The organism is Kitasatospora sp. NPDC085464, from assembly GCF_044541955.1.
Classification (GTDB): Bacteria; Actinomycetota; Actinomycetes; order Streptomycetales; family Streptomycetaceae; genus Kitasatospora.
This window is the reverse complement of record NZ_JBITTM010000014.1, coordinates 109,348-164,493: the sequence shown is the minus strand read 5'-3', so window position 1 is coordinate 164,493 and position 55,146 is coordinate 109,348. Positions and strand designations below refer to the sequence as shown.

Genomic DNA, 55,146 nt, shown 5'->3' with positions numbered 1-55,146 from the left:
AGGGGTGGGGTTCGAGGACGAGGACCGGGATCACGCGGTCGGCCTTCTCCTGGTACTCGGCGTACGGCGGGTACGCGGCGACCGCGCGCTGCCACCACTGCGCCTTCTCGTCCCCGGTGACCTCACGGGCCGTCATGCGCCGGCGTTCGGGGCCGTCCTGGAGTTCAACCTGCGGCTCGGCCTTGAGGTTGAAGTACCAGTCCGGGTGGCGCGGGAAGCCGCCCTTCGAGGCCACCGCCGCGTACCGCCCCTCGTGCTCCACGCGCATCAGCGGAATCTTGCGGATCCTGCCGCTCTTCGCGCCGCGCATCGTGACGATGACGACCGGCAGGCCGGTGTCCCAGAGCGTCGTCCCCTGCGTGCCGCCCGAACTCTCGTACAGCTCGACCTGTTCGCGCACCCACTGTGCCGGACTCGGATCGTACTCGCCCTCAAGAGGCATCGCCGTCACCCCGTTGTCGTGTGCGGACTGTGCCGGGACAGTCCAGCACAGGCGCCGCGCGATGGGGAGGGCGCCGGGCGGCCGCCCGCTGCGCCCGGCGGCCGGGACGCGGGCCGCCGGGCGCGCCGCCCGTGCCTCGCACCGCCCGTGCCTCCGGCCTGCGCGGTGACACCGGTCCCCGAAATGGACTGGTGCGAACGAATGTCCAGGCCCTAAGGTGTCGCTCCGCCATTCCGGTCCGTTCCTGGAGCCTTTCACCGATGCCTTCACCCGCCGTGTACCGCTCGCCGCGAGCCACCTCCATCGCCGCCACCGCGCTGCTCGCCGCAACGTGCGCCACGACGCTGTTCTCACTCGTCGCCGACTTCCGCATGTACCAGGCGGCCGGCGGCCTCGCCACCGACGCCGAACTGGTCGACGACGCCACGCTCAACGCCGTGGACCAGCTCCGCGACAACGCGAGCACGATCCACATGCTGGTCCTGGTGGCCTCGGGTGCGGCGTTCATCACCTGGTTCTACCGGGTGCGGGTGAATGCCGAGACACTGGACCCGCACGGGCACCGGTACAGGCGGGGCTGGGCGATCGGCGGCTGGTTCACTCCCGTGGCCGCGCTCTGGCTCCCCCGGCAGATCGCCGCCGACACCTGGCAGGCCGGTGCCCGCCCGGACGGGTCGGGGGTGCGCCCACCGCTCCCGCAGACCCTGCTCAACCTCTGGTGGGGCACCTTCCTGGCGGCCGGCGTGGTCGGCCGGGTCGGCGCCCAGTACAACGCGAAGGCCGAGTTCCCGGACACCTACCAGCAGTCCGTCCTCTGGCTGACCGCCTCCGACCTGCTCGAAGTGGCCGCCGCGGTCTTCGCCGTCCTGATGGTCCGCAAGCTGACGGGCATGCAGGAGCAGCGCTTCGCCGAGTCCGCCGCCGGGGCGTACGGGGTGTCCGCGGCGACCGTCCGGAGCTGAAGCCGCGCCGCCGGATGGCCGGCGGCGTAGCAGAGTCGCCGTCAGGCGTCAGCCGTCAGCCGTCAGCCGACAGCCGTCAGGCGACCCGGACGGTGAACTGGCGCCTGGCCTGCGCGGGCTCGCCGGAGAACGTCATGCCGTCGTCGCGGTAGTCGACGTGCAGGGTGACGGTGGTCCGGCCGGAGTTCGGGGCCGCACGGAAGACGAAGTAGTAGTGGCCGCCCGAGCCGAGGGCGCCGATCTCGCCGGAGTCGAGCAGGTCCCCGACGCCGAAGTCCCGGACGTACTCGTCGCCGACGGTCCGCACCACCGCGGCGTCGGGCGCCGGATCGGCCACGGACCAGATGTCGCCGGCCGTCGGGTACGCGCCCACCTCGATCGAGAAGAGCTCGCCCGGTCGGACGGTGATCTCTCCCGCGGTCGCCGTGACCACCGTGCCGTGGTCGAGCTTGCCGGTCGTCATCCGGTGGATCGCCACCGCGCCCGCCGTGCCCACGACGGCGAGCACCGCGACCAGCACGAGGAGGATCCGCTGCCACTTCTTCACGAGGTCGTCTCCCGGTGGGTGACCTGCAGGGCCAGGACGGTGGCCGCGGCGTCCAGCCAGCGGGCGACCAGCAGGTCCCCGGTCGGATCGCCGACGACCATCGAGGCGGCTTCCAGCCAGCCGCGGGCCACCGCCGCCGCGGTGCCTGGCAGCGGCTCGGGCAGCGCGGCGGCGTAGCGGGTGCCGCCGGAGCGGACCACCTCGCCGAGGAAGACCAGGGCGCGCGGCAGGACACCGAGCCTGTCGACGGTGATCGCGGCGGCCACCGCGCCGTCGCCGAACAGCGTGGCGCGGTGCGGGCCGGCGGCCGGCAGGCCGAAGCGCAGCAGCACCTCGACGTCCAGCTCGGCCAGCCGGGCGTCGCTCATGGGCTGGGGTGTGCTCAACTCTGCTCCTTGCCGGTTCACTCGGGCATGCTGACGTTGTTGGCGACGGGCAGCCGGCCCTTGGTCGCGCCGCCCATGTGGTTGTGGACGAAGTCGTCCTCGCTGACCCACACGGTGTAGCCCCAGGGGTTGTAGATCTCCAGCTGGTCGCCCCGATGCCCGATGATCATCATCTGGTGGCGGGCCGGCACGAGCCAGGTGTCCTCCTTGACCTCGATCGGCACCGGCTTGCCCTGGTCCACCGCCGCTTCGACCCGGGCCAGCACGTCCTTGCGCTGATCCGCGCCCTCCAGGTCCACGGTGTGGTACTCGGTGCCGGTGTGCTTGCCGATCTCGTCGTCGGCGACGTCCGTGGACTCCCAGGGCGTCATCCCGTCCCTCATCCGGTGCCACCAGCCGCGGGTGTCGTAGACGCGGTTCGTCTCCTGGTCCCAACGTTCCTTCGCAGCCTTGCCGTTGTCGTACTGCGGGTCGCCGGGGTGCCCGCCGGTGGTGAGCTGGAAGGCGAACAGCGGGTCGACGAGCGCCCGGGCGGTCACCGTCGAGGCGGCCACGCAGGTCCCGTGGTTACCCTGGGTCCACTGGACGCCCTGGTAGCCGGTGTCCATGGTCTGGGTGGAGGTCGCGTCGAGCTGCACCGGGGAGATCCGCGCGGCCAGCCAGCCGGGACTGTCGGCGTGCTCGCGGATCAGGTCGTCGAAGGCCTTGATCTCGTCGTAGCCGTGCCCGGCGGCCAGCGCCTTCATCAGGTAGGCGCGCTCCTCGGGGGACTTGGTCCCGGCCAGCAGCCGGTCAAGGCGGGCCCGGTCGGCCTCGCTCATCTTGTCCATGAACTGGGCGGCCCTGGTGACGTCGGTGGCCGTGAGGATGCTGCCGTACCTCTGGTTCCCGGCCGTGGCGGCGTCGGCCAGGACCAGCTTGTCGGCCGCCCCCAGGCCCTTGTTCGTGAACTTGCCCGCCAGCGCCTTGCCCGCCAGCGCGTTCAGCTCGCGGGCGGCCGCGCGGCCGGCGGTCTCGGCCTTCACCGCCGCGTCGAAGATCGACTTGATGCCGTCCTTCGCCCTCGCGTGCGCGGTGTGCATGGTGTCGTCGTCCCAGTGGACGAGGTCGGGCGCGCCGGCGACGGTGATCTCGTGCAGCAGGCTCAGTGCCTCGCTCAGCGGCGCGGCGCCCTGCCCGTGCAGGGTCTGCGCCTCGCTCAGCGCGGTGGCCAGCGTCGTGAGGTGCAGCCGCCCCTGGCCCAGCGCGTCACGACAGTGCGTCAGGTCGTCGGCGGAGGCCTTGACCACCTCGGCGGCCTTCTCCCCGACCTGGCCGGTCCAGGCGTCGGGCAGGTGCTGCGAGCCGACGCGTTCCACCTTCATCTGGATCTCGTCGATCTGCCCGACCGCCGCAGTGTAGGCGGCCGCGAGTTCACCGAGCTTGCCCGCGTCCCCCTTCGGAGCGGGCAGCTGCAAGGCGTCGTGGACGGCGTACTTGAGATCGCCGGCGCCCCACATGCCGTGCGACTCGTCGATCGTCTTCTTCAACCGCTCCACCTGCTGGCGCTGACTACCCGGCTTCTCCCCCAGCGGGTGCGCATCGTGGTCGGGCACCGTCAGGCCCCCTGCCGCCGGTACTGCCGGTACTGCCGGTACTGCCGGTACTGCCGACCGACACCCAGGCCCGTCCCGGAACCGTCGCTGTCCATGACATCTCCCCCGATATCCCGTCATGCGGTCCGAAGACCGCCGGACAGCATAGCGGCCGGCCCGGACCCCTCCGACCTGCAGGAACAGCACGTCGGAGGGTGTGCGCACAACGGGCGCACAACGCGCGCACAACCCGCCGGATCCCCCCGGAACGATCACAGGATCCCGCCCCGCCCGGCGGCTTGACCCCCAGCCGGCCAGCCGACAGCCGCCCGGAGCCCCATCGATTCCCACCCGAAACCGTTCGACGACCCGCTTCCATCCGACGTCGATTGATCCCGGAAGCAGGCAGTACGCCGGGTCCGGTGGCAATGGGGGAAGCATGGCGGATCGTACCCGATCGAGCCCGCTCAATACTCGCCCCCGCAGATCAACGATCCGTTAATATCCGAAACTGAAAGCTCTCGGAACCGGGCAGGACGCCGGGCCCGGGACAAGGGGGGCCAACGGGGGGAAGAACGTGGCAGATCCTGATGCCGGCTTGCAGTTCAAGGTCAATCCGGCCGAACTGGACGGCTGCGGACAGAGTGCGCAGCACATCGGCGGTCTGATACCGGGTGAGACGTCGAAGCTCGCGGAGCCGTGCAACCAGGCTGCGGGCACCTTGCAGGGGTGGCTGACGGCCGCGGCGGTGCGGGACTGCGGTACCAACTGGAAGACGCTGCTGGACAAGCTCGCCGGTGACATGGGCGATGTCGGCACCAAGCTCGGCACGACGGCCACCTACTACCGTCAGGTCGAGAAGGACGTCCACCAGAGCATGCGGAACCCGGCCGCGCCGGTGCCTGACGAGCCGGACCCGTTCGGCACGGCCGTCGTCCCGGGCCCCGTGAAGCCCTCCAGTGCGAAGGCCACGGAGTAGCCCGGTGGACATCAAGACGCTGTACGACGCCAACGTCATCAACATCACCATCGCGAAGAACGCGTTCGACGCGCTCTACTCGGCCTTCGGCCGGCACATCGAATCCTGGCAGCACGAGGTCGCCGACCGGCTGGCCAACTCGCACTGGACCGGCACCGCATCCGACCACGCGCAGGCCCGGATCCGCTTCCTGGGCACCGAACTGCAGTCCGCACACACCGAGTTGGACCTCGTCGGCAAGGCGCTCGCCAAGGCCGCCGAGCAGTTCGCACTGGCGCAGTCGCACCTGGTCTACGCCCTCGACGACGCCAAGGCCGCCAAGCTCACCGTCGCCCCCGACGGCCGCATCACCTGGGACAACGAGCCGACGTCCGCGAACTACGCGGGCGCCGGTGCCGAGACGACGGCCATCGCCATCAGCAACCGCATCACCTCCGCGCTCAACGAAGCCGACCAGGCGGACCGGGAGATCAGCGCCCGACTCAACCACTTCGCCAGTAACGCGAGCAACGGCCTCGGCCTGGACGCCGCCACCGCGGCCCAGGACCTGGCCGCCCAGACCGGCCGCGAGCAGGTACCGCCCGCGGGCACCGCGCCCGCCGACGTCAAGAAGTGGTGGGACGGTCTCAGCGACAGCGAGCGGCAGAAGTTCATCCACGACTACCCCGACCGGGTCGGCAACCTCGACGGCGTCCCCGCCACCGCCCGTGACGAGGCCAACCGCATCCGCCTGAAGCAGGTCAAGCAGGACCTCCAGACCCAGCTCGACCACCTCGGCCCCGAGCCGCCACAGAAGATCGCCGGGGCGAACGGCGCCGTCACCAATCCGGACTGGATGGCCTGGGACGCCAAGAACATCGACCTGCGGGACAAGCTCAAGGGGATCGCCGACATCGAGAGCCGCCTGGGAGGCGACAAGCTGGCCTTCCGCGGCAACACGCCGGCCTTCCTCCTCGGCTTCGACGCCAACGGCAGGGGCCGGGCCATCGTCTCGGTCAACAACCCCGACACCGCCGACAACGTCGTGACCTTCGTCCCCGGCACCACGTCCAGGTTCGGCACGGTCGGCGGCGACATCGACAAGGCGGACGAGATGGCGAAGGCCGCCGGCCTCGCGGACCACACCAAGTCCACGGCAGCGATCGCCTGGGTCGGCTACGACGCGCCCCAGAACAAGTTCCCGGATGCCGCCATGGACAGGTGGGCCGAGGGCGCGGAGCAGGACCTGGCCCGCTTCCAAATCGGCCTGCGCTCGACCCACCAGGGCGCACCGTCGCACAACGTCCTGATGGGACACAGTTACGGAACCGTCGCGGTGGGCTACACCATGAGCCATCTCAAGCCACCCGTCGACGACGTCGTCCTCGTCGGCAGCCCCGGCGTCGGGGTCGACCACGCGAGCGAGCTGAACCTCGACCCGTCCCACGTGTACGTCGCCCGGGGAAGCGAGGACACCGGGATCGCGGCCACGGCACAGACCGGATGGTTCAGGGAGGACCCCATGGAGCCCGACTTCGGCGCCCGGCACCTGAACGCCGGGAACAGCGACCACTCCCACTACTGGAATCCCACGGGAGACGCGATCAAGGAGTTCGGCAAGGTCATCGTCGGCACGTGGCAGCCGTCATGACGAAGAGGATCCGCCGCCGCTCCGCCACCGCGGCGCGGCTGGCACTGCCGGCCGTTGCCGTACTCCTGACGTCCACGTCCTGCACCAGTACCGGTACGGAGGGCGATCCGACGATCACCCTTGAGCAGGCGAAACAGAAGACCGCGACATACTTCACCGACGCCTTCGCCGCCCTCCCCCAGCCGGTGACCGCCGTCACCGACCGCGACAACGGCGCCTACTGCTTCAAGGACGACGCCCCTTCGGAGGAGGACGGCCGGATGATGGCCGTGACGTCGCGCTACCTGCGGGGCATCCCGGCCGACCACCACGCCGCGACCTTCAACGCCTTCCGCGACCACCTCACCGCAGCCGGGTTCAAAGTCACCAGCAGCCGACCCGACACCATCTCGCTCGAAAACCCGAAGGACGGCTTCACCGCCTCCATCTACGACGGCGGCGACTGGACCACCACCCTGACCATCGGGTTCTCCTCCCCCTGCGTCTGGCCCAACGGCACCAAGCCACCGACGAAGTGAGGGGCCAGGTGAAGCGATCCGAACAACCTGTGCAGTCCGCCCGATCCGACCGACCCGGACGATCCGCACGCACCGCCGTCCGGTGCCTTCTGCCGGCGGCCGCCCTCGTGCTCTCCGCCTGCGGGAGCGACGCTCCGTCGATGAACCTGGGACAGGCCGAGGAGAAGGTCAAGGCGTACGCCTCCAGTGCGCTCGCCGTGGTCCCCGACAAGGACACGGTGAAGGTTGCCGAGCCACTGGTGGACAAGGACGCGTGCGAGGCCGGGCCGCTCGGCTCTCCCCAGACGTACATGCCCTACATCTCGTACGACCTTCACGGCATTCCCGGGCCGAAGGTGCACGCCGTGTTCGAAGCGGTGCAGCAGCGGCTGAAGCAGGACGGCTTCTCCGTCACGCGCAACGACGACCAGCGGCTGGACCTGTCCAACGACTCGAACAAGTTCACCGCCTCGGTCGTGGTCGGCGAACCCGACACCGCCCCGGACACCCTGTACGTGACCGTCATCGCCCCCTGCGTCAAGCCCGGCCCCAGCGGGAGCGCTTCTGCGGGCGGCTGACCGCCGGCCCGCGCGGCGGGGGCCAGCGGTCGGCATGGGTCGGCGCGGCGGGGCGTCGTCAGCCGACGAGCCCCAGTCCCAGCAGTGCGCCCACCGCGCCCAGGGCCATGAAGACCGGCGTGAGCACCTTGATCTCGACCCAGCTCCCGGCCCGGAAGCGCATGCCCTTGGGCGGGCCGATCGGGTACCAGCGCTTGCGGCCGATCGGGATGGGCCACAGGATCGGGCAGCCCGAGACCGTCAGTGCGTCACCGATGCAGTGCACCAGCGCCCCCAGGGCGATCGGCAGCCCGATCCACAGGTAGGCCTGCCCCGGCTGGTCGAACAGCCACTGCGACCCGTTGCCGGGCTGGTCGAGGACGTCCGCCAGCATCCAGGCGCTGGTCGCCCCGAGCAGCCACACCAGCACGTCGCTGGAGACCCTCGCGTGCCGCCACAGCAGACCCTCGATGGCCAGCACCATGTGCACGAACAGCACGGCCAGCACGCCCCAGCGCCCGCCGTACACGGCGATGCCGGCGGCCGAGGCGCCGCACATCACCGCCCAGATCCAGGTGTGGGTCAGCGTCCGGTGGCCGCCGGAGCGGCGCGCGTCACCCTTGCCCCGGGTCGACTTGTAGACGGCGTAGGAGAGCTTGTCGATGACCTCGCACAGCCAGCGCGACACCGGGCCGAAGGCCCGCGATATCGTCGCCGCCTTGTGGTCCAGGTCCGGGGCGAGCGCCGCTCCCGCGCAGATCAGGGCGCCGGCGACCAGCACCGGCCACGGCATCGGTTCGCCCATGCCGGCCGCGACCGCGCCGACCCCCAGCCACGCCGCCGCACCCGACAGCGCGTGCGCCGGTCCCATCATGCCGATCCCGCCTTCCCGCTCCGACCAGGGCCGGAGCGGCACCTGACGGGAAATGAGCATATCGGCCCATGATCACTTCTTGATCTCGCCCGTTCGAGGCGACGGTGCTCGCGCCCGCCGCCCCGGACGGCCCGAACGGACCGAACGGACCGGACGGACGGCCCCGTCCGGGCCCCGGCGAGGTGCCTAGCCGAACGTGAACCAGTTGAGGTTGACGAAGTCGGCGCTCTGCCCGCTCGCGAAGGTGAGGTACACCGTGTGCGTGCCCGTGGTCCGGGCGATGTCGGCGGGTACCGTCCGCCAGGCCTGCCAGCCGCCGGTGCCGGCGACGGCGAAGCTGCCGACCGGTGCGGCGGTCGGGCTGTCCAGCCGGACCTGGACGAGTCCGCTGACGCCGGGGGCGGCGCCGGAGGCGACCCGGGCCTGGAAGCGGGTCGCGCCGGAGCTGCCGAAGTCCACGCCGGCGTAGGCGAGCCAGTCGCCGTTCGCGATCCAGCCGACGTCGCGGCCGCCACCGGTGTCGCCGCAGGTTTCCAGCGCGGTGCCGGACTGCGCGCTGTACGACTCGGCCCGGATGGTGCCGAAGGCGCTCGTCCCGCCGCCGGGTTGCGGTGACGGCCCGGGGTCGACCGGGCCCTGGGTGCCTCCCACGGTGACGGTCAGCAGGGTCGGGTTCGCCGACTGCACCTTGCCTTCGAAGTCCACGCCGGCCGGGTGGACGTCGTCGTACGGGAACGCGTAGCCGAGGTGGTCGGGGTTGGTGGCGTGCAGGACGCGCGCGTAGTGGTTGGTGCGCGCAGCGGTGTAGAAGGCGGCCGGGTTCTCGCCGTCCGGCTGGTGGGGGTCGTCGAGCAGGGTGGTGCGGTTGAGTGCGGCGGCGAGTCGTGCGCTCAGGTTGCCCATCAGGTCGTTGCCGGTGGTGAACGGTGCCGAACTGCAGTTGAAGACGGCGGCGGTGGAGGGCTTGGCGAAGCCGCCGACGCCGGGGAAGGTGAGGACGCCGTTGCGGACCCGGCCGGTGACGGTGCCCCAGCCGGCCTGGGTGTCGACGACCAGGTCGGTGCCCTGGTACTTCTGCCACACGGCGGTGAGGTAGCCGTCGAGGTAGCCGTTGAACAGTGACGGGTCGGCGCTGATCGCCGTGTTGGGGCTGAGGATGCGCAGGGTCCGGCCGGCGGGGTCCGGGACGATCAGCCGGGCCCAGTCGGGGCCGTCGGCGGCGGCCTGGGTGCGCAGCGCGTTGGCGACGGACTCCAGACCGCCGGCGGGCAGGCCGCTGACGTGCTGCCGCGCACTGCCGGCGGTGAGGTCGAACGCGATCGGGACGCCGGCGAAGTCGACGTAGCTGATGTTGGCGTACAGCTGGTCCGGGCCGTAGGTGAACTCGCAGAACCCGTAGGCGGTGGCGATGTTGGGGTCGGTGGGGTTGCTCACCGAGGGCAGCGCGATGCCCGGGCCCGGGTTGATCCGGAAGACCAGTTCGCGGCCGACGGAGAAGTAGATCCGGCCGCTGGAGAGGTACGGCAGCCGGATCCGCCGCGGGGTGCCGCCGGGCGCGTTCAGGGCGATGGCGCAGTCGGCGCCGAGGGGTGCGCCCGGGGCGCTCGGGGAGGGCGGGTGGTAGAGCGTGCTGCCGTCGGAGCGCAGGAAGGCCCAGCTGTTTCCCTGGGCCGGGTCGAGGCCGAGGACGTAGGCGTAGACCTGCTGGGACGACACGGTGTTGACCAGGTCGACGTCGAGGCGTTGCGGGGTGGTGCTGCCGTCGGCCGGCCGGGACAGGGCGGCGACCAGCGCGGGCGCGGCCAGGGCCGCGACGGAGGCGCCGAGCATGGTCCTGCGAGTGATCACGGGGACTCCGGGAGCGGTGGAGGAGGCGGGGGGGCGGGAGCCGCGCGCTGCGCCCGCCTGCCCATCACCCTCCCGCTCGGACCCGGACACGTCAATGTCCGTAACCATAAGTGGCTCTTAAGTCGGAGTCCGTTGATTTCTTGAACGCTCGGGGCGCGCCGTCGACTTCCCGAACGCCGCGCTCGGCGGTCCCACGCCTCAGGCCAGGAAGCCCCGCAGCAGGGCGGCCGTCGCGGCGAGGTGTTCCTCGGTGGCGCGGCGGGCGGCGTCGCCGTCCCCGTCGAGGATCGCCCGGACCATGGCCCGGTGCTGCTCGGCGGCGTGTTCGATGTTGCGGTCCAGCATGGGGATGGCGTTCAGCAGGTCGTTGAGGCGCATCCTGGCCTCGGCGATGGCCGCGGCGAGGGTCGGGGAGCCGGTGAGTTCGCCGATGGCGAGGTGGAAGCGGGAGTCGAGCTGGCGGTACTGCTCCGGCGGGGCTTCCTCCAGGTCGGCCAGCCGGCTCTCCAGGTGGGCCCGCTGGTCGGGGGTGAGGGGGTGACGGGCGGCGGCTTCGGCGGCTCCTGCTTCCAGGACTTGACGGTAGGTCAGCGCGTCCTCCAGGGAGCCGCCGAGGTCGCGGGCCGCGCGGCGCAGGTCGGCGACGTCCGGTGCGGGCATCCGGTAGGTGACGAAGGTGCCGCCGTAGCGGCCGCGGCGGGGTTCGACGCAGCCGGCCTGCTGCAGGGTGCGCAGCGCCTCCCGCAGGGTCTCCCGGCTGACGCCGAGCCGGACGGCGAGGTCGCGTTCGGCGGGCAGTCGGTCGCCGAGGCCGAAGACGCCGAGCTTGATCGCCTGGAGCAGCCGCTCGACGGTCTCCTCGAAGGCGTTGCCGGTCCGGACCGGGCGGAAGATCGATCCGGCCTGCCAGTCGAGCCGCGCTCGCTCGCGTGATTCGTCCACGTCCACGCCGGAATCGTACCTACGGACCGGTTTCCGGCACCTGTTCCCCCGTTTCTCTTGACGCGGCCCCGATGCAGCCGGAACGATGCTGCTCACCCACCCAATGGACTGATTCCAGACCATTGACGAGCCGTCCGACCGTCGAACCCGTCGGGGCGACCCGTGCCACGCCGTCGTGGCCCTGTGCTCCCCGGCACACCCTCAACCCCCAGGGGTGCCCATGACCGACGCACGCTCACCCGACCAGCCTGCCCCCGAAAAGTTTCCGCAGAACACCGCTCCCGTTTCCGCCGACGAACAACGGCTCCGCGAGCTGGGCTACACCCAGGAACTGGCCCGCTCGATGTCGGGCTTCTCCAACTTCGCCGTCTCCTTCTCCATCGTCTCGATCCTCTCCGGCTGCCTGACCCTGTACGGGACGGGCATGAAGACCGGAGGCCCGGCCCTGATCATCTGGGGCTGGCCGGTGGTCGGCCTGCTCACGCTCTGCGTCGGGCTCGCCATGGCCGAGATCTGCTCCAGCTACCCGACGGCCGGCGGCCTCTACTACTGGGCGGCCAAGCTGACCCGCACCCGCGGCCCGGCGTGGAGCTGGTTCACCGGCTGGTTCAACTTCCTCGGCCAGGTCGCGGTGACCGCGGGCGTCGACTTCGGCGCCGCGTTCTTCACCAACGCCTTCCTCACGCTGCGCTTCGGGATCGAGGCCAGCCCCGAGCACACCATGGAGATCTTCGCCGTCATCCTGCTGGTGCACGGCCTGCTCAACACCCGCGGGGTACGCCTGGTCGCCGTCCTCAACAGCGTGTCCGTGTGGTGGCACCTGGTGGGCGTCGCGATCATCGTCGGAGCGCTCGCCGTGCTCCCCGACCAGCACGCCTCGGCCTCCTTCGTGCTCACCGAGTTCGTCAACGGGACCGGCTTCCACAACCAGTTCTACGTGGCGATGATCGGCCTGCTGATGGCGCAGTACACCCTCACCGGCTACGACGCCTCCGCGCACATGACCGAGGAGACCCACGACGCCGCCCGGTCCGGCCCCCGCGGCATCGTCAACGCCATCACCGTCTCCCTGGCGGCGGGCTGGATCCTGCTGCTCGGCATCACCTTCGCGATCCGCGACTACGACGGCGCGCTCAACAGCGACACCCAGGTCCCGCCCGCGCAGATCTTCATCGACGCGATCGGCGACGGCGGCGCCCAGATCCTGCTGCTGATCGTCATCGGCGCCCAGTTCTTCTGCGGGATGGCCTCCGTCACCGCCAACTCCCGCATGATCTACGCCTTCTCCCGGGACGGCGCACTGCCCGGCTCCCGCCTGTGGCACCGCATCGACCCGCGCACCCAGACCCCGACCAACGCGGTCTGGCTCGCGACCGGCGGCGCCCTGCTGCTCGGACTGCCCGCGCTCTGGAACACCACCGCGTACACCGCCGTGACCTCCATCTCCGTCATCGGCCTGTACATCTCCTACGTCATCCCGGTGTACCTGCGGCTGCGCCAGGGCGAGGACTTCCAGCGCGGGCCCTGGCACCTGGGACGGTGGAGCCGGCCGATCGGCATCGTCGCGGTCGTCTGGACCGCGGTGATCACCGTCCTGTTCATGCTCCCCACCGCCAGCCCGATCACCGCCGAGAGCTTCAACTACACACCCGTCGCGGTGGCCGTCGTGGTCGGCTTCGCCGGCATCTGGTGGCTGGTCTCCGCCCGGCACTGGTTCACCGGGCCGCACGTCCACGGCACCCCGTCCGACCCCGACGCACTGGACACCGAACTGGAGGTCCGATGACCCGCCCCCGGCTCACCCTCGACGAGCTGCGCACCCGCGTCGCCGACGGGTCCGTCGACACCGTCGTGCTCGCCATGACCGACATGCAGGGGCGCCTCCAGGGCAAACGCGTCGCCGCCGAGTACTTCCTCGCCGACGTCGTGCCCGGCGCCGCGGAGGGCTGCGGCTACCTGCTGGCCGTCGACGTCGACATGAACACCGTCGACGGGTACGAGGTCTCCTCCTGGGAGAACGGCTACGGCGACCTGACGCTGCGCCCCGACCTCGCCACCCTGCGGACCATCCCCTGGCACCCCGCCACCGTCATGGTCCAGTGCGACGTCGTCCACCACGACGGCACCCCGGTCGCCGTCTCCCCCCGCCAGATCCTGCAGCGCCAGCTCGACCGGCTGGCCGGCTACGGCTGGCAGGCCCACGCCGCCACCGAGCTGGAGTTCATCGTCTTCCGGGACAGCTACGAACAGGCCTGGGACAAGGACTACACCCGGCTCACCCCGGCCAACCAGTACAACGTGGACTACTCCATCCTCGGCACCGGCCGGATCGAGCCCCTGCTGCGCCGGCTGCGCAACGGCATGGCCGGCGCCGGCCTCACCGTCGAGTCCGCCAAGGGCGAGTGCAACCTCGGCCAGCACGAGATCGCCTTCAAGTACGCCGACGCCCTCACCACCTGCGACGACCACTCCGTCTACAAGACCGGCGCCAAGGAGATCGCCGCCCAGGAGGGCTGCAGCCTCACGTTCATGGCGAAGTACGACGAACGCGAGGGCAACTCCTGCCACATCCACCTGAGCCTGCGCGACGAGCAGGGCACCCCGGTGTTCGCCGGTGACCGTCCGCACGGCTTCTCCCGCACCATGGAGCACTTCCTCGCGGGACAGCTCGCCTGCCTGGCCGACTTCGCCCTGCTGCTCGCCCCCACCGTCAACTCCTACAAGCGCTACGTGCCCGGCAGCTTCGCGCCGACCGCCATCGCCTGGGGCCGGGACAACCGCACCTGCGCCCTGCGCGTCGTCGGCCACGGCCAGTCGCTGCGCTTCGAGAACCGCGTCCCCGGTGGCGACGTCAACCCGTACCTCGCGGTCGCCGCCCTGATCGCCGCCGGACTGCACGGGGTCGAGCAGCAGCTCGAACTCGAACCGGAGTTCACCGGCAACGCGTACGCCTCCGCCGCGCCCCGGGTGCCCGCCACCCTGCGCGACGCGGTCGACGCGTTCGAACGCAGCGCCGTCGCCACCGAGGCCTTCGGCAAGGACGTCGTCCGGCACTACACCCACGCCGGACGCACCGAACTGGCCTCCTACGAGCGGGCGGTGACCGACTGGGAGCGGCGCCGCGGATTCGAGCGGCTGTGACCCGCGACAACCGCCGACGACCGCTGATCGGCATCACCAGCTACCAGGACGACGCCGCGTGGTCCGTCTGGAACCAGCGCGCCTCCCTCGTGCCCCAGACGTACGTCGACGCCGTCGTCCGCGCGGGCGGCACCCCGGTCCTGCTGCCGCCCCAACCCGGCGGCACCGACCACCTCCTCGACGCCCTGGACGGACTCGTGCTGGCCGGCGGCCCGGACGTCGACCCGGCCCGGTACGCGACGGACGCGGACCCGCGCACCGGCCCGCCACACCACGCCCGCGACGACTGGGAGAGCACCCTCCTGCACACCGCCCTGAGCCGGGACCTTCCGGTGCTCGGCGTCTGCCGCGGCATGCAGCTGCTCAACGTCGAACTCGGCGGCACCCTGCTCCAGCACCTGCCCGACGGCAGCCACCAGACCGTCCCCGCCCGCTACGTCCGCCACCGGGTCGCCCTGGTGGCGGGCAGCCGGCTCGCCGAGGTCCTGGGGCCCGACACCGAGGTCTCCTGCTACCACCACCAGGCCGTCGACCGGCTCGGCGCCGGTCTGCAGGTCACCGCCCGCAGCGCCGACGGCACCGTCGAAGGCCTCGAACTGGCCGGCCACCGCTTCGCGCTGGGCGTCCAGTGGCACCCCGAGACCAACCCCGACGACCTGCGCCTCTTCCAGGCCCTGGTCGCCGCCGGCCAGACCACCTCCACGCACAGGGAGACAGCTCCATGACCGAACCGGACCTCTACGAGGTCGTCAACCCCGCCACCGAGGAGGTGATCACCACCGTCGAACTGGCCGGCCTCGCCGAGACCGACGCCGCCGTCGCCCGCGCCCGCGCCGCCTTCGACACCTGGCGCCGGGTCGCCCCCGCCGACCGGGCCCGGCTGCTGCGCGCCTTCGCCGCCGCCGTCGACGCCGACCGCGAGCACCTCGCCGCCCTGGAGGTCGCCAACGCCGGCCACACCATCGGCAACGCCCGCTGGGAGGCGGGCAACGCGCGGGACGTCATCGAGTACTACGCCGCCGCGCCCGAGCGGCTGTTCGGCCGGCAGATCCCCGTCGCCGGCGGCATCGACGTCACCTTCCAGGAACCGATCGGCGTGGTCGGCGTCATCGTGCCGTGGAACTTCCCCATGCCGATCGCCGCCTGGGCCCTCGCCCCGGCGCTGGCGGCCGGCAACACCGTCATCGTCAAACCCGCCGAACTCACCCCGCTCACCGCCCTGCGCCTCGCCGAACTCGCCCTGCAGGCCGGGATCCCGGAGGGCGTGCTGCAGGTCCTGCCCGGCCGCGGCCCGGTCGTCGGACAGCGCTTCGTCACCCACCCCGACGTGCGCAAGGTCGTGTTCACCGGCTCGACCCGGGTCGGGAAGGAGATCATGGCGGGCTGCGCCGCCCAGGTGAAGCCCGTCACCCTCGAACTCGGCGGCAAGAGCGCCAACATCGTCTTCGCCGACGCCGACCTCGCCAAGGCCGCCGCGACCGCGCCCTACGCCGTCTTCGACAACGCCGGCCAGGACTGCTGCGCCCGCTCCCGGATCCTGGTCGAGGCGTCCGTCCTCGACGACTTCCTGGCGCTCCTGGAGCCGGCCGTCCGCGGCGTGCGGGTCGGCGACCCGGGCGACGAGAAGACCGAGATGGGGCCGCTGATCTCCGCCGCCCACCGGGAGCGCGTGGCCTCCTACGTCCCGGACGGATCGGCCGTCGCCTTCCGCGGCAGCGCCCCCGACGGGCCCGGCTTCTGGTACCCGCCGACCGTCCTCGCACCGGTCCGGCACGACGACCGCGCCTTCACCGAGGAGATCTTCGGCCCGGTCGTCGCGGTCGTCCCGTTCCGCGACGAGGAGGACGCCCTGCGCATCGCGAACGCCACCGAGTACGGGCTGTCCGGCTCCATCTGGACCAGGGACGTCGGGCGGGCCCTGCGGGTCTCGCGCGGCGTGGAGGCCGGCAACCTCTCCGTCAACTCGCACTCCTCGGTGCGCTACACCACGCCCTTCGGCGGCTTCAAGCAGTCCGGCCTCGGCCGCGAGCTCGGCCCGGACGCGCTGGACGCCTTCACCCAGACCAAGAACGTCTTCATCTCCACGGAGGAATGATCACCATGACCCAGCGACTCGACGGCCGGGTGGCCGTCATCACCGGCGCGGGCAGCGGCATCGGCCTGGCGACCGCCCGCCGCTTCGCCGCCGAGGGCGCCAAGGTGGTCTGCGTCGACCTCGACGCCGAGACCGGTGCCAAGGCCGCGAACGAGGTCGGCGGCCTGTTCATCCAGGCCGACGTCACCGACGAGGACGCGGTGCGCGACCTCTTCCAGCGGGCCGTCGACGAGTACGGCCGGCTCGACATCACCTTCAACAACGCGGGCATCTCCCCGCCGGACGACGACTCCATCCTCACCACCGGCCTGGACGCCTGGAAGCGGGTCCAGGAGGTCAACCTGACCAGCGTCTACCTGTGCTGCAAGTACGCGATCCCGCACATGCAGCGCCAGGGCAAGGGCTCGATCATCAACACCGCCTCCTTCGTCGCCGTGATGGGCGCGGCCACCTCGCAGATCTCCTACAGCGCCTCCAAGGGCGGCGTGCTGGCCATGTCCCGCGAGCTGGGCGTGCAGTTCGCCCGCGAGGGCATCCGGGTCAACGCCCTGTGCCCCGGCCCGGTGAACACCCCGCTGCTGCAGGAACTGTTCGCCAAGGACCCGGAGCGGGCCGCCCGCCGCCTGGTCCACATCCCGCTCGGCCGCTTCGCCGAGCCCGAGGAGATCGCCGCCGCGGTCGCCTTCCTCGCCTCCGACGACTCGTCCTTCATGACCGCCAACACCTTCCTCGTCGACGGCGGCATCTCCGGCGCCTACGTGACGCCGCAGTAACGGCCGGCCCCGCGAGCGGCCGATCACGGGTCGGGGCGACGCGGCGCGCACGGCACAGCACAGGGGGAAGGGGGCGTCCGCCGGAACGGACGCCCCCTTCCCGCGTTCCCGGGGCTCCGCGGCCTCACGGCCCCGGGCCCGGCGGGTCAGCGCACGGTGACGGTGAAGACCGGGGAGGCGGTGTCCGCTGACGATGCGCAGCTCGTTCAGGCCACTGAGGCCGAGCTTCACGCCGAGCGAGTAGGAGCCGTTGCGGGCGGTGGTGACGGAGGCCGGCAGCGAACAGTCGGCGATCGTGTGCCGCACGGCGCGCGGCGGCGGCAACACCGCGCAGCCGGGTCGGCGAGGTGACAATGAGGCATGCCACCAAGCCCCGGCCCAGCCGGTCCGCCGCCGGTCACACCCGCTCCGGCCACCGAGCGGGGCGAGCACTGGTGGCCCGTGGGGCTGGCGGTCGCGACCGCCGCGATGCTCCACGTGGCACTGCCGGCGTCGTACCGGCTGGACCCCGTCTGGCTGGTTCCGGTGGTGATGTTCACGCTGCTGGCGGTCCTGGTCATCGGTGACCCCGGGCGGATCGACCGTCAGAAGACCTGGCTGCGGGTGGTCACCGAGGCCCTGATCGCCTTCGTCACCGCGTCGAACCTGCACGCGGGCATCCACCTGGTGACGGACATCCTGACCGACAACAAGCTGTTCGCCAACAACGCCACCGGCCTGCTGGCCACCGGGGGCGTGACCTGGGTGACGAACGTGATCGCCTTCGCGCTCTGGTACTGGGACCTGGACCGCGGCGGCGCCGCCGCCCGCGCCAACCGGCCCGACGTGCCGCCCACCTTCGTGTTCCCCGAGATGCAGCACAGCGTCCACGCGCCGCCCGACTGGATGCCGAACTTCACCGACTACCTGTCACTGTCCTTCTGGACCGCGACCGCCTTCAGCCCCACCGACATCTCCGCGATCAGGAGGTGGGCCAAGCTGCTGATGATGGTGGAGGCCGCGACCTCCCTCATCCTGGCCGGCCTGGTGATCGCCCGCGCGATCAACATCCTGCAGTGAAGCCGGATCCCGCGGTGAGGCGGGATCCGGCCCCTGGGAAGGGTGCCCCGGTCAGGCGTTCTTGCCGCGGGCGGCCACCCGCCAGCGGTCCACGAGCTCGCCGGCCCGGACCACCGCGACGTCGTCGACGAGGTTCACCGCGACGCAGACGTGGTTGGGGACCACCCGCAGCCGCTCCCCCAGCGCGGGCAGGTCGCTGCCGTCGGGCCACACCACGGTGGAGTGGTGCTCGGAGAGCGCCGTGATGCGGGCCTCGGGGTGGTCCATGAGCCGGCCGAAGCCCGTCGCCCAGGCGGACCGGTCACCGCCGAGGACCTTGCTGCCCGCGTCCAGGACGACCCGCCGGGGTGTGGTGTCGTCCCCCTCGTGCCTGCTGACGACGGTCGCGGCGACCGTCAGCGCGATGTCCGCGAGGGTGCACCGTCCGAGTTCGAACTGCTGGGCGTCGCCGAACACGTAGACGCCCGGCCGCACCTCGGTGAGCGCCGGGTCACCAACCGGCTCCGCGCTCCCGACCGGCTCCGCGCTCGCGCCCTGCTCCGCGCCCGCGCTCGCCCCCGCTGCCCCGGTCAGCTCCGCGGTCGGCGTGGATCCACCGCTCACCCGCGTGATCTCGAAGCCGTCGGCGGCCAGTAGTCCGGCCGCCCGGCCGAGGGCCTGCTGCTCCTCCTCGACCGCCTTCGCGGGCATGCCCGGCGCGTAGCTGTGCCCCGGGAAGGTGAACACCCCGCCGACGCGGAGCCCCGCCGCGGCCGCCGCCCGGGCCACCACCACGGCCTGCTCCGGCAGGACACCGCTGCGGTGGTGGCCGCTGTCGATCTCCACCACGGCCTCGATGTCGCCGGCCGCGGACCCGAGGTGACGGCCCGCCGCCTCGGCCCCCTCGACGGAGTCCACCCCGATCGCGATCCGCGCCGTGCCGGCGAGCCGCCGCAGCCGCTCCGCCTGCCGGGGCCCGATCCACAGCGGATAGGCGATGAAGAGGTCGGTGGCGCCGTGCTCGGCGAAGACCTCGGCCTCCCCGATGGTCGCCACCGTCAGCCCGACCGCCCCCGCCGCGAGCTGCCGCGCGGCGATCTCCGGCATCTTGTGGGTCTTGGCGTGGGGACGCAGCCGCAGGCCCTTGGCCCGCAGTGCCGCCGCCATGCGCTCGATGTTCCGTTCGAGCACCTCCAGGTCGACCACGATGTCCGGAGTGTCGATCTCCGCCGGGATTCCGCTCATCTGCGTTCCTTTCGATTCGAACCGCACCGGACATGATCGCCGACATGTCGAGCACGGTCACCCCCGCCCGCTCGGCCAGCTGAGCGGTCGACGCGCGACCGCCGATCCCCACTGGCGGGCAGTGGCGCGGATCACAGCGGGAACCGCGCGGCCGACGAAATGCCGAAGCCGTGGAGGTGGTTGGCACGGGCAACCGTTTCCGCTCCGGCGCACACCACCGGTACCCGCGAGGATCCCCATGACCGTCACCGAGCCCGTCCCGTCCACCGAGCCCGCCTCCTCCCGCGCGGCCGAGATCCTGTCCCGGCCCGTCACGATCAACGGGCTGACCGTGCCCAACCGCATCGTGATGGCGCCGATGACCCGCAGGTTCTCCCCGGGCGGCGTGCCCGGCGAGGACGTCCGCTCGTACTACGCCCGCCGCGCCGCCGCGGGCGTCGGTCTGATCGTCACCGAGGGGACGTACGTCGGCCACGAGTCCGCCGGCCAGACCGACGACATCCCGCGCTTCCACGGCGAGGAGCAGCTGGCCGGGTGGGCCCGCGTCGCCGAGGACGTCCACGCGGCGGGCGGCACCATCGTGCCGCAGCTCTGGCACATCGGGATGGTGCGCAAGCAGGGCGACCCGCCGGTCGCCGACGCCCCCGCCGTCGGCCCGTCCGGCATCCGCCTGGACGGCACCGAGGGAACGGGCCGGGCGATGACCCGCGCCGACCTGGACGCCGTCATCGGCGCGTTCGCCGAGGCCGCCGCGGCCGCCGAGCGGATCGGCTTCGACGGCGTCGAGCTGCACGGCGCCCACGGCTACCTGCTCGACCAGTTCCTGTGGGCGGGCACCAACCGCCGCACCGACGAGTACGGCGGCGACCCGGTCGCCCGGACGAAGTTCACGGCCGAGCTCGTCGCCGCGGTGCGCGCCGCCGTCTCGCCGGAGTTCCCGGTGATCTTCCGCTACTCGCAGTGGAAGTCGGAGAACTACGACGCCCGCCTCGCCGAGACCCCGCAGGAGCTGGAGGCGATCCTCACCCCGCTCGCCGAGGCCGGCGTCGACGCGTTCCACGCCTCGACCCGCCGCTACTGGCTCCCCGAGTTCGACGGCTCGGACCTCAACCTGGCCGGCTGGACCAGGAAGCTCACCGGCCGCCCCACCATCACCGTCGGCTCGGTCGGCCTCGACGGCGACTTCGTCCGCGCCTTCATGGGCGAGGGCGCCCCGGTCCAGGGCATCGACAACCTGCTCGACCGCCTGGAGCGCGACGAGTTCGACCTGGTCGCCGTCGGCCGCGCCCTCCTCCAGGACCCGCAGTGGGCCGCCAAGGTCCTCTCCGGCCGCTTCGCCGACCTGCTCCCCTACGACGCCGCCGCGGTCCGCACCCTCAGCTGACCACCCCTCCCGGGGCCCCGCCCGACCGGGCGGGGCCCCGCGTCACGACGATCAGCCGGGCGTGGGACCGGCGCCGGGGCGCAGGTCGTCGAGGAGTTCGGCGCGGTCGGTCAGCAGGGCGGCGAGGATGGCGCGGGCGACGGCCAGGAGTTCGCCGATCTCGGGGCTGGTGAGCCGGTAGACGACGGCGGCGCCCTCGCGGTGGGAGACCACGACGCCGGCGCGGCGCAGGATGGCGAGCTGCTGGGAGAGGTGGGCCGGCTCGACGCCGACCTCGGGCAGCAGTTCGGCGACGGCGTGCTCGCGTTCGCTCAGGAGCTCCAGGACGCGGATGCGCACGGGGTGGCCGAGGGTTTTGAAGAACTCGGCCTTGTGCTGGTAGAGCGGCACGGCAATGACCGAGGGCCTGCGCGGCGAGTCGGCCGTCATGGGATTCACCGCCCCTGCCGGGCGCTGGTTGGGCTTGGCTTCATCGGTGGAGACTGTAGCAACGTGGTCGAACGGCCTGGTCAGCGTGGGGCGAGGGCGGTCGGCCCGGACTATTTGCCAATATTAGCAACTGCTAAGCTACGCAACGTGGCAGGCTCCGGAAGCGTCTGTCGCGACGTGGCCGCCCCGGAACCGACGCCGGGGCGGCCACGGCTTTCCCGCCAGGTCCGCCCGGTCCTCTCAGGTCCGGACGTGTCGCTCGATGTCCTCGTTGAAGGTCTCCAGGGCCTGCGCGGTCAGGGTGGGGCGCGTGGCGGCGATCGCCGCGAGGAAGTCGTCGGTGCCGGCGGGGAGCCCGGTGCGGTGGGTGATCTCGTTCTCGAAGGCCTGCTGGGAGCCCTTGCGGGCGGCGTACTCGATGTCGGCGGGGGTGAACATCTCGCTGGCGGAGACCAGCCTGTCGATGTCGACGCGCTGCGCGCTCGGCCCGAGGTAGCGGCGCCAGATCGCCTCGCGCGCGACGGCGTCGGGCGGACCGACGGGGATGATGTAGTCGAAGCGGCCCGGCCGAAGGAACGCCGAGTCGAGGGTGCGCAGCGAGTTGGTGGCGCAGATCAGCAGCCGGTCGTCGTGGTCGCGGAACGCCGGGATGAGCTTGAGGAGCTCATTGGTGACACCGTGTCCGGGGTCGACGGCGGTGCCGGAGCGGGCGGCGGCGATCTCCTCGACCTCGTCGATGAAGAGCAGCACGCTGGAGAGATCGGCCAGGTCCGCGAAGACCTCACGCAGCGAGGCCGCGAGGGCCCCGTCGGCGTCGGCCGCCAGCCGGGACGGGAACAGCTCCACGAACGGCCAGCCCAGCCGTGAGGCGACCGCCTTGGCGAACGTGGTCTTCCCGGTTCCGGGCGGACCGAAGAGGATGACCGCCTTGGGCGGGCGGACGCCGTAGCTCTCGGCCAGCTCCGGCTCCGTGAGCGGGAGCACGATCCGCCGTTCGATGGCGTCCTTGGCCGCGTGCATCCCCGCGAGCCGCTCCCACAGCCCGTGCGGCATGACCCGGCCGCCGAGCTGGGCGAGCAGCCCGGCGTCTCCCGCGTCCGGGTGTTCCAGCTTCTCGTAGTAGACCAGCCCGCTCACCTGGCGGTAGCCGGAGTTCTCCAGGGCCGCCGTCCCGGTCGAGCCGGGGGTGAGGACCGCGCTGAACCGCCGCACTCCCTTCGCGCGCAGGCGTTGTTCGACCTGGGTGATCAACGCGCTGCCGAGGCCACGGTTGCGCCACGCGCCGGACAGGGCCACGATCATGATCCATCCGCGTTCGCCCTCGGCACGGGCGACCGCCATGCCGACCAGCTCCTCCCCGACCAGGGCGACCACGGCCGGCTGTCCCCCGCGGGCCGCGGCGACGACGTCGGAGACGGGGAAGACCGGGAGGGACAGGTCGGCGTGCCGGCCCTGGTCCCACAGCTGGATCGCCTGGTCCAGGTCGTCGTCGTGGAAGTCCCGCAGGTGCCACACTGGCACGGCTTCCTCCTCGGCCCCCGAGCCCCTGCACGGCCCCGGTGCGCTGCGCCCGCGAAGGCTGTCCCTCGCCCCGGTCCCCCTCGGGGCCATTGTCCGCGCGGCGGTCGCGGCGGGCGACCAGAACCGACCGAAAGGCAGGCCGTCAGGCGTCCGGCCCAGCTCCGCGGGCGCCCGCCGCACCGGACTGGTGAGCTGTGCGGGGAGTCCACGACCCGACCACGACCCCGACCGGGCTCCCACGGCTCCTGGAGGAGGACTTCGTGCCGGACCCGACGACGTCGTACGCCGACCTGCGCGCGCTGGTGATCAACTGCACGCTGAAGCGTTCCCCGGAGCGCAGCCACACCCAGGGCCTGATCGACGTCAGCACCGGCATCCTGGAACGCCAGGGTGTCCAGGTCGACGTCCTGCGCGCGGTGGACATCGACATCGCGACGGGCGTCTGGCCGGACATGACCGAGCACGGCTGGGAGACCGACGAGTGGCCGGTGATCTACTCCCAGGTGATGGCCGCCGACATCCTCACGCTGGCCGGACCGGTCTGGCTCGGGGACAACTCCTCCGTGATGAAGAAGGTCATCGAGCGGCTCTACGCCTGCTCGTCGATCCTCAACTCCGAGGGCCAGTACGCCTACTACGGCCGGGTCGGCGGCTGCCTGATCACCGGCAACGAGGACGGCGCCAAGCACTGCGCGATGAACGTCCTCTACAGCCTCCAGCACCTCGGCTACACCATCCCGCCGCAGGCCGACGCCGGCTGGGTCGGCGAGGCCGGCCCCGGGCCCTCCTACCTCGACACCGGCTCCGGCGGCCCGGAGAACGACTTCACCAACCGCAACACCACCTTCATGACCTGGAACCAGCTCCACCTCGCCCGCATGCTCAAGGACGCCGGCGGCATCCCCGCCCACGGCAACCAGCGCTCCGAGTGGGACGCCGGCTGCCGCTTCGACTCCGACAACCCCGAGCACCGCTGAAGCTGCGGGTCCAGGAACCTGCGCTGCCCGCGCTGGGCGGGCAGGAGGCCGGGAGCCGAAGGCCGGGAGCGGCCGTTGCGGGGGCTGATACTGGCCTTGGCCCTGTCAGCCCCCGCAACGTCCGGTCAGAACTCCAGCACCTCGCGGTCGAGCGGGTACTGGTCACGGTGGGGGCCCTCGTACGGTGAGGGTGTGATCGGGAGGACGCCGGTCGGTTGCAGGCCCAGGTTGTCGTCCCAGATCCGGGGTTCGACCTGTCCGAGGACGCGGAAGCTCCGGAAGGTGAACGGCGGGCTGTCGGTCGGGAAGAACTCGGCCGTGGTGGTCACCTGGAAGTGCAGGTGGGGCGTGGTGGAGTTGCCGCTGTTGCCGATCAGTCCGAGGACCTGGCCGGGTTCGACGCAGTCGCCCTCCCGGACGTCGAGGGTGCCGGCTTCGAGGTGGGCGTAGAGCAGGTAGCGGCCCGGTGCGACTTCCAGGGTGATGTGGTTGCCGACGGTGTCCTCGATCGGCGGGACGGGCGGCGTGACGGGCGGCGGGTTGTCCGGGATCCCGTCCTGGACCTCCACCACTCTGCCGCCGGCCGCGGCCACGACCGGCTGGCGGTAGCTCAGGTAGCTGGTGAGCCGCGCGGGGTCGCCCTCCCAGGCCTGCCCCTGCTCGCCGAGCCGGTACCAGTCGATCGCGAAGCGCTGCGGCACGTCGAAGCGGCCGTTGATCGGGGCGAGGCCTCGCCGGTGGTGGGTGTTGCCGCAGCAGGATTCGCTGGCGTACCAGGTGCCGGGGCGGACGGGCGCGTTCAGGTTCAACGGCGCGGTGCGGGAGGTCGGGGTGGCCTGTACCGTCTCCTCGAACGCGGACGGGCCGGAGGGGGTCAGGACGGCACCCGAGAGGTGGTGTTCGAGGACCTCGGGCACCGGCTGACCGCGGTCGAGGGTCAGGTCGAGCCAGATGATCCACTGCTGGGAGCCCTGGATGACGGTCGGCGTGGGCCCCGGGGGCGCCGGGGTGTACGCGTCCGCACCGGGCAGGGGGTCGCCCACCGGATTGGCGGCGTCGGCCAGCGGCTGCCCGCTCAGCGAGCCGATGACCTGGTGGGTGCGGGCGTCCTGGACGTCGACCCGGTCGAGCCGCAGCGGGGTGCTGGTGGACAGTGCGCTCGTGGTGAGCAGTTCGTAGGAGAGGTGCGTCCTGCCGTCCGTGGCGTCGAACGGCGTCGGCTCGGTCATCACCGCGGCCGTCAACGGCGTGAACTGGGTGCCGGGTGCCAGGGCGGCCGCGCCGGTCCCGAATCCCGGTCCCGCGGCGGCCACCAGCGCGGCGGCCGCGACCACGGCGGCGGCGCGTCCGCGACGTCGAGGGCTGCGGCTGGTGCGGTTGCGAGGGTCACGCTCTGCCATTGTGCTCTTTCGTCCGTCGGGCCCGGGGCCGTGAACGACGCCGGCACGCCCCGCACCGCGGCGCAGGCTCATGTAACCGGGCGGCCCGCCGCTTCGGCCGGAGGCCGCCGAGGTCGGCTGCCGAACTACACCCGTCCAGCCGCATCGACAGCCCGACAGCCTGCCGGGGGACGGTGCCGAAGGCCCCGTGATGTCCGAGGCCGGGCGCTGTGCCCGTCCGCCCGGCAGGCCGGTCGTTCTGCAGCGTGCTGCGGTCAGTGCTGGTGGACGTGTTCCGTCGTCGTCATGAGCGGGACTCCATCGGCAGCGCCTGTTCGAAGCGCAGGTACCGGTCCACCGACCTGGCCAGGACCTCGTTGCCGTCGCTTGTGACGACGCGGTCCCACCACGCCCCGTAGATCCGCTCGAAGCGGTAGCCGGCGAGCAGTTCGCCGGCGGCGCGCACGGCGTCGGGGCGCTCCGGGATGTGGTTGGCGTAGCTGTACATGATCGTGACCCAGCGGCGGTCCGGGCAGACGTTGACCACGTCGCCCGTGAACAGCGCGCCCTCCCCCGTGTTCCGGTGCATGACCGTGCTGCCCGGGAAGTGGATTCCGGGGTTGATCAGCGTCAGTTCGTCGGTCAGCCGGTGGGTCCGGCCGTTCCAGAAGTGCAGGGCGGGGTCGGGGCGGCCGACCCACTGCCGGTCGGCCTCGTGCAGGTACACGGGCGCGTCGAAGGCGTGGGCCCACTCGACGACGGCGGAGTAGAAGTGCGGGTGGCTGACGACGATCGCGTCGATCCCGCCGGCCTTCTCCACCTCGCGGATCACCGCGTCGTCGAGGTAGGGCACGCAGTCCCACAGCACGTTGCCGCCGGCCGTGCGCACGAGCAGGGCCCGCTGGCCGATGGCGAAGGAGGGGGTGCAGCCGATGCCGAGCACGTCCGGGCCCTGCTCCTCGAAGCGTCCCTCGTGGCCCTTGGCACGCAGTTCGGCGAGGCTGGTCCACTGCTGGCCGTCGGCCCCGACGTACTGGCGTTCGTCCAGGCAGACCGGGCAGTCGGGGCGGGTGGCGGCGTACTGGGTGCCGCAGGTGCGGCAGATGGGCAGGGTGGAGCCGGTGAGGTCAGCCACGGTCGCCTCCGGTCATCTCGGTCATCTCGGTCATCTCGGCCGGCTCGGCCAGCTCGGTCAGGACGTACGGGCGGCTGGGCCGCCAGCCCAGCTCGGTGACGGCGCGGCGCCCGGACACGACCTGGTTCAGCGCCAGGGCCTCGGCGAACGGGGCGCCCACGACGTCGGCTGCGTGCTCCTGCGGCCAGGTCTCGGCCCGGCCGGTGCCCCCCGCGGCGATGTCGGTGGCGGCGGCGAGCGCGGCGACCGGCACGGCCTCGTGGGCCACGCCGTGCAGCACGCTCCCCGGCTCGGCCTTGGTCAGGGCCAGCACGAACAGCTCGGCGAGGTCGTCCACGTGCACCATCGGCCAGCGGGTGGCCGGCGAGCCGACGTACCGGCCGGTGCCGTGCTCCTTCGCCCAGCCGGTCATCAGGCCGGGTATGCCGCCACCGTGGCCGTACACGATGCCGGGCCGCAGCACCACGGCGCGCACGTCCCCGGCGGTGGTCGCCAGGACGCGCTGCTCGATGCGCGGGCGGTAGCCGACGATGGCGATCGCGTCCGTGGCGGCGTCCTCGTCGACCGCGGTGTCCCCGGTGGCGCCGAGCACCCACACACCGCTGGTGTACACGAACGCCCGCCCGGTGCCGCGCAGCCGCTCGGTCAGCGCGTCCACGGCCGCCGCGTCCGCCGTCTCGTCGCCGGTCGGCGTGGCGAGGTTCAGCACGGCATCGATGTCATCGGTGACGGCGGCCCGCAGCGAAGCCGGGTCGCCCAGATCACCCACGCGCGACGCCGCGTCGGGGCCGAGCCGCCCGGCGTCCTTGACGAAGTGGACCACCTGGTGGCCGTCCGCCGTCAGCCGCCGTGTCACGGCGGACCCGATGTAGCCGGTGGAACCCAGTACGAGTACCTTCACGTTTCTTCCTTTCGAATGATCGACAGAAGTGCGACAGCAGGGGGTTACGAGGGATCGACGGTGTTCCGCAGCAGCTCCGCGGCCACCGTCGCGCCGTCGGTGCGGATCGCGGCGGCCAGGTCCCTCGCCCGTGCGCGGGTGCCGGGGGTCAGGGCCTCGCCGAGCGCGGCGGACAGGGAGTCGAGGGTCAGGGTCGGACCCTCGTGCACCACGCCGATGCCCAGCTCGGCCACCCGGCCGGCCCAGTACGGCTGGTCCGCCATCTGGGGCACCACGACCTGGGGTGCACCGGCCCGGGCGGCTGTCGTGGTGGTACCGGCGCCGCCGTGGTGCACGACGGCGGCGACCCGGCCGAACAGCGCCCGGTGGTTGACCTCGCCGACCGGGAAGCAGTCGCCGTCCTCGTCGGTCGGCGCCAGGTCGGCCCAGCCGCGGGAGAGGAGGATGCGGTGCCCCCGGGCGCGGACCGCCTCGACGGCCGCCCGGGCGACGTCCGGCGCTTCGCGCACGGGCATGCTGCCGAAGCCCACGTAGACGGGTGGTTCGCCGGCGTCCAGGAAGGCCTCCAGCTCGGCGGGGAGCGGCCGTTCGTCCGGCCGGATCCATGCCCCGGTCTGCACCACGTCGAGGTCCGCGGACTGCGGCCAGGGGCTGAGGAGCGGGTCCGCCGCCAGCCACGGACGGTCGGTGAGGACGTGGTCGCGGACGTCGTCCACCGGCGGCAGACCGACGGCCGCCCGGTGGGTGTCGATCGCCGCGCCGAACAGCGCGTTCAGGTGTTCCGCGTTCTGGTCCCAGAGCACGCGGTTGTCGGTCTCGTCCGGCGGGAGCGGCCGGCCCGGCCACGCGAGCGGCGGGTGGTGCGGCGACGGCAGATAGCTCGGGAAGAAGGCGACGAACAGGTAGCGGATGCCCAGTTCCTCGGCCGCCGACCGGGCAGCGGCGGCTGCCGGGATCAGACCGGTCGCCACCACTGCGTCGCATCCCTCGGCTGCCGCGACGACGGATTCGTACGTGGCGGTGACCATCCGGGCCGCGCGCTCGGACAGGCTCTCCGCCGGGGGCTTGGCCGTGCCGGTCACCGCCTTGGTCGCCGTCTCGCGCAGCGACCGGCCGAGCGGCACCAGGGGGATGCCGGCGTCGGCCGACAGTTCCGCGAAGTCGGGTGGGGCGCACACCCGTACCTCGGCGCCGAGGTCGCGCAGGGCGGTGCCGAGTCCGAGCATCGGCTCGACGTCCCCGCGCGAACCGTACGCCACCAACAACACACGCATGCCTTGGCTCCTGATGGTGTCCGTGGATTCGGCCTCTCCCGGCCGGCTGCCGTCCGAGGTCTTGCCGTAGCCGAGGGCCTCGACGATCAGGCCGTCCCGGACGAGGGTGAGCGTCACGCCGCGGACCGTGTCGGCCGGGCCGTCGCCGAAGCGGCACCGCCAGCGGACGGTCGCCCGCTCACCGGTGATGACGACGGCCTCCGGCTCGTACTGCCTGGTGCGGTCCTCGGCGAGCGCCCGGCACAACTGCAGGCACGCGGCGCGGCCTTCGTAGCGGGCCCCGTCGGGGGCGGGCTGTTTCGTCTCCATCACGCAGTCGTCGGCGAGCAGGTCGACGAGCAGCGAGACGTCGTGGTGGATGAAGGCGCGGTTGAAGCGGTGGACGACGTCGGCCGTGGTGCGGAACGACATGTTGCCTCTTCCCGGGCCGTCAGGCCGGACCGGTGATCGCGTGTTCCGCGGCGCGGCTGACGTGTTCCCACGCCGCCCAGGTGTTCATGCGGGTGCGGGCGATGTCGAAGGCGAGGTCGTAGACCATGCTGCCCAGGAGGAGGCGCAGCGGCGGCTCGTCGCTGTCGACCAGCTCGATCAACGCGGCCGCGGCGAGCTTCGGATCGCTGTCGACCGAGCCCTCGGCGAACTGCTCGGCCAGCTTCTCCCGGAGCGGCGCGTACGCCTCCAGGGGGCTCGTGCTGTGCATCGCGGTGTAGAGGTCGGTCCAGTAGCCGCCGGGCTGGAGGATGCTCACCTTGGCCCCGAAGGAGGCGGCTTCCGCTGCGAGGGCTTCGCTGAGGCCTTCCAGGGCGAACTTGCCGGCGCTGTACAGGCCGGTGCTGGGGAAGCCGCCCAGGGCGGCGATGCTGGAGACCTGCACGAGGTGACCGGAGCCCTGTTCGCGCAGCACGGGCATGACGGCCTGGCTCACCCAGAGCGCGCCGAAGAAGTTGACGTCCAGCTGGGCGCGCGCCTCGGCCTCGGTGAACTCCTCGACCATGCCCATCGAGAGCATTCCGGCGTTGTTGACGACGATGTCGAGCCGTCCGAAGTGGCCGACCGCCGCGGCGACGGCGGCGAACACGGCGTCCCGGTCGGTCACGTCCAGCGTCAGGGGCAGGACCCGTCCGGGGTGGGCGCTCGCGAGCTCGTCCAGCGCGGTCGTGGTGCGGGCGGCGGCCACGATGCGGTCGCCGGCCGTCAGGGCCGCCTCGGCGAAGGCGCGGCCGAGACCGCGGCTGGCGCCGGTGATGAACCAGACGCGGCTGGTGGGTCGGGCGGGGGTGTGCATGGCGGTGCTCCTGTCTTCGGGAGATCGTGAGGGTGTGGGTGGTCGGGCGAATGCGGCACTTGTTCAGGCACGCCGGGCGGATGCGGCACGCTGTGCAAGCGCGCCGGTCGGACGCAGCACGCTGTTCAGGCGCGCGGTGCGCTCCGGACGGCGAGAACGGTGAGGAGGGCGAAGAGGGCCCCAGCCGTCAGGACGGCGCTCGTGCCGAGGCCGGTGGCGACGACTCCGCCGAGCAGGGCCCCGAGGGCGATGGCCAGGTTGTAGACGGAGGTGTTCAGGGCGGTGGCCGCCTCGGCCGAGTCGGGTGCCGCCTTGAGGATCCACGTCTGGACGCCGACGGGCACGCCGCCGAAGGCCAGTCCCCAGCCCAGCAGCAGCAGGGTCCCGCCGACCGGGGTGCGGCCGGCGAGGGGAAAGACCGCGAGGACCGCGGTGAGCAGGACGCTGAGGGTGACGATGGTCGCGCGGACGTTCCGCTCCGCGGCCGCACCGGCGAGGAAGTTGCCCAGGATGCCGGCGACGCCGAAGCCGAGCAGGAGCGGGCCGATCGCGCCCTCGCCGATCCCCGAGACGGTCCGCAGGACCGGGCTGACGAAGGTGAAGGCGGCGAAGTGGCCGCCGACCAGGAGGAACGTGGCGATGACGCCGGCGCGTACCACGGGGTGGCGGAACTGCTGCGGCAGGGTGCGCAGCTGGACGACCTGTCGGGCGGGCATCGAAGGCAGCAGGAAGAGCAGGCCCACCAGCACGAGGAGGCCCAGTGCGCCCGCGGCCACGAACGCGGTGCGCCAGTCCGCGAGGCCGCCGATCAGCGTCCCGGCCGGTACGCCGAGGACGTTGGCCGCCGTGGCGCCGCCGAAGACCACCGACATGGCCCGGGGGACGAACCGGTCCGGCACCAGCCGCACGGCGAGGCCGGCGGCGAGCGACCAGAAGCCGCCGATGCTGATCCCGATGAGGAAGCGCGCGCCCAGCAGGACGGTGAAGTCGGATGCCACGGCCGACAGTCCGTTGGCCAGGACCATCAGGGTGATCAGGCCGATCAGCGCGACCCGCCGGTCGAGCCGTCCGATCGCCACCGGGAGCAGCGGCGCCGTGACGGAGGCGACCAGGCCGGGGACGGTCACCATCAGGCCCGCGGTGCCCTCGGAGACGTGGAGGTCTCCTCCGACGAGGGGAAGCAGCCCCACCGGCAGTGACTCGACCGTCACCAGCGCGAACGTCCCGACCGCCATGGTGACGACGGCGAGCCAGCTCGTGAGAGGCACCCGGTCGCCGCCTGACGTGGTGGGTGACTTCTCGGTGTCGACGATGGTCATGGCACTCCGGTCCGGTAGGGGTTGGGGTCTGCTGACGATCCTTCAGTCGACCGTCGAAGCCATCAACGTCCAAGATCAGTAAGATCCGATAAATCGGGCTTATGACGGGGGGTTCGGCAGCATGGAAATGCGCGAGATCGAGATATTCCTGACCTTGGCGGAGGAGCTGCACTTCGGCAGAGCAGCCGCCCGGCTGCACCTCACCCAGGCGCGGGTCAGCCAGGTGATCGCCCGTCAGGAGCGGCAGATCGGCGGTCTGCTGTTCGACCGCTCCAACCGCCGCCAGGTCCGCCTGACCCCGCTCGGCCGGCAGCTGTGCGCCGATCTGCGGCCGGTCCACACGCACCTGCGGGACAGCCTCGAACGTGCCCGGTTGGCCGCCCGCGGCAAGACCGCACGTCTGCGGGTCGGCATGATGCCCTTCAACGTGCCCGACCTGCACCACTACTGGGAGGGGTTCCGCTCCCGCCACCCCGAGTGGGAGCTGCAGATCCGCAGGGCGCCGTACGTCGAACCGTTCGAGCGGCTCCGCGACGGCGACATGGACGTCTTCGTCACGTGGCTACCGGTGGACGAGCCCGATCTCACCACTGGCCCGGTCCTCTTCCACGACCCTCGTGTGCTGGCCGTCGCCGCGGACCACGAACTCGCCGGACGACCCCAGATCTCGGTCGAGGCGCTGGGTGACTTCGGCCATGCCATGCCCCCCGCGATGCCCGACTTCTGGGAGGACGGCTACCTCTCGTTCTACACGCCCCGGGGCAAGGAGATCGAACGCATCGAGTCGGCCACCAACGCCGACGAGCTGATCCATCTCGTCATCACCGGCGAGATCGTGCACCCCTTCCCGTCCCACGTCACCCGCTACTGGTCCATGTCCCATGTGCAGTTCGTCCCCATTCCCGAGATGGGGACGATTCCCTACGGTCTGGTGTGGCGCCGCGACACCGAGAACGAGCTCATCCGGGCCCTCGCCCGGACCGTCCGCGACATCGGCGCGCTGCACTTCTGAGCGCATCCGAGCACATATGAGGGCAGGCCGACGCCGGCTGCCGGTGCTCCGGCAGCGGTCCGGTGTGGTGCCGCGGACAGGATCCGCAGGACACGCCTCGGGTGCCGGCGCCCCCGTGGGAGCCGGCACCCGGGGTCGAGTCGGCGTCAGTAGACGAGGATGTCCCAGTGGCTGCCCTCGTTGCAGTACAGGTTGCCCGAGGCGGCCTTCCACTGCGGGTAGCCGTCGCCGCGGTAGCCGATGTAGGTGAAGCTGTTCTGGATGTAGCCGTCGATGCAGGAGCTGCGGGAGATGTCGACCTTGTAGCCGTTGTAGTGGCTGTAGGTGCCGGAGGCGTGGCCCACCTCGGTCCCGCCCGTGATGTTGATGGCGCAGCCGCTGGCCTGCTTGAGGGTGATGATGGTGCTCACCGTGCCCGAGTTGATCTGCTCGAACGAGGTGCAGGTGGAGTTGGACCTGGTGGTGCAGCCACCGCTGGAGCTCCAGGTGATGCCGGCGTTCCTGAACTGGGCGGCGGCCGTCGCCTGCGACAGCTTGGTGCCGCTGGCGCCGGCCGTGGGCGCCGAGAGGGCGAGGCCGGCCAGGGCCAGGGCGACGACGGTGGCGGCGGTGCGTGGCTTCATCTGCATCTCCCGGTGAGTTGGTGTTCCTCCGACTCGACCTCCGCCCTCCTGCCGCGCCCCGGTGGGCGGGCGGGAGGGCGGGAGGTCCGGTGCCGGGCCCACGGAACCGGCCCGGACGAAAGGGTCGTACGCAGTGCTGTGACGCGGCGGTGCTCCGGCGCGAGCGCCGGCATCGCACCAGGATGGCCCACCGCTGTCTATGCGAGTAGACCCCGGTCTGTGAATTTCGCGTGACGGGGAGCGGCCGTCGATGCATCATGACGGAATCCGTTGGCCGGGGCTTCGCCATTGACGTGTCTCATAGCGGTTTCTGAAGCCGCCAGGTCACTGCCGCAGGGGTGAGCGGGCCCAAGCCACGCGGCAATTGGTCATTTATGATCTTCTTCCAGAAATATTGAAATGTCAGCAGCCAATTGCGGACATAGGTAAGCGCCCGGAGTCCTGATGCGCTGGGGTGGAGCAGCACCGCCGGTACGGCAAGGCAAGGGAGCAGGCGTGGGCGACGTGGTGGGCCGGAGACCGGACGAGGACACGGCTGCGGGCCAGGGGACGGGCTGCCGGGGTGTCACGACGGCCGTCGGGACAGTGGAGGAGCGCTTCCGTTCCTTGCTGGAGGCGGCGCCGGACGCGATGGTGATCACCGACGACGCGGGGACCATCACCCTGGTCAACGCCCAGACGGAGGCCCTGTTCGGGTATCCGCGCAAGGAACTGCTCGGACGCTCCGTGGAGTTGCTGGTACCCACCCGCTTCCGGGACCAGCACCACCGGCACCGCGACGAGTACGCCGCGAACCGGCAGGTCCGCCCGATGGGCGCAGGACTGGAACTGCACGGCCTGCGCAAGGACGGCACCGAGTTCCCCGTCGAGATCAGCCTCAGCCCCCTGGAGACCGCGGACGGCCTGCTCTTCTCCGCCGCCGTACGCGACGTCAGCGACCGCAAGGCCGCCGAAGCCCGCATCAACGAGCTCGCCGCGCTGGTCGAGTCCTCCCAGGACGCCATCCTCGCCAAGACCCTCGACGGCCGCATCACCTACTGGAACGCCGCCGCCCACTCCCTGTACGGCTACACGGCCGCCGAGGCGCTCGGCCGCCATGTGGCCATGCTGGCCACGCCCGAGCACCGGGAGGAGATCACGGCGCTGCTGAAGCGGCTGGGGGACGGCGAGAAGGTCGAGCACTTCGAGACGCTGCGGGTCACCCGCAGCGGCCGGCTGATCGACGTGGACGTGACCCTGTGGCCCACCCGGACCGCCGACGGCACGGTGACCGGCGCCTGCGCCATCGTCCGCGACATCAGTGACCGGAAACGGGCGGAGGCGGAACTCACCGCCCTGTACGAACAGCAACGGCACATCGCCCTCACCCTGCAGCGCAGCCTGATGGGCACCCCGCCCGCCATCCCGGGCCTGGCCACCGCCAGCCGCTACCTGCCCGCCACCCAGGGCGCCGGGGTCGGCGGCGACTGGTTCGACCTCATCCCCCTGGGCGCCGGCCGCGTCGGCGTCCTGATCGGCGACGTCATGGGCCGCGGGCTGGAGGCGGCCGCCGTCATGGGGCAGCTGCGCTCCGCCGCCCACGCGCTGGCCAAGACCGGCATGGAGCCCCGCCAGCTGATGCAGGCCCTGGACGCGGCCGTCACCGACCTGGAGCTGCCCGACCAACTGGTCACCTGCTGCTACCTCGTCATCGCCCCGGACACCGGCGAGGTGACGATCTGCTCGGCCGGGCACCTGCCCGTCCTCCTCGCCGCCCCCCACGAGACCATCCGGGCGCTGCCGGCCCCGGTGAGCGCCCCGCTGGGCGTCGGCGGCATTCCCCACCAGCAGGCCTGTCAGGCCGTACCGCCCGGCGCCACCCTGCTGCTCTACACCGACGGCCTGGTCGAGATCCCCGGCGGCGACATCGAGGCCCAGATCACCGAGCTGGTCGCGACCGTCGGCCGCGCCTTCACCGGCAACGGCGGACTGGAGGCCGTCGCCGACCGCGTCCTGTCCGCCGTGCTGCCCGACACCGACGGCCACTACGACGACGTCACCCTCCTCCTGCTGCAGCTGCCCGCCGCCCCGCTGGCCACCGCCACCACCGACCTGCCCACCGTTCCGTCCTCCGTCGGCGAGGCCCGCGTCTTCCTCACCAAGACGCTCACCACGTGGGGCTGCGCCGAACGGACCGACGACGCCTGCCTGTTGCTGTCCGAGATCCTCACCAACTCCGTCCAGCACGGCCAGGGGCCGATCGAACTGCTGCTGCGCCGCACCAGCACCGAACTCACCGTCGAGATCGGCGACCGCAGCTCCCAGCTGCCCCACCCCCGCCTCGCCACCAGCGAGGAGGAGTCCGGCCGGGGGCTCACCATCGTCGACGCCCTGGCCGACGGCTGGGGCGTCCGCCCCAGCGGTAGCGGCAAGACCATCTGGTTCACCCTCCAGCTCTGAGCGGCCCGCCGGAGGTGCGCGCGTGACCGCCGCGCGGCCCTCGCCGTGGGTCCGTGGCCGTCGCGCGGCCATAGGCATTGGATCCGTGACCGCCGCGCGGCCATAGCAGCAGGTCCGCGGCCGCCTGCCGCATCGCGCCATCCTGTTCGTGTAGCGATCGTCACAAGGGGTGCGTCAACACCGCAGGCCTTGCGGCGCGGTGGCCGCCCGGGCGAAGGATCTTCGGTTTCCGCACACGGGACTCCCCCTGAACCGAAGCTCTGACTTCTGTAGAAGATGCAACATCTTTCACACGACCGGCTTGAAACGATCACTTTCCACCCCCAGGCCGATCACACATCCGAGCTGTTCGCTCACGACTGGTAGGAATGATTCCGAGCGGGCCGATCGCCACCGGACCGTCCTGACCGGCGCCGACGACGCGTCCGGCAGTCGACGCTGCCGACCGGTCCGCCACAACGGGGGCACTGAAAGTTCTTCACATTTTCCACCTGGGGGGCACAGCCATGTCCGAAGACACCACCACCGAGATCACCCGCCGGCGGATGCTGCAAGGCGCCGTCGTCGCGACGGCCGTCGCCGCCGGCGCGGTCGCCCTTGGCCTCACCGGCCCCGCCGTCGCACCCGCCAACGGCGCCGACACGGAGGGCGGCGACAGCTTCGACGAGGTCTTCCGCGGCCGCCGCATCCAGGGCATGCCGATGTCCGGCGACGGCCACCACGCGATGAGCGGCTACATGGTGCTGATCGACGGCCGCGAACTGCACATGATGCGCAACGCGGACGGCACCTGGATCAGCGTCATCAACCACTACCAGACCTTCACCACGCCGCGGGCGCTGGTCCGGGCCGCCGTCGACTCCCTGAACGGCGCAGACCTGGCTCCGCTCGCCGCCTGACTCCCGACCGCCATCCGGCCTCCGCACCGACCACCCTCGAAGGAAGAACCATGGCAGTCCGCAAGAGCCAGTCGACCCTGACGCCCGCCGAGAAGCGCGCCTTCGTCAACGCCGTCCTGGAACTCAAGCGCCGAGGTGCGTACGACGCGTTCGTCAGCACCCACAACGACTTCATCATGAGCGACACCGACTCCACCGAGCGCACCGGCCACCGCTCGCCCTCCTTCCTGCCCTGGCACCGCAGCTTCCTGCTGCGCTTCGAGCGCGCACTGCAGGAGATCGACGCCACCGTCACGCTCCCGTACTGGGACTGGACCACCGACCGCACCCCGAACTCCTCGCTCTGGGGAGCGGACTTCCTCGGCGGTGACGGCACCGGCACCGGCGGCCGGGTGACCACCGGCCCGTTCGCGCAGGGCTCCGGCAACTGGACGCTCACCGTCCGGCCCGACAGCCGCAACTACCTGATCCGCCGGCTGGGCCAGGGCGGCCAGGACCTGCCGACCCGGGCCGACGTGGACGCCGTGCTGGCGATCGCCACGTACGACGCCGCGCCGTTCAACAGCGCCAGCGCGGGCTTCCGCAACAGCCTGGAGGGCTGGGCGGGCGTCAACGTGCACAACCGGGTGCACGTCTGGGTCGGCGGCACCATGAGCACCGGCATGTCGCCCAACGACCCGGTGTTCTGGATGCACCACTGCATGATCGACCGCCTGTGGGCCGCCTGGCAGAGCCGCCACCCGGGCCAGGGCTACCAGCCGGTCCGCAGCACCAGGAACGTGGTCGCCCTGAACGACACCATGAAGCCGTGGAAGGACGTCACCCCGGCCGACCTGCTGGACCACACCAAGTTCTACACGTACGACAACGCGTACTGATCCGACCGGTACGGCGTCGGGGGCCGGAGCCCTGTGCACTGCTCCGGCCCCCGGCCCCGCCTCGGCCTCGGTGTCCACCCGGGGGAGCAAGGATCCGGCACCAGCCCGCCGTTGCACTCAGGTGACCGGCAGTGCGTCGTTCTCCCGCCGGGAGGCCGTGCCGAGCACGGTACGTGCGACGTCTTCCAGTGATCCGAGCAGCGGGTTGGGGTCGTCAGCGCGCGCGACGAGCACGACCTCGCAGGGATCGATGTCGACGACGGGCACCACGGCGAGGTCCTCGCGCGCAGCGGCGCGTCGGTCGCCGGCGGGGAAGATCGCGACACAGTGACCGGTCGCGACGAGTTCCAGCTTGTCCTCGTAGCTGTCGTCGTTCGCGGGCGGGGGTGGTGCCGGGCGGTCGCCGACCGGCCTGGGCGTGCTCCAGAGAACCGGGGTGCTGACGCAGGCCACCAGGTCCTCGTCCGACAGAGCCCGCAGGCTGACGGGTTTTCCGTCCGCCAGGTGATGACCCGCCGGCATGACGAGCACCCGCGGCTCCTCGTGGAGCCTGGTCACCCGGAAACCGTCCGTGGGAAAGGGCAGGGGTCCGTAGGCGACGAGGGCGTCGAGCCGCCCCTCGGCGAGGGCGTCCGTGTCCCGCCAGTCGAGGTGCCGGGTGCGCACCCGACCGTCGGGGTGCCGGCGGCGCAGTTCCTGCACACAGGCGGTGATGACCAGTCCTTCGGCGTAGCCGACCGTGATGCCGGGGGGCCGGCCGGCGGCTCGGGCCGCGTCGGCGGCGTGCTCGGCTTCCTGGAGCAGTGTCCGGGCCCGGGGAAGGTAGGCCTGACCGGCGTCGGTGAGGCTGCTCCCCTGCGGCGAGCGGTCGAAGAGCCGGACACCGAGCTGAGCTTCCAGCCGCTGGATCTGACGGCTCAACGCCGGCTGCGCCACGTGCAGCTTGGTGGCGGCGCGGCCGAAGTTGCCGTACTCCGCCACGACCGTGAAGTAGCGCACGAGCCGCAGATCGACGTCCATTCGCCCAGGGTACGTCGCGTGCCGCCATGCGCCCGGAGCATGACGGCATGCGGAACAGGTCTTGGACACGGTGTGCGGGTGGACATTTGGCTGGAGGACATGACGACTTATGACGGCAAGAAGATCGTGATCACGGGCGGAAGCAACGGCATCGGCCTGGCCGCGGCCCGGTTGTTCGCGGACGGTGGGGCGGACGTCCTGATCACCGGCCGCACCAAGGCCTCCCTGGACGCCGCCGTGGAGCAGTTGGGGCAGAAGGCGATCGCCGTCCGTAGCGACGCCGCGTCCCTGAAGGACATCGAGGCGCTGGCCGACACGGTCCGGGAGCGGTTCGGCGCCGTGGACGCGCTGTTCGTCAACGCCGGCGTCACCGCGTCCGCGCCGTTCGACTCGACGACGGAGGAGATGTACGACGAGCTGTTCGGCATCAACGCCAAGGGCCCGTACTTCACCGTGCAGGCGTTGGCGCCGCTGATGCGCGAGGGAAGCGGCGTGGTCCTCACCACGTCGGTGGTGAACGCCCTGGGCCTCGACGCGCTCAGTGTCTACTCGGCGAGCAAGGCAGCCCTGCGGTCGATGACCCGCACCCTGGCCCGCGAGCTGCTTCCGCGCAAGGTGCGCGTCAACGCCGTGAGCCCCGGCCCGATCGACTCGGGCATCCTGGACCGCTCCTCGCTGCCCGCCGACGTCGTCGAAGCGACGAAGGACGGCTTCCGGAGCACCATCCCGATGCAGCGGCTGGGGACTCCCGAGGAAGTGGCCGCCGCGGTGGCCTACCTGGCGTTCGGCGCGACCTTCTCGACGGGAACGGAGTTCCCCGTCGACGGCGGGGCTTCGCAGCTCTAGGCGTTCTGACCGCACAGGTCCGCCGGGGCGTCAGGGCGCAGCGGAGAGGGGGCGCCCGCCCCGGCCGGCGCCCCCTCTCCCGGTGTTCGTGGCTGACGACCGGGGCGCGGGTCCGCCCCGGGGCCGGGTTCAGGGTCGGCCGGTGGTGGATGCGCGGAGGTTCAGGGCCCAGTCGTGGCGGCGGACGACGCCGGGCTGTGCCGTCCCGGCCAGCAGGTCGCTGAGCAGGGCCGCGCAGGCGCGCCCGTACTCCGCGGCCCGCAGGTCGACCGCGGTGACCGGGGGGCTCGAACCACGTGCTGCCGCGCCGTCGACGCAGACGGCCACCAGCAGGTCGGTCCCCGGCTGCAGGCCCGCGTGGGCCGCGGCCGCGAGGACGCCGGGCACCGCGCCGTCGGGGGCGCACACCACCGCGTCCAGGCCCGGGACGGTGGCGATCAGGTCCGCGGTGGCGGCCTCGGCCTCGGCCGGTGTGGCCGCGAACGGTACCGTCCGCACGACCACCTCGACGCCTTCGCGCCGGCTCCAGTCGCCGGCTGCGGCCCGCAGGGCTGCCGCCCAGTCGGAGCCGGGGCCGGGGGCCAGCAGGGCCGGGCGGCGGGCTCCGCGCTCGGCGAGGTGGTCCAGCAGCGCGGCCAGCGAGGCGGCGTTGTCGCACACGACGGCACCGCTCGGCGCGACTCCCCCGCCGAGGTAGCGCTCGCCGGTGACCACCGGCACGCCCGCGTCCAGCAGGTCCGGGACGGACGGGTCGTCGACCTCGGGGTCGATCACCAGCAGGCCGTCGACCCGGGCGGCGAGTCCCCCGCCGGATGCCGTGCCGGGCGCCAGCAGGACGAGGTCCAGGCCGTCCTCCCTGGCCCGTTCGACCGCGCCGAACGCCAGGTTCATGTAGTAGTCCAGGCGGGTGGCGGTGCGCGGCAGGTGGAGGCCGATCGCGCCGGTGCTGGAGCGGCGCAGGCTGCGCGCGGCGGTGTTCGGCCGGTAACCGAGTTCCCGGGCCACGTCGAGGATGCGTTCGCGCGTGGTGCCGGACACCCGGCCGGAGCCGCCGAGCGCGTTGGAGGCGGTGCTCTTGGACACTCCGGCCGCCCGGGCCACATCGATCAGGGTCACGGGGCGGCTGGTCACAGCCCGGAAGTCTAGACGCAGCCCTGCGCCGATCTCCTGTTCCGGTCCGCCGCTCCCTTGCTGGAACGTTCCAGCACTGCGTAAGGTGCCCGTACCGGAACGTGCTGGAACGTTCCAGCACACGGCTGCCGACCTCGTGCAGGACGGCTCGCACGACCGCCCCGCCCCGACCGACCAGGAGACACCCGCATGACGCGCGGATTCGATGTTGTGGAGACCGGTATCGCCGAGCTGCGTGCGGCGCTGGAGAAGGGCGAGACCACCGCGGTCGGCCTGCTCGACGCCTACCTCGCGCGGATCGACGCGTACGACCGGCCCGGCACCCCCACCGCACTCAACGCGATGGTCGTGATGAACCCGGACGCCCGCGCCGAGGCGGAGGCCTCCGACGCCCGCCGTGCGCGCGGCGAGACGCTCGGCCCGCTCGACGGCATCCCGTACACCGCGAAGGACAGCTACCTCGCGAAGGGGCTGACCGCCGCGGCCGGCTCGCCCGCCTTCGAGCACCTCGTCGCTCAGCGCGACGCCTTCGCCATCGAGCGGCTGCGCGCGGGCGGGGCCGTCCTCATCGGCCTGACCAACATGCCCCCGATGGCCAACGGCGGCATGCAGCGCGGCGTGTACGGCCGCGCGGAGAGCCCGTACAGCGCCGACTGGCTCACCAGCGCCTACGGCTCCGGCTCCTCCAACGGCTCGGGCACCGCGACGGCCGCGTCCTTCGGCGCCTTCGGCCTCGGCGAGGAGACCTGGTCCTCGGGCCGGGCGCCCGCCTCGAACAACGCGCTGTGCGCCTACACGCCCAGCCGCGGCGTCATCTCGGTGCGCGGCAACTGGCCGCTGGTGCCGACCATGGACGTCGTCGTCCCGCACACCCGCACCATGGCCGACCTGTTCGAGCTGCTCGACGTCATCGTGGCCGACGACCCGGAGACGCGCGGTGACCTCTGGCGCGCGCAGCCGTGGGTGCCGCTGCCCGCGGCGTCCCGGGTGCGCCCCGCCTCCTACCCGGCGCTCGCGCCCGCCGACGCGCCGGCCGCACGCGCCTCGCTCGCCGGCAAGCGCGTCGGCGTCCCGCGGATGTACATCAACGCCGACCCCGATGCCGGAACGAACCCCGAGGGCGGCATCGGCGGCCAGACCGGCCGGCCGATCGACACCCGCCCCTCGGTGATCGCCCTGTGGGAAGCCGCCCGCCGCGACCTGGAGGCGGCCGGCGCCGAGGTCGTCGAGGTCGACTTCCCCGTCGTGTCGAACTACGAGTCCGACCGCCCCGGCGCGCCCTCGCTGTTCACCCGCGGCCTGGTCGGCCGCGACTTCCTCACCGTCGAGATCGAGGACCTGTCGGCCTGGGCGTGGGACGACTTCCTGAGCGCCAACGGCGACCCGCGGCTCGCCGGCCTGGCCGAGGTCGACGGCGCCCGCATCTTCCCGAAGCAGGAAGGCGAACTCCCGGACCGCTACGCCGGCTTCGACGACTCGATCGGCGACTACCCGCGCTTCGTGCGCGAGCGCCCCTACGCGTCCTTCACCGACATGCCGCACCTCGAAGAGGGGCTGCGCGGGCTGGAGGAGACGCGCCGGGTCGACCTGGAGGAGTGGATGGACGGACTGCGCCTGGACGCGGTGGTGTTCCCCAGCGTCGCCGACGTCGGTCCGGCCGACATGGACGTGAACGAGGCCTCCGCCGAGCTCGGCTGGCGCAACGGCGTGTGGGTCGCGAACGGCAACCTGGTGCCCCGTCACCTCGGCATCCCGACCGTGACCGTGCCCATGGGCACCATGACCGACACCGGCATGCCCGTCGGGCTGACCTTCGCGGGCCGCGCCTACGACGACAACGCCCTGCTGACCCTCGCCGCGGCCTTCGAGGCGACGGGCAGCCGGCGGACGGTTCCGCCGCGCACGCCGCGACTGTCCGCGCAGTGACGCGACGGCGTCGCGGCACCGCCCCCGGCGGTGCCGCGACGCCGTCCCGGAGCGTCAGTCCTCCACGCCGTAGTACTGCGCGAGGAACTCGACCACCTCGGCGGCGTGCGGGGTCAGCTGCGGCAGGTGGGTGGACAGCGCGGTGCGCACGGCATCGGCGAGTTCGGTGCGGCCGGTGGCCGCGGCCCTGACGTACGGGTCGAGGCGCCGGACGAGCACGGGCAGGCACGCCAGGGCGACGGCGACGCCCTGCGGGTCCAGGTGGCGGCCGTCGTCGAGCCCGGCGCGGGCCGGCCCGTGGGCGGCGTGGTCGTCGTCGGAGTCGGGGTCGTGTCGCGCGTCGCCCACGGGGCGGGCGTGACCGTGGGGCCGGGCGTCCGGATGGCCCGGACGAGCCCGTGGCCGTTCGCACTGGTAGCGGTGGTCGCCGTGTGCGCGGCGTGCGCGGCGTGCGCGGCGTGCGCGGCGATTGCTGCGGGGAATGATGTGGTGTTCATGCCACCCTCCGTGTGCCGTCGACGATGGTGCCGGTCGCAAGCAGGGACGGCCGCGGGGTGCCGGAAGGCCCGGCAGAGGCCTCGGTGGGACGGTCGACCCGGTGGCCGACCGGCCGTCCTGCCCTTCACGTTAGCGGCGGGGCAGCGGCAGACCGTGGCACCCGGGGCGGAACCTCCCGGTCGCACCGGTACCCCGGTATGACGGCTCACTGGGCCGCCGGGCCGGGCGCAGCACGGCCCCGTTCGGTGAGTCGGACCGCCGACGGCCGTGGCCGACGAGCCGGGCGGGGTCCCGCGGGCGCGAGCCGCGGGGCGGGTGCGCTCCGCGGGACGTTCGCGATCCGTAAGGTCCGGGGTCCCGGCTTCCGGCACGGTCCGTTCCTACAGTGACGGGGAGGTTGTTCCCGAGAAGAGAGGTGGACCGGGATGACGGTCGACCAGGACGTCCCGCCGAGCGCCGAGCTGGGTGTGATCGGTGGCTCCGGGCTCTACGCGCTGCTGGACGACGTGACCGAGGTGCGGATCGACACACCGTACGGCGAACCGAGCGACGCGCTGTTCCTGGGCGAGGTGGCCGGCCGCCGGGTCGCCTTCCTGCCCCGGCACGGGCGCGGCCACCGGCTCCCCCCGCACCGGATCAACTACCGGGCCAACCTGTGGGCGCTGCACGCGCTGGGGGTGCGGCAGGTGGTGGCGCCGTGCGCGGTGGGCGGGCTGCGCCCGGAGTACGGGCCGGGCACCCTGCTGGTGCCCGACCAGTTCGTCGACCAGACCTCGGGGCGGCTGCAGACCTTCTACGATGGCCTGCCGCTCCCGGACGGCACGGTGCCCGAGGTGGTGCACGTGTCGATGGCCGACCCGTACTGCCCGGCCGGGCGACGGGCGGCGATGGACGCCGCCCGGGAGGCCGCCTGGGAGCCCGTGGACGGCGGGACCCTGGTGGTGATCGAGGGCCCGCGCTTCTCCACCCGCGCCGAGTCCCGCTGGTTCACCGCCAACGGCTGGTCGGCGGTCGGCATGACGGGCCACCCGGAGGCCGTGCTCGCCCGTGAACTCGGGCTCTGCTACAGCTCGGTGGCCCTGGTCACCGACCTCGACGCCGGGGTGGAGAGCGGCGAGGGCGTCACCCACGGCGAGGTGCTGGAGGCTTTCGCCCGCAACGTCGACCGGCTGCGCACCGTCCTGTTCAAGGCACTGGAGCGGCTGCCGCTCCTGCGCGAGTGCGCCTGCCCACACGCGCTGGACGGTCTCACGACCGGTCTCCCCGGGGTTCCCGGCGCCTGACGGCCCGGTCCCGGAGTCCGCGGGCCCGATCCCGGAGTCCGCGGGCCCGATCCCGGCGCCCGGCGGCCCGGTCCCGGCGCCGCCACCGCCCGGCGAACGCGACCAGCAGCGCGACGCCGGCGGTGGCGGCCAGCACCAGCAGCCAGTTGCGCAGGTACGGCAGCGGCAGCACCGACGGGTTGCCGTGGTCCTCGTCGGCCCGCAGGACGGCCGGCAGGCCGACGGCGGTGACGGCCGCCGCGACGAAGAGCCAGCCGCGCAGCACGGGCCCGCGGACCACGAACGCGCCCAGCACGCACAGCAGCGGCACCCACAGCCCGTCGTGGACCACCAGCCCGCCGACCGCCCAGACCAGGACGTCCGACGGGTCGGTGATGTACGGGTCACCGAGCAGCCCGGACAGGCCGTAACCGATCACGGCGAGGCCGGCCGCCAGCAGCAGCGCACGGACGATGCGGAGAGCCCGGACAGCACGGGCGGCACGGACGCCGGTGGTCATGCGATCACCTCGACGCGCGCGACCCACTTGGTCTGCAGGACACCGGGCCGGTTCGGCGCGATCACGCGCGCGGGGAACCCGTGGTCCGCCGCCAGGACTTCGCCGTTGACACGCAGGGCGAGCAGACTGTGCGGATCGTCCACGTACGTCGCGGGCATCTCCATCACCCGGTACGGTCCCGAGGCCTCCAGCGACGTGACCCGCACCGCCGAGCCGGGCGGGCCTCCGGCGCGTCGCACCAGGTCGGCCAGCCGGACGCCGGTCCACCGGGCCGACGCGCTCCAGCCCTCCACACAGGCGATCGGCAACTCCACCGAGTGCTGCGGGAGTTCGCCGAGCTCCGCAAGGGTGAGCTCGTACGGCTGCGGCCCGTCCACCCGCAACCGCCAGTCGGCGGGCACCGTCACCGTGCCGGCCTGGGCGGCGGTGCGGTTCACCGGCAGGCCCTGGGGGCCGATGTCCGGGCGGCGCGGGGCCAGCAGGTCCAGGGACCGCAGCCAGGGCACGCTCTGCCCGGCGGTCACCAGGGTGACGGCACCGACGGCGGCGGTGGTCGCCGCGAGGAACGCACGGCGCTGCGCCAGGGCCGGAGCGGCCCGGCGCCACCAGTGCGCGGCGATGAGCGGTGCCTTGACGGCCAGGTGGACCAGCAGGCCGCCGGTGGCCAGCCAGCCGAGCCAGAAGTGGGTCTGCCGGAACGGGAACGGCCACGGGTACCACTGCAGGGTGTTCAGCAGGCCGGTGAACAGTTCCAGCAGGACGGCCGCCACCAGCAGGGCGATGCCGAGCCGTTCCAGGGCGTGCAGCACGCTGCGCGCCGGCGGCCACTCGAACAGCCGCGGGTAGACCGCCCACAGCTTCGCGCCGGCCAACGGGATCGCGGCCAGGCCGCTGATCACGTGCAGGCCCTGGGTGACCCGGTAGCCGTTCACCGGCCGTGCGGGCAGGTGCGGTGCGAGCCAGCCGGGCGGGTCCTGGAGCAGATGGCTGGTCAGACCGGTCAGGAAGCACACCAGGAGGGCCGCCCCCAGCCAGCGGCCGACGACGACCACGGTCCGCGGTTCGTGCAGTGGTGAGGTGAACGCCCCCTCGCGCAGCGGCCCGCGCCGCAGGAACGCGGGGGGCGCGGGCAGCGGGGGGTCGTAGCGGCGGCGGGGGGCCGGAGTGCCGGAGTCGGCGGGTTCGGTTTCCACCCGTCCATCGAAGCGCCCCGGGACCGCCGACCGGTGCTCCGACGTGCTTACGGAATCCGAACGTCGCAGGCGCCACCGGGGGTTGGGAGGCGGGCCGGTGGGAGGGTGGGCGACGTGATCTCCCGTACCGTCCTGCGCTGTCTCCTCGCCCTTGCCGCCCTGGTCACCGCCCTGGCGCTGACCGTCGCCCGCAGCGGCGCCCTCCCGCTCCCCGGCTGGTACCTCCTCGACGTCGCCCTGTTCGCCGCCGCCGTGCTGCTGCTGCGCGAGGTGCCCGGCGACCGGGTCGTGCCGCTGGTCCTGGCCGGTGGCGTCGCCGTGGCCGCCGTCGGACTGCTGGCGCCGCCGCGGACCAGCGACGACGCCTACCGCTACGTCTGGGACGGCCGGGTCCAGGCCGCCGGGATCTCGCCCTACACCCACACTCCGGACGATCCGGCGCTGGCGCGGCTGCGCGATCCGGGGCTCTTCCCGGAGGGGGACGGGTGCACGGGCTGGGACGAGCGGCGCACGGCGGCCGGGGACTGCACCCGGATCAACCGGCCGGCCGTGCACACCGTCTACCCGCCGGTGGCGCAGGCGTGGTTCGCCGCGGTGCACCCGTTCGGCGGCGGGGTGCGCGGGGTGCAGGTCGGCGGGGCGGTGCTGGCGGTGGCGACCACCGGGCTCCTGCTGCGGGTGGGGCGGGAGAAGTGGCGGGCCGCGCTGTGGGGGTGGTTCCCCGGCGTGACGGTGTGGGCGGTCAACGACGCGCACGTGGACACGCTCGGCGTGCTGCTCACGGTCGCCGGGCTCGGCTGCGCGGCGCGCGGGCGGGCGCTCGGCGGGGACGGGCCGACGCTCGATGCGGGCCGGCGGACGCTCCGCGGGGGCGGGCAGGCGCTGCCCGGGGACGGGCAGGCGCTCCGCGCGCGCGGCCGGGCGCTCCGCGCGGGGCTGCTGCTGGGCGGCGCCGTCGCGGCCAAGCTGCTGCCGGCCCTGGCCCTGCCGGGGGCGCTGTCGGGTCTGCTGGCCCGACGCCCGACCCGCGACGACGTCCTGCTCGTCGGATCCGCGCTCGGAGCCTTCGCCCTGTCCTACCTCCCCTACGTGGCGGCCTCGGGCACCTCTGTCCTGGGCTACCTGCCGGGCTACCTGCGGGAGGAGGGCTACGAACAGGGACACATCGACCGGTTCGGACTGCTCCGGCTGCTGCTGCCCGACCCCCTCCTGCCCTGGGCGGCGGCCCTGGTCCTCACGGCGGTGGTGGTCCTGGTCCTGCGCCGGGGAGACCCGCACCGGCCGTGGGCCGGCGCGCTCCTGGTGACGGGCACGGCGCTGCTGCTCGTCGCCCCCTCCTACCCCTGGTACGGGCTGCTGGTGGTCGCACTGGTCGCACTCGACGGCCGCTGGGAGTGGCTGGCCGTCCCGGCCGCCGGGCAGGCGCTCTACCTGACGGGAGGCCAGACGGCGCAGCAGCTCTCCTACGGGGCGGCCCTGTGCGTCGTCCTCCTGGTCCCGCTGCTGCGGCAGCGCCACGCCGGACGGGCGTCCGTGGCGGTGGGCGCCGAGAAGTGACGGAAGTCTGACGAACCGGCGCCGGCCCTGTCCGTCCCGCCGCCCGGCTGGTCGAATCGGTGGCGTGAACGAACAGATCGAAGAGGGCCGGGGGACACCCGTCGGCCGCAGGGTGGTGCTGGGGCTGCTCGGGCTCGGCGCGGCCGGAGTCGCGGCCGGTCCGTACCTCCAGCGGGCGCAGGAGGCCGTGGCCGGCAAGGACCCGACGGGCCTCACCGGCCTGCTGCCCGGCGGCAGTGGCTTCCGGTACTACTCCGTGGTCGCCTCGGTTCCGACCCGGGGCCCGGACACGTACACCCTGACGGTGGACGGCCTGGTGGACCGCCCCGGGAGCTACCGCCTGGCCGACCTCCAGGCGATGCCGCAGCGCCGGATCGTGCGGGACGTCCAGTGCGTGACCGGGTGGCGGGTGCCGGACACCCCGTTCGAGGGCGTGCCGCTGGCCCACCTGCTCGATGCCGCCGGGGTCAGGGCGGGCGCCGGCGCGGTGCGGTTCAGCTGCTTCGACGGCGAGTACACCGAGAGCCTCACCCTGGAACAGGCCCGACGTGACGACGTGGTGGTCGCGCTCAAGCTCCAGGACGCCCCGATCACGCACACCCACGGCGGCCCGGTGCGGCTGTACGTGGCGCCGATGTACTTCTACAAGTCGGCCAAGTGGCTGTCCGGGATCACCGTGACCCGCACCGTGGAGCCGGGCTACTGGGAGCAGAACGGCTACGACATCGATGCCTGGGTCGGCCGCTCGAACGGACGTGACGATGCACCGACCGCCTGACCGCGTGCTCCGCTTCAGCCGCGCCGAACGCTGGGTGCACCGCGCCACCGCCGCCCTGATGCTGACCTGCCTGGCCACCGCCGCCTGCCTCTACCTCGCGCCGCTGGCCGAGCTGGTCGGGCGCCGGCGGCTCGTCGTCACCGTGCACGTGTGGTGCGGCCTGGCACTGCCGGTACCCCTGCTGCTCGGGCTGGCCTTCCGGGCGGTCCGGGCGGACGTGTCGAGGCTGAGCCGTTTCCATCCGGTGGACCGGGCCTGGCTGCGCGCCGTACGTCGGCGTTCAGAGCACCGTCCGGCGGGGAAGTTCAACGCCGGGCAGAAGCTCTACGCGCAGTGGACGCTCGGTGCGATGCTGGTGCTCCTCGGTACGGGCCTGGCGATGTGGCTCACCCACCTGGCACCGGCGACGTGGCGGACGGGCGCGACCTTCGTCCACGACTGGCTCGCCGCGGCCGTCGCCGTGGTCACCGTCGGGCACGTCCGGATGGCCCTGCGGGACCCGGAGTCCCGGCGCGGTATGCGGACCGGGCTGGTCGACCGGCGCTGGGCCGAGCGGGAGCACCCCCAGTGGCCGCACGAGGATCCCGCGGCGGTACGGGAGGAGCCGGCGGTGCGGGAGGAGCCGGCGGTGCGGGAGGAGCCGGCGGTGCGGGAGGAGCCGGCGGTGCGGCAGAGGCAGCCTGCGCAGGAGAAGCAAGCCGTACGGGAGTAGCACCGGCGGCGCGCCCCGTCAGCGGGGGCGGACCGCCTTCCGGAAGGCGAGGAAGTGGCGGCCGTGGGAGGTCCAGCGCTCGGTCTCGACGAGCCCCGCCCGGTCGGCGCGCCGGGCGGTGGCCGTCGCACCGCAGCGGGCCCAGTCGAAGGGCGGTCCGACCCGTCCGTCCGCGCCTTCGACCCGGACGGTGGCCCGTTCGTCGACCTCCTCCGGCTCCACCTCGACCAGCAACACGCCGTCCGGGGCGAGCAGTTCGGCGCTCCGGGCGAGCAACCGCCCGGGGTCGCCGCCGATGCCGAGGTTGCCGTCGGCGAGCAGCGCACCACCCCACCGGCCCTCGGCGGGCAGCCGGTCGAAGACCGACCGGCGCAGGGCGGGCCCGCCGAGACTGCGGGTCCGGGCCACCGCCGCTCCGGTGACGTCGACGCCCAGAGCCGGTACGCCCAGGCCGAGCAGGGCCGCGACGAGGCGTCCGGGGCCGCAGCCGAGGTCCACCACCGGCGCGGTCAGCCGGGTGCAGCGCACCAGCAGCCCGTGGTCCGCCCCGGCGGCGGGTGCGCACCAGCGTGCGACGTCCAGCGGGATCCGGCGGCCGTCCTCGCGCCGGAGCCACAGCGGGCCCCGGCCGACGCGGACGGCCTCGGCGAACGGGTCGTCCACCCACGCCTCGGTGGCGACGGTCACCCGGTCACCTCCTGCGCGGTCGCGATCGACCGGAGGCAGGCCGCGAACCTGCTCTCCGGGGCCTCGGCGGCGACGTGCCGCGCGTCCTCGATGGTGTCCACGTCGGTGACCAGCGGGAGTCGGCCGACCGTCAGGCCCTCCGCCGCCAGCCGGTCGAGCAGGGCCCGTCCGGTGTCCGGCGTGGACATCGGCACGCCCGGCAGCAGCCGCCCGGCCAGCCGCTCGGTCGGCTTCGCCAGCCCGAGCGCCCAGAACCCGCCGTCGTCGGCCGGCCCGTACCAGGCGTCGACGCCCGTACGCCGGGCGGGCGACAGGGCCTCGGCAAGGAGTGCGGCGTCCAGCTGCGGGGTGTCCATGCCCACCAGCAGGGCGGGCGCGTCCGGCGCGGTCCGCGCGGCGTGCGCGAAGGCGGCCGCGAGCCGGACGTCCAGCCCACCGTCCGACTGCGGCACGACGTCCCAGCCGGGCGGCAGCCAGGGGCCGACGTCACCGTCCAGGACGAGCAGCCGCCGTCCGGCCGGCATCCGGGAGAGGGCCGTGAGGGTGTCGGTGAGTGCGGCCCCGGCCAGCGCCGCCGCCTGCTCGGGCGTGCACGGCGGGGTGAGCCGGGTCTTGACGCGCCCCGGGACCGGCGACTTGGCGATCACCAGGAGGGTCGGCGGCGGCGCGGCCAGGACGGCGCGCATGTCGCGGACGGCCTGCCGGGTGCCGCGCACGGTACCGGTGACCTTGGAACGACCCGTGCGCGGCAGGTAGTCGACGGGCGTCTCGGCGATCCGCATCCCGGCCGCCGACGCGGCGAGCACCATCTCCAGGGGGTAGCCGGAGCGGCGGTCGCCCAGGCCCAGCGCCAGCAGCCGGTCACGGCGGGCGGCCCGCATCGGGCCGAGGTCGTGCAGCGCTGCTCCCGTCCTCGCCCGCAACCGGCGGGCCAGCGCGGCATTGGCCAGGCGGGCGTGCAGCGGCCACGCCCCGCGGGCCGCGGGGCGGCGCCGGCCGAGCACCAGGTCCGCGGAGCCCGCGAGGACGGGCGCGGCGACGCGCGGCAGCTGGGCGGGATCCAGCGAGCCGTCGCAGTCCATGAAGCAGACCAGCTCGGCGGTCGCGGCCAGCAGCCCGGCGTGGCAGGCGGCGCCGAAGCCGCGCCGCGGCTCCTCGACGACCGTCGCGCCCAGCGAGCGCGCCAGGTCGGCCGAGCCGTCACGGGAGCCGTTGTCGACGACGATCGCGCGCCAGCCGACGGGCAGCCGGCCCAGCACCCAGGGCAGGGCCCCGGCCTCGTCGAGGCACGGCAGGACCACATCGACGGGCGGCGACGAGGGAGAAGGAGGGGAGGGAGTCGGAGAGATCACGTCGGCCACGCTAAGCGCGGGCGGGCCCGTGGCGGCCGAACCGCGCCCTTACGAAAGTCCTACGTCGTCCCGCCGTCCCGTCGTCCCGCTGTCCCCCGTCCCGTCGTCCTGTCGTCCGCAGGGGCGGCGGTCCGCAGGCGCCGCGATCTTACGGAACACGAACGTCGACCCCGGCGGGACACCCCGCCCCGGCCACGGCTCGTATCCTCGGCGAGGTGAACGACAGCCCCGCCTCCGCCGCGTCACCGGACCCGGCCCGCATCCTGGTGATCGACGACGACCTCACGGTCGGCGAGGTCGTCGCCGGCTACCTCACCCGGGCCGGCCACCTGGTCGACCGGGCCTGCGACGGCCGCCAGGGCCTGGACCTGGCCCGCGCCCACCGCCCCGACCTCCTGGTCCTGGATCTCATGCTCCCGGGGATCGACGGACTGGAGATCCTGCGCAGGCTGCGCGCCTCCGAGGACGGCGCCGACCTCCCGGTCGTCCTGCTCACCGCCAAGGGCGACGAGGCCGACCGCATCCTCGGCCTGGAACTGGGCGCGGACGACTACGTCACCAAGCCCTTCAGCCCGCGCGAACTCGTCCTGCGCGTCCAGTCCGTCCTGCGCCGCTCGCGCGCCGCCGCGCCGACGGCGTCGGCCCTCGCACCGCTGGCGTCCGGGGACGTCACCCTGGACCCGCAGGCCCGCCGGGCGCACCGGGGAGGGAACGAACTCCTCCTCACGCTGCGGGAGTTCGACCTGCTCGCGTTCTTCCTCCGGCACCCCCGGGCGGTCTTCTCCCGCCAGGAGCTGATGCAGCGGGTCTGGGGCTGGGACTTCGGCGACCTGTCCACCGTCACCGTCCACGTGCGCCGGCTGCGCGAGAAGATCGAGGACGACCCCGCCGCACCGACGCTGATCACCACGGTCTGGGGCGTCGGCTACCGCTACGACCCCGTGACGGACGAGAAGGACGGCCCCGCGTGAAGGACCTGCTGCTGATCGCCCTGTTCGCGGGGCTCGGCGCCACCGGCGCCGGCCTGCTCGGCTGGGTCGCCGTACGGCTGCTGCGCCGCCGCTCGATGGCCCTCTCGCTCTTCTGCGTCGCCGCCGTCACCGTGCTCGCCGTCACCTCCGGGACGTTCGCCGTCGCCCAGGCGATGTTCCTGTCCGGACACGACCTCGGCGTGGTGATCACGGTCCTCGGCATGGCGTCCGTGGTCTCGCTGCTCACGGCCGCCCTGCTCGGACGCCAGGTCGTGGCCGGCAGCCGCGCCCTGACCGAGGCCGCCCGCACCGTCGGGAGCGACGCCGGATTCACCGCCCCCGCGCATCCCCTCGGGCTCGAACTGGCCCAGCTGAGCGAGGAGCTCGCCGCCACCAGTGCCCGGCTCGCCGAGTCGCGTGCCCGGGAGCAGGCGCTGGACGCCTCGCGGCGCGAGCTGATCGCCTGGATCTCCCACGACCTGCGTACGCCGCTCGCCGGGCTGCGCGCGATGGCCGAGGCCCTGGAGGACGGGGTGGTCGACGAGCCGGAGCACTACCTCGGGCGGATCCGCACCGAGGTGGAGCGGCTCACCGGGATGGTCGACGACCTCTTCGAGCTCTCCCGCATCCAGGCCGGCGCGCTGTCCCTCTCGGTGTCCCGGGTGTCCGTCTACGACCTGGTCGACGACGCACTGGCCGGCGCCCATCCGCTGGCCCGCCAGCGCGGCGTCCGCCTGGAAGGCGGTCAGGTCGCCGCCGAACCGGTCGAGGTGGACAGCCGCGAGATCACCCGGGTCCTGGGCAACCTCCTCGTCAACGCGATCCGGTCGACGCCCGCGGACGGCGTCGTCGCCGTCTCGGCCCGCCGGGAGGTCGACGAGGTCGTCCTATCGGTCACCGACGGCTGCGGGGGCATCCCGGAGCAGGACCTCCACCGCGTGTTCGAGACCGGCTGGCGCGGCAGCACCGCCCGGACGCCGCGGCGCGATCCCGGTGAGGGCGGGGACAGCGGAGCCGGCCTCGGGCTGGCCATCGTCCGCGGCATCGTCGAGGCTCACGCCGGCCGCGCCGGGGTGCGCAACGTCGCCGGGGGCTGCTGCTTCGAGATCGCGCTCCCGGCGGCTCGCGGGTAGCGGGTAGCGGGGGCACGCGAGGGGCCGGGCACCTGGGTGCTCGGCCCCTCGCGTGCTCCGGGCCCGGGCCCGGGCCCGGGCCCCCGGCCCCTCAGGCGCGCAGCGGTGCGGCGGCGAACTCGGCCATCCCCGCCCCGAACGGCACCCGGGCCCGCCAGCCCAGCTCGTCACGCAGCCGGGAGGAGTCGGCGGTGATGTGCCGGACGTCCCCGAGCCGGTACTGCCCGGTCACCACCGGGGCCGGCCCACCGTAGGCGTCGGCCAGCGCCCGGGCCATCTCGCCGACCGTGCGCACCTCCCCGCTGCCGACGTTGTACGCCCGGGCCCGGCCCGGGAGGCGGCCGCGGACGTCCTCCAGGGCGGCCAGGTTCGCCGCCGCGACGTCGTCGACGTGCACGAAGTCCCGGCGCTGGCCGCCGTCCTCGAACACCCGGGGAGCCTCGCCACGGGCGAGCCGCGAGCGGAACAGCGAGGCCACTCCGGCGTACGGGGTGTCGCGCGGCATGCCCGGGCCGTAGACGTTGTGGTAACGCAGTGTCAGGACCGACCCGTCGCAGGCGCGGGCCCAGGCGGCGGCCAGGTGCTCCTGGGCGAGCTTGGTCGCGGCGTACACGTTGCGGGGGTCGCCCGGTGCGGCCTCGTCCACCAGTCCCGGCCGGAGCGGGGCCCCGCACACCGGGCAGGGCGGTTCGAACCGGCCGGCATCGAGGTCGTCCGGACGCCGTGGTCCGGGCGCCACGCACCCGTGCTCCGGACACGTGTACCGGCCCTCGCCGTAGACCACCATCGATCCGGCCAGGACCAGGCTCCGCACCCCCGTACGGGCCATCGCGGACAGCAGCACGGCCGTACCGAGGTCGTTGCAGCCGACGTACTCGGGCGCGTCGTCGAGGTCGAGCCCGAGGCCGACCACGGCCGCCTGGTGGCAGACCGCGTCCACCCCGGCCAGCGCCCCTCGCACCGCCGACACGTCCCGGACGTCGCCGTGCCGGAACTCGACGCCGCCCGGCAGCTCGGGCACCGCCCCCGACGGGTGGACCGCGGGCAGGAGCGCGTCCAGCACGCGGACCTCGTGGCCCGCCGTGACCAGGGCACGCACGACGGCCGAACCGATGAACCCGGCGCCGCCGGTGACCAGAATCCTCATGTCCCGGGACGCTACCCGCCGGGCCCCACCGCGGACCGCCAAGGCGGCAGGGTGTCAGCGATCCGTAAGACGACCGCGCCGGTCGGGTGGGGTCGGCCCGGGGAACCAGGGGTCGGCCCGGGGAACCGGGGGTCGGCCCGGGGAACCGGGGGTCGGCCCGGGGAACCACGGCCCGCGTCACCGAGTCCCCCACGGAGGACGGCAGTTCGGGTTCGACGTCGAGAGGGGGCGGGGATGCGGGACAGGCGGCCGACCGACCGGGAGCTGCGGCAGATCTTCCGCGCGGAACTGGAGCGCGTGCTCGCGGGCGGGGGCCCGCGCTCCTGCTCCGGGCTGGACAACGACACGGACAAGGCGCTCTGGGCGATCGCCTCGGCGGAGCGCGCCGACCGCGAGGCGCTGGCGCCGGCCGCCTACCGGGCCTTCGCCGGTCAGCTGGACGGCAGCAACGCGGCCCGCTGGAAGGAGGACCTGCGGCGCAGGTTCGAGGAGCACGCGCAGCGGCGGCAGGCTCCCGGAGGAGCGCCCTGAGCGCTCGCAGGAGCGCTCACGGGGGCGCTCAGGCGCGGTGCCGGTCCGGGGGGCGTCCGGCCGGGCCCTCGGGACGCCGTCTCAGACGGTGACCCGGGGTCGTTCCGCGCTCAGGTGGTCCACCGCGGTCCGGTCGGCGTGCCGGGCGAGCAGCTTCCGCCGGAGACGGCGTCGTAGGAGTCGACGGCCGGGTTGACCCGCGGCAGGGCGCCCTGCCGGAGGGCACGTGCACTGTCGCGCACGGCTCGCGCCGCTACCGCAGGGCACGCGCCGCTTCCGCCGCGACGGCCGCGGCGACGGCTGCCAGTGCGGGCGAGTCGAGGCGCCACTGCTGCCAGTAGAGCGGGACCTCGACCGTACGGCGTGGGAGGAAGCGGACCAGCGCGCCGCTGCGCAGCCGGGGCTCGGCCTGGCTGCGCGGGACGAGGCCCCAGCCGAGGCCGGCCGCGACGGCGTCGGCGAAGCCCTCACTGGACGGGACGTAGTGCCGCCGGAAGCTCGCTCCCCGACCGCCCGTCAGATCGCGGGCGAAGGTGTCCTGCAGCTCGTCACGGCGGTCGAAGCAGACCACCGGGGCGTCCGGGAGCAGCAGGGCCGCGTCGCCGTCGAGCCAGCGGGCGACGAACTGCGGCGCGGCCACCGGCAGGAAGACCATCGCACCGAGCCGCTGCACCGAGCAGCCCGCCACCGGCTGGGGCGTGGAGGTGACCGCGGCCATCACCTCGCCGGCGCGCAGCATGGCGGTGGTGTGCGCCTCGTCCTCGCGGCGCAGGTCGACGTGGATGCGCGCGTCCTGCGCGAGGGAGGCCAGTGCGGGCACGAACCAGGTCGCCAGTGAGTCCGCGTTGACCGCGATCGGCAGCCAGGAGGCACCCGAGGGCCCGGCGTCCTCGGTGC

At 73.0% G+C, this 55,146-nt stretch carries 53 protein-coding genes and 2 pseudogenes (2 of these 55 cut by a window edge); 26 read left to right on the top strand and 29 right to left on the bottom strand.

All coding sequences use genetic code 11. From position 1 onward, the window contains the following. Positions 1-442, bottom strand: the 5' portion of a protein-coding gene (locus ACIGG8_RS15130) for a nitroreductase family deazaflavin-dependent oxidoreductase (protein WP_396548246.1). It extends 35 nt beyond the left edge of the window; only the first 442 of its 477 coding nucleotides appear in the window; the start codon lies at positions 440-442; its stop codon lies off the left edge, out of view. Between the two features lie 260 nt (positions 443-702). Between ACIGG8_RS15130 and ACIGG8_RS15125 the strand changes: the two genes are divergently transcribed. Then, a complete protein-coding gene (locus tag ACIGG8_RS15125; protein ID WP_396548245.1) occupies positions 703-1,404 on the top strand; it encodes a DUF4328 domain-containing protein in 702 nt (233 codons plus the stop codon). A 76-nt stretch (positions 1,405-1,480) separates the two neighbouring features. Here ACIGG8_RS15125 and ACIGG8_RS15120 read toward each other — a convergent pair whose 3' ends face one another. The 3 genes from ACIGG8_RS15120 to ACIGG8_RS15110 are packed head-to-tail and all read right to left on the bottom strand — an operon-like array spanning position 1,481 to position 3,932. Then, entirely contained in the window at positions 1,481-1,951 is a 471-nt protein-coding gene (locus ACIGG8_RS15120; RefSeq protein WP_396548244.1) for a protease inhibitor I42 family protein, read from the bottom strand. Further along, entirely contained in the window at positions 1,948-2,337 is a 390-nt protein-coding gene (locus tag ACIGG8_RS15115; protein ID WP_396548242.1) for a hypothetical protein, read from the bottom strand. Before ACIGG8_RS15115 ends, ACIGG8_RS15120 begins: the two co-directional genes overlap by 4 nt. Before the next feature lie 17 nt (positions 2,338-2,354). Next, positions 2,355-3,932: a peptidoglycan-binding protein gene (locus ACIGG8_RS15110; protein WP_396548241.1), complete on the bottom strand. Its 1,578-nt coding sequence runs from the start codon at positions 3,930-3,932 to the stop codon at positions 2,355-2,357. 556 nt (positions 3,933-4,488) lie between these two features. Between ACIGG8_RS15110 and ACIGG8_RS15105 the strand changes: the two genes are divergently transcribed. The 4 genes from ACIGG8_RS15105 to ACIGG8_RS15090 all read left to right on the top strand — a co-directional run bounded on the left by ACIGG8_RS15105 (position 4,489) and on the right by ACIGG8_RS15090 (position 7,595). After that, on the top strand, positions 4,489-4,890 hold the full coding sequence (locus ACIGG8_RS15105; RefSeq protein ID WP_396548239.1) for a WXG100 family type VII secretion target: 402 nt from the start codon (positions 4,489-4,491) through the stop codon (positions 4,888-4,890). A gap of 4 nt (positions 4,891-4,894) precedes the next feature. Then, positions 4,895-6,520, top strand: a complete 1,626-nt coding sequence (locus ACIGG8_RS15100; protein ID WP_396548238.1) for an alpha/beta hydrolase — start codon at positions 4,895-4,897, stop codon at positions 6,518-6,520. Continuing rightward, positions 6,517-7,038, top strand: a complete 522-nt coding sequence (locus tag ACIGG8_RS15095; RefSeq protein ID WP_396548237.1) for a hypothetical protein — start codon at positions 6,517-6,519, stop codon at positions 7,036-7,038. Before ACIGG8_RS15100 ends, ACIGG8_RS15095 begins: the two co-directional genes overlap by 4 nt. Before the next feature lie 140 nt (positions 7,039-7,178). Then, entirely contained in the window at positions 7,179-7,595 is a 417-nt protein-coding gene (locus ACIGG8_RS15090; protein WP_396548236.1) for a hypothetical protein, read from the top strand. A gap of 58 nt (positions 7,596-7,653) precedes the next feature. On the opposite strand, the gene ACIGG8_RS15085 is transcribed toward ACIGG8_RS15090, so the two are convergent. From ACIGG8_RS15085 to ACIGG8_RS15075, 3 genes are all read right to left on the bottom strand, one after another. Then, complete coding sequence (locus tag ACIGG8_RS15085; protein WP_350520837.1) at positions 7,654-8,448, bottom strand: metal-dependent hydrolase; 795 nt, start codon at positions 8,446-8,448, stop codon at positions 7,654-7,656. A gap of 186 nt (positions 8,449-8,634) precedes the next feature. Continuing rightward, complete coding sequence (locus ACIGG8_RS15080) at positions 8,635-10,296, bottom strand: beta-1,3-glucanase family protein (protein ID WP_396548235.1); 1,662 nt, start codon at positions 10,294-10,296, stop codon at positions 8,635-8,637. A gap of 198 nt (positions 10,297-10,494) precedes the next feature. Next, a complete protein-coding gene (locus ACIGG8_RS15075) occupies positions 10,495-11,238 on the bottom strand; it encodes a FadR/GntR family transcriptional regulator (RefSeq protein ID WP_396548287.1) in 744 nt (247 codons plus the stop codon). 220 nt (positions 11,239-11,458) lie between these two features. Between ACIGG8_RS15075 and ACIGG8_RS15070 the strand changes: the two genes are divergently transcribed. The 6 genes from ACIGG8_RS15070 to ACIGG8_RS15045 all read left to right on the top strand — a co-directional run bounded on the left by ACIGG8_RS15070 (position 11,459) and on the right by ACIGG8_RS15045 (position 18,306). After that, positions 11,459-13,024: an amino acid permease gene (locus ACIGG8_RS15070; protein ID WP_396548234.1), complete on the top strand. Its 1,566-nt coding sequence runs from the start codon at positions 11,459-11,461 to the stop codon at positions 13,022-13,024. After that, positions 13,021-14,379, top strand: coding sequence for a glutamine synthetase family protein (locus ACIGG8_RS15065; protein WP_396548233.1), 1,359 nt, complete (start codon positions 13,021-13,023; stop codon positions 14,377-14,379). Before ACIGG8_RS15070 ends, ACIGG8_RS15065 begins: the two co-directional genes overlap by 4 nt. Beyond that, complete coding sequence (locus ACIGG8_RS15060; RefSeq protein WP_396548232.1) at positions 14,376-15,104, top strand: gamma-glutamyl-gamma-aminobutyrate hydrolase family protein; 729 nt, start codon at positions 14,376-14,378, stop codon at positions 15,102-15,104. Before ACIGG8_RS15065 ends, ACIGG8_RS15060 begins: the two co-directional genes overlap by 4 nt. Then, on the top strand, positions 15,101-16,474 hold the full coding sequence (locus ACIGG8_RS15055; protein WP_350520759.1) for an aldehyde dehydrogenase family protein: 1,374 nt from the start codon (positions 15,101-15,103) through the stop codon (positions 16,472-16,474). The genes ACIGG8_RS15060 and ACIGG8_RS15055 overlap by 4 nt, the downstream gene beginning before the upstream one ends. A 5-nt stretch (positions 16,475-16,479) precedes the next feature. Further along, entirely contained in the window at positions 16,480-17,247 is a 768-nt protein-coding gene (locus ACIGG8_RS15050) for a 3-oxoacyl-ACP reductase (protein WP_350520760.1), read from the top strand. A gap of 360 nt (positions 17,248-17,607) precedes the next feature. Continuing rightward, the gene (locus ACIGG8_RS15045) at positions 17,608-18,306 is read left to right on the top strand and encodes a hypothetical protein (RefSeq protein WP_396548231.1); all 699 of its coding nucleotides are present in this window, start codon (positions 17,608-17,610) and stop codon (positions 18,304-18,306) included. Between the two features lie 51 nt (positions 18,307-18,357). Here the strand turns inward: ACIGG8_RS15045 and ACIGG8_RS15040 are convergent, their stop codons facing one another. Then, entirely contained in the window at positions 18,358-19,530 is a 1,173-nt protein-coding gene (locus tag ACIGG8_RS15040; RefSeq protein ID WP_396548229.1) for an alanine racemase, read from the bottom strand. A 238-nt stretch (positions 19,531-19,768) separates the two neighbouring features. Between ACIGG8_RS15040 and ACIGG8_RS15035 the strand changes: the two genes are divergently transcribed. After that, positions 19,769-20,914, top strand: coding sequence for an NADH:flavin oxidoreductase (locus tag ACIGG8_RS15035; protein WP_396548228.1), 1,146 nt, complete (start codon positions 19,769-19,771; stop codon positions 20,912-20,914). Positions 20,915-20,965: 51 nt separating this feature from the next. On the opposite strand, the gene ACIGG8_RS15030 is transcribed toward ACIGG8_RS15035, so the two are convergent. Both ACIGG8_RS15030 and ACIGG8_RS15025 read right to left on the bottom strand, forming a co-directional pair. After that, entirely contained in the window at positions 20,966-21,310 is a 345-nt protein-coding gene (locus ACIGG8_RS15030) for an ArsR/SmtB family transcription factor (protein ID WP_396548286.1), read from the bottom strand. A gap of 273 nt (positions 21,311-21,583) precedes the next feature. After that, positions 21,584-22,864: an ATP-binding protein gene (locus tag ACIGG8_RS15025; RefSeq protein ID WP_396548227.1), complete on the bottom strand. Its 1,281-nt coding sequence runs from the start codon at positions 22,862-22,864 to the stop codon at positions 21,584-21,586. Between the two features lie 260 nt (positions 22,865-23,124). Here ACIGG8_RS15025 and ACIGG8_RS15020 point away from each other — a divergent pair, with 260 nt between their 5' ends. Next, the gene (locus ACIGG8_RS15020; protein ID WP_396548225.1) at positions 23,125-23,841 is read left to right on the top strand and encodes a flavodoxin family protein; all 717 of its coding nucleotides are present in this window, start codon (positions 23,125-23,127) and stop codon (positions 23,839-23,841) included. Between the two features lie 125 nt (positions 23,842-23,966). Here the strand turns inward: ACIGG8_RS15020 and ACIGG8_RS15015 are convergent, their stop codons facing one another. The 7 genes and pseudogenes from ACIGG8_RS15015 to ACIGG8_RS14985 all read right to left on the bottom strand — a co-directional run bounded on the left by ACIGG8_RS15015 (position 23,967) and on the right by ACIGG8_RS14985 (position 31,134). Further along, positions 23,967-25,241: a M23 family metallopeptidase gene (locus tag ACIGG8_RS15015; protein ID WP_396548223.1), complete on the bottom strand. Its 1,275-nt coding sequence runs from the start codon at positions 25,239-25,241 to the stop codon at positions 23,967-23,969. A 283-nt stretch (positions 25,242-25,524) separates the two neighbouring features. After that, the gene (locus tag ACIGG8_RS15010; RefSeq protein ID WP_396548221.1) at positions 25,525-26,355 is read right to left on the bottom strand and encodes an MBL fold metallo-hydrolase; all 831 of its coding nucleotides are present in this window, start codon (positions 26,353-26,355) and stop codon (positions 25,525-25,527) included. Then, positions 26,348-27,256, bottom strand: a complete 909-nt coding sequence (locus ACIGG8_RS15005; RefSeq protein ID WP_396548219.1) for an NAD-dependent epimerase/dehydratase family protein — start codon at positions 27,254-27,256, stop codon at positions 26,348-26,350. The genes ACIGG8_RS15010 and ACIGG8_RS15005 overlap by 8 nt, the downstream gene beginning before the upstream one ends. 44 nt (positions 27,257-27,300) lie before the next feature. Further along, positions 27,301-28,530: a glycosyltransferase gene (locus tag ACIGG8_RS15000; protein WP_396548284.1), complete on the bottom strand. Its 1,230-nt coding sequence runs from the start codon at positions 28,528-28,530 to the stop codon at positions 27,301-27,303. Between the two features lie 90 nt (positions 28,531-28,620). Continuing rightward, a pseudogene (locus ACIGG8_RS14995) lies at positions 28,621-28,941 on the bottom strand (nuclear transport factor 2 family protein); the annotation flags it as partial. Positions 28,942-28,960: 19 nt separating this feature from the next. Then, positions 28,961-29,815 (bottom strand): SDR family NAD(P)-dependent oxidoreductase, encoded by an 855-nt coding sequence (locus tag ACIGG8_RS14990; RefSeq protein ID WP_396548217.1) that lies wholly within the window; start codon positions 29,813-29,815, stop codon positions 28,961-28,963. Between the two features lie 125 nt (positions 29,816-29,940). After that, positions 29,941-31,134: an MFS transporter gene (locus ACIGG8_RS14985; protein WP_396548215.1), complete on the bottom strand. Its 1,194-nt coding sequence runs from the start codon at positions 31,132-31,134 to the stop codon at positions 29,941-29,943. A 121-nt stretch (positions 31,135-31,255) separates the two neighbouring features. Between ACIGG8_RS14985 and ACIGG8_RS14980 the strand changes: the two genes are divergently transcribed. After that, positions 31,256-32,146, top strand: coding sequence for a LysR family transcriptional regulator (locus tag ACIGG8_RS14980; RefSeq protein ID WP_396548213.1), 891 nt, complete (start codon positions 31,256-31,258; stop codon positions 32,144-32,146). 146 nt (positions 32,147-32,292) lie between these two features. Here the strand turns inward: ACIGG8_RS14980 and ACIGG8_RS14975 are convergent, their stop codons facing one another. Further along, complete coding sequence (locus ACIGG8_RS14975) at positions 32,293-32,775, bottom strand: hypothetical protein (protein WP_396548211.1); 483 nt, start codon at positions 32,773-32,775, stop codon at positions 32,293-32,295. Between the two features lie 438 nt (positions 32,776-33,213). Here ACIGG8_RS14975 and ACIGG8_RS14970 point away from each other — a divergent pair, with 438 nt between their 5' ends. From ACIGG8_RS14970 to ACIGG8_RS14960, 3 genes are all read left to right on the top strand, one after another. Further along, the gene (locus ACIGG8_RS14970; RefSeq protein ID WP_396548210.1) at positions 33,214-35,208 is read left to right on the top strand and encodes a PAS domain S-box protein; all 1,995 of its coding nucleotides are present in this window, start codon (positions 33,214-33,216) and stop codon (positions 35,206-35,208) included. A gap of 506 nt (positions 35,209-35,714) precedes the next feature. Then, complete coding sequence (locus tag ACIGG8_RS14965) at positions 35,715-36,107, top strand: tyrosinase cofactor (protein WP_396548208.1); 393 nt, start codon at positions 35,715-35,717, stop codon at positions 36,105-36,107. A gap of 50 nt (positions 36,108-36,157) precedes the next feature. Continuing rightward, complete coding sequence (locus ACIGG8_RS14960; RefSeq protein WP_396548206.1) at positions 36,158-36,985, top strand: tyrosinase family protein; 828 nt, start codon at positions 36,158-36,160, stop codon at positions 36,983-36,985. Between the two features lie 117 nt (positions 36,986-37,102). Here ACIGG8_RS14960 and ACIGG8_RS14955 read toward each other — a convergent pair whose 3' ends face one another. Then, positions 37,103-38,005 (bottom strand): LysR family transcriptional regulator, encoded by a 903-nt coding sequence (locus tag ACIGG8_RS14955; RefSeq protein ID WP_396548204.1) that lies wholly within the window; start codon positions 38,003-38,005, stop codon positions 37,103-37,105. Between the two features lie 99 nt (positions 38,006-38,104). On the opposite strand from ACIGG8_RS14955, the gene ACIGG8_RS14950 reads away from it, so the two are divergent. Further along, positions 38,105-38,851 carry an SDR family oxidoreductase gene (locus ACIGG8_RS14950; protein ID WP_396548202.1) on the top strand — a complete coding sequence of 249 codons (747 nt, stop codon included), beginning with the start codon at positions 38,105-38,107 and terminating at the stop codon, positions 38,849-38,851. A gap of 129 nt (positions 38,852-38,980) precedes the next feature. Here ACIGG8_RS14950 and ACIGG8_RS14945 read toward each other — a convergent pair whose 3' ends face one another. Next, entirely contained in the window at positions 38,981-39,982 is a 1,002-nt protein-coding gene (locus tag ACIGG8_RS14945) for a LacI family DNA-binding transcriptional regulator (protein WP_396548200.1), read from the bottom strand. 189 nt (positions 39,983-40,171) lie between these two features. Here ACIGG8_RS14945 and ACIGG8_RS14940 point away from each other — a divergent pair, with 189 nt between their 5' ends. Continuing rightward, positions 40,172-41,908 (top strand): amidase, encoded by a 1,737-nt coding sequence (locus ACIGG8_RS14940; RefSeq protein WP_396548198.1) that lies wholly within the window; start codon positions 40,172-40,174, stop codon positions 41,906-41,908. Positions 41,909-41,962: 54 nt separating this feature from the next. Here the strand turns inward: ACIGG8_RS14940 and ACIGG8_RS14935 are convergent, their stop codons facing one another. Continuing rightward, positions 41,963-42,256: a hypothetical protein gene (locus tag ACIGG8_RS14935; RefSeq protein ID WP_396548197.1), complete on the bottom strand. Its 294-nt coding sequence runs from the start codon at positions 42,254-42,256 to the stop codon at positions 41,963-41,965. A 575-nt stretch (positions 42,257-42,831) separates the two neighbouring features. Here ACIGG8_RS14935 and ACIGG8_RS14930 point away from each other — a divergent pair. Next, entirely contained in the window at positions 42,832-43,689 is an 858-nt protein-coding gene (locus tag ACIGG8_RS14930; RefSeq protein ID WP_396548195.1) for an S-methyl-5'-thioadenosine phosphorylase, read from the top strand. Here the strand turns inward: ACIGG8_RS14930 and ACIGG8_RS14925 are convergent. Beyond that, entirely contained in the window at positions 43,655-44,188 is a 534-nt protein-coding gene (locus tag ACIGG8_RS14925; RefSeq protein ID WP_396548194.1) for a hypothetical protein, read from the bottom strand. The genes ACIGG8_RS14930 and ACIGG8_RS14925 overlap by 35 nt on opposite strands. Beyond that, positions 44,185-45,300 carry a molybdopterin-dependent oxidoreductase gene (locus tag ACIGG8_RS14920; RefSeq protein ID WP_396548283.1) on the bottom strand — a complete coding sequence of 372 codons (1,116 nt, stop codon included), beginning with the start codon at positions 45,298-45,300 and terminating at the stop codon, positions 44,185-44,187. The genes ACIGG8_RS14925 and ACIGG8_RS14920 overlap by 4 nt, the downstream gene beginning before the upstream one ends. Before the next feature lie 195 nt (positions 45,301-45,495). Here ACIGG8_RS14920 and ACIGG8_RS14915 point away from each other — a divergent pair, with 195 nt between their 5' ends. The 3 genes from ACIGG8_RS14915 to ACIGG8_RS14905 all read left to right on the top strand — a co-directional run bounded on the left by ACIGG8_RS14915 (position 45,496) and on the right by ACIGG8_RS14905 (position 48,428). After that, on the top strand, positions 45,496-46,938 hold the full coding sequence (locus tag ACIGG8_RS14915) for a hypothetical protein (RefSeq protein ID WP_396548193.1): 1,443 nt from the start codon (positions 45,496-45,498) through the stop codon (positions 46,936-46,938). Positions 46,939-47,002: 64 nt separating this feature from the next. Then, positions 47,003-47,716, top strand: coding sequence for a molybdopterin-dependent oxidoreductase (locus ACIGG8_RS14910; protein WP_396548191.1), 714 nt, complete (start codon positions 47,003-47,005; stop codon positions 47,714-47,716). Next, entirely contained in the window at positions 47,700-48,428 is a 729-nt protein-coding gene (locus ACIGG8_RS14905; RefSeq protein WP_396548189.1) for a cytochrome b/b6 domain-containing protein, read from the top strand. Before ACIGG8_RS14910 ends, ACIGG8_RS14905 begins: the two co-directional genes overlap by 17 nt. A gap of 18 nt (positions 48,429-48,446) precedes the next feature. Here ACIGG8_RS14905 and ACIGG8_RS14900 read toward each other — a convergent pair whose 3' ends face one another. The 3 genes and pseudogenes from ACIGG8_RS14900 to ACIGG8_RS14890 form a co-directional block, all read right to left on the bottom strand. Beyond that, positions 48,447-49,115, bottom strand: coding sequence for an SAM-dependent methyltransferase (locus ACIGG8_RS14900; protein ID WP_396548188.1), 669 nt, complete (start codon positions 49,113-49,115; stop codon positions 48,447-48,449). After that, on the bottom strand, positions 49,112-49,639 hold the full coding sequence (locus tag ACIGG8_RS14895; protein ID WP_396548281.1) for a DUF2064 domain-containing protein: 528 nt from the start codon (positions 49,637-49,639) through the stop codon (positions 49,112-49,114). The genes ACIGG8_RS14900 and ACIGG8_RS14895 overlap by 4 nt, the downstream gene beginning before the upstream one ends. A 99-nt stretch (positions 49,640-49,738) precedes the next feature. Next, positions 49,739-50,467: pseudogene (locus tag ACIGG8_RS14890) on the bottom strand (glycosyltransferase family 2 protein); the annotation flags it as partial. Between the two features lie 215 nt (positions 50,468-50,682). On the opposite strand from ACIGG8_RS14890, the gene ACIGG8_RS14885 reads away from it, so the two are divergent. Next, positions 50,683-51,438, top strand: coding sequence for a response regulator transcription factor (locus ACIGG8_RS14885; RefSeq protein ID WP_350520796.1), 756 nt, complete (start codon positions 50,683-50,685; stop codon positions 51,436-51,438). After that, positions 51,435-52,571: a sensor histidine kinase gene (locus ACIGG8_RS14880; protein WP_396548186.1), complete on the top strand. Its 1,137-nt coding sequence runs from the start codon at positions 51,435-51,437 to the stop codon at positions 52,569-52,571. Before ACIGG8_RS14885 ends, ACIGG8_RS14880 begins: the two co-directional genes overlap by 4 nt. 91 nt (positions 52,572-52,662) lie before the next feature. On the opposite strand, the gene ACIGG8_RS14875 is transcribed toward ACIGG8_RS14880, so the two are convergent. Beyond that, positions 52,663-53,718 carry an NAD-dependent epimerase/dehydratase family protein gene (locus ACIGG8_RS14875; protein ID WP_396548184.1) on the bottom strand — a complete coding sequence of 352 codons (1,056 nt, stop codon included), beginning with the start codon at positions 53,716-53,718 and terminating at the stop codon, positions 52,663-52,665. Positions 53,719-53,952: 234 nt separating this feature from the next. Here ACIGG8_RS14875 and ACIGG8_RS14870 point away from each other — a divergent pair, with 234 nt between their 5' ends. Further along, positions 53,953-54,249, top strand: coding sequence for a hypothetical protein (locus tag ACIGG8_RS14870; RefSeq protein ID WP_396548182.1), 297 nt, complete (start codon positions 53,953-53,955; stop codon positions 54,247-54,249). A gap of 110 nt (positions 54,250-54,359) precedes the next feature. On the opposite strand, the gene ACIGG8_RS14865 is transcribed toward ACIGG8_RS14870, so the two are convergent. Together ACIGG8_RS14865 and ACIGG8_RS14860 are read right to left on the bottom strand one after the other, a co-directional pair. Further along, positions 54,360-54,491: a hypothetical protein gene (locus tag ACIGG8_RS14865; RefSeq protein ID WP_396548180.1), complete on the bottom strand. Its 132-nt coding sequence runs from the start codon at positions 54,489-54,491 to the stop codon at positions 54,360-54,362. A gap of 11 nt (positions 54,492-54,502) precedes the next feature. Further along, on the bottom strand, positions 54,503-55,146 hold the 3' portion of the coding sequence (locus ACIGG8_RS14860; protein ID WP_350520801.1) for a LysR family transcriptional regulator ArgP. The gene runs 268 nt beyond the window's last position; only the last 644 of its 912 coding nucleotides appear in the window; the start codon falls outside the window, past its right edge; it ends in the stop codon at positions 54,503-54,505.

Excerpts from the sequence above, each read along its gene's own strand:
- ACIGG8_RS15055 (WP_350520759.1), top strand. The coding sequence starts at position 15,101 with ATGACCGAACCGGACCTCTACGAGGTCGTCAACCCCGCCACCGAGGAG.
- ACIGG8_RS15040 (WP_396548229.1), bottom strand. The coding sequence starts at position 19,530 with ATGAGCGGAATCCCGGCGGAGATCGACACTCCGGACATCGTGGTCGAC.
- ACIGG8_RS15050 (WP_350520760.1), top strand. The coding sequence starts at position 16,480 with ATGACCCAGCGACTCGACGGCCGGGTGGCCGTCATCACCGGCGCGGGC.
- ACIGG8_RS15015 (WP_396548223.1), bottom strand. The coding sequence starts at position 25,241 with ATGGCAGAGCGTGACCCTCGCAACCGCACCAGCCGCAGCCCTCGACGT.
- ACIGG8_RS14965 (WP_396548208.1), top strand. The coding sequence starts at position 35,715 with ATGTCCGAAGACACCACCACCGAGATCACCCGCCGGCGGATGCTGCAA.
- ACIGG8_RS14950 (WP_396548202.1), top strand. The coding sequence starts at position 38,105 with ATGACGACTTATGACGGCAAGAAGATCGTGATCACGGGCGGAAGCAAC.
- ACIGG8_RS15070 (WP_396548234.1), top strand. The coding sequence starts at position 11,459 with ATGACCGACGCACGCTCACCCGACCAGCCTGCCCCCGAAAAGTTTCCG.
- ACIGG8_RS15085 (WP_350520837.1), bottom strand. The coding sequence starts at position 8,448 with ATGATGGGACCGGCGCACGCGCTGTCGGGTGCGGCGGCGTGGCTGGGG.
- ACIGG8_RS14990 (WP_396548217.1), bottom strand. The coding sequence starts at position 29,815 with ATGCACACCCCCGCCCGACCCACCAGCCGCGTCTGGTTCATCACCGGC.
- ACIGG8_RS15065 (WP_396548233.1), top strand. The coding sequence starts at position 13,021 with ATGACCCGCCCCCGGCTCACCCTCGACGAGCTGCGCACCCGCGTCGCC.
- ACIGG8_RS14955 (WP_396548204.1), bottom strand. The coding sequence starts at position 38,005 with ATGGACGTCGATCTGCGGCTCGTGCGCTACTTCACGGTCGTGGCGGAG.
- ACIGG8_RS15125 (WP_396548245.1), top strand. The coding sequence starts at position 703 with ATGCCTTCACCCGCCGTGTACCGCTCGCCGCGAGCCACCTCCATCGCC.
- ACIGG8_RS14970 (WP_396548210.1), top strand. The coding sequence starts at position 33,214 with ATGCGCTGGGGTGGAGCAGCACCGCCGGTACGGCAAGGCAAGGGAGCA.
- ACIGG8_RS15035 (WP_396548228.1), top strand. The coding sequence starts at position 19,769 with ATGACCGTCACCGAGCCCGTCCCGTCCACCGAGCCCGCCTCCTCCCGC.
- ACIGG8_RS14960 (WP_396548206.1), top strand. The coding sequence starts at position 36,158 with ATGGCAGTCCGCAAGAGCCAGTCGACCCTGACGCCCGCCGAGAAGCGC.
- ACIGG8_RS15045 (WP_396548231.1), top strand. The coding sequence starts at position 17,608 with ATGCCACCAAGCCCCGGCCCAGCCGGTCCGCCGCCGGTCACACCCGCT.
- ACIGG8_RS14940 (WP_396548198.1), top strand. The coding sequence starts at position 40,172 with ATGACGCGCGGATTCGATGTTGTGGAGACCGGTATCGCCGAGCTGCGT.
- ACIGG8_RS14975 (WP_396548211.1), bottom strand. The coding sequence starts at position 32,775 with ATGCAGATGAAGCCACGCACCGCCGCCACCGTCGTCGCCCTGGCCCTG.
- ACIGG8_RS14875 (WP_396548184.1), bottom strand. The coding sequence starts at position 53,718 with ATGAGGATTCTGGTCACCGGCGGCGCCGGGTTCATCGGTTCGGCCGTC.
- ACIGG8_RS14930 (WP_396548195.1), top strand. The coding sequence starts at position 42,832 with ATGACGGTCGACCAGGACGTCCCGCCGAGCGCCGAGCTGGGTGTGATC.
- ACIGG8_RS15095 (WP_396548237.1), top strand. The coding sequence starts at position 6,517 with ATGACGAAGAGGATCCGCCGCCGCTCCGCCACCGCGGCGCGGCTGGCA.
- ACIGG8_RS14905 (WP_396548189.1), top strand. The coding sequence starts at position 47,700 with ATGCACCGACCGCCTGACCGCGTGCTCCGCTTCAGCCGCGCCGAACGC.
- ACIGG8_RS14925 (WP_396548194.1), bottom strand. The coding sequence starts at position 44,188 with ATGACCACCGGCGTCCGTGCCGCCCGTGCTGTCCGGGCTCTCCGCATC.
- ACIGG8_RS14895 (WP_396548281.1), bottom strand. The coding sequence starts at position 49,639 with ATGCCGGCCGGACGGCGGCTGCTCGTCCTGGACGGTGACGTCGGCCCC.
- ACIGG8_RS15090 (WP_396548236.1), top strand. The coding sequence starts at position 7,179 with ATGAACCTGGGACAGGCCGAGGAGAAGGTCAAGGCGTACGCCTCCAGT.
- ACIGG8_RS14870 (WP_396548182.1), top strand. The coding sequence starts at position 53,953 with ATGCGGGACAGGCGGCCGACCGACCGGGAGCTGCGGCAGATCTTCCGC.
- ACIGG8_RS14980 (WP_396548213.1), top strand. The coding sequence starts at position 31,256 with ATGGAAATGCGCGAGATCGAGATATTCCTGACCTTGGCGGAGGAGCTG.
- ACIGG8_RS14985 (WP_396548215.1), bottom strand. The coding sequence starts at position 31,134 with ATGACCATCGTCGACACCGAGAAGTCACCCACCACGTCAGGCGGCGAC.
- ACIGG8_RS15000 (WP_396548284.1), bottom strand. The coding sequence starts at position 28,530 with ATGCGTGTGTTGTTGGTGGCGTACGGTTCGCGCGGGGACGTCGAGCCG.